Raw genomic sequence first — 57215 nt, forward strand, 5'->3', positions numbered from 1 at the left:
CAGGTGTGCACCGCCGCCTTGGGCAGGCCGGTAGAGCCGGAGGTCAGGGTCATGGAGGCAAGGCGATCCGGGCTCCACTCCGCGGCGTGCGCGCCAGCGGTCGCGCTCAGCTTCAGCGCCGGAAGCGCGTCATAGCCGCCGTCCAGCACCAGCGCATGCCGCAGCGTCATCTGCGGGAGCAGCACGTCCAGCAGCGGGCGCGGAAGCTGGGGATTCACCGGAAGAATGCGCGCCCCGCACTGGAGCAACGCCAGCCACGCCAGCAGCGCGCGCGGATGGTTGTGGGCGAGCAGCATCACGCCGTCGCCCTCCCCCACGCCCTGCTGGTGAAAGCCGCAGGCAAGTCCGTCAATCTTCTCGCAAAGCTGCCGCCAGGTGAGCGTATCATCGCCTAGCCGCAGCGCGGGTTTCTCCGCGTCACGCGCGCGCCAGTGCCGCCAGGGCCAGTCGGTAAAGCTCATAGCAGCGGCTCCAGCGCCTCAACGTTCAGGCAGGGGAGCGTGCTTTCCGGCCACCGGCGAACCAGCTGCGCCTGCATCAGGCTGAGCGTGTCGAGGCCCGGCACGGTATCCGGCGTGAGCCACGCGGCGACGCGCGCCAGCTGCGTGAGCCCGAGGCTGGATTCGATGGACGAGCTGATCACCGCCGTCAGCCCCAGCGCGTGCGCGGCGGCAACCTGCTCGCGCACCGTTTCCAGGCTGCCGGTGAGGGTCGGCTTGATGACCACCGCGCTCACGCCCGGCTCGGCGACAAACTCAAAGTCGGCCTCGCGCAGGCTCTCATCCCAGGCAATCGCGATCCCCGTTTCGCGGGCAAAGGCGCGGGAGTCATCGCGCGTTTTGCAAGGCTCTTCGAGAAACGCGATGCGGCTGCGGTACGCGGGATTGACGTATTTCGCGAACTGCTGCGCCTTGAGCGGCGTCCAGGCGCGGTTCGCGTCCAGGCGCAGGCGCAGATCCGGGATGGCTTCGAGCAGCAGGTTGGCCACCATGCCGTCGCGAACGGCTTCGTAGAGGCCGACCTTGATTTTCGCCACCTTTTCGCCGGGCATGGCGGAAAGCTGCGCAAACAGCTCGTCCGGATCGCCCGTGCAGAGCGGCGCGGCGCGATAGTTTGCCGCGTCCGGCAGCGTACCGTTCAGCTCCGCCAGCGCGCAGCTGATGCCAAACGCGACGGAAGGCATCTCAGGCAACGACGGGCTTTCGCCGCTGCGCCATGCCTGAACCCAGGCCGTCAACGCGGCCTGCGCATCTTCCAGCGACTCCAGGCTGAAGCCCGGAAGGGGCGAAACCTCGCCCCAGCCTTCCCGCTCGCCCACCTGAAGATGAACGAAGCATCCGTCACGGGTTTTTAACCGCCGATCGCGCAGCACCACGCCCGCGTCCATCGGTATCTGCCAGCGGTAAACCTGCGCGCGACGCATTACGGGTTACGCTTGTATTTGCTGAAGTCCGGCTGGCGCTTTTCGTTAAACGCGTTGCGTCCTTCCTGACCCTCTTCGGTCATGTAAAACAGCATGGTGGCGTTGCCCGCCAGCTCCTGCAGGCCCGCCTGGCCATCGCAGTCGGCGTTCAGGGCCGCCTTCAGGCAGCGCAGCGCCATTGGGCTGTTTTGCAGCATTTCGCGGCACCAGCGCACGGTCTCTTTTTCGAGATCGGCAATCGGCACCACGGTATTCACCAGGCCCATATCCAGCGCTTCCTGGGCGTTGTACTGGCGGCACAGGAACCAGATTTCGCGGGCTTTTTTCTGCCCCACGATGCGCGCCATGTACGAAGCGCCCCAGCCGCCGTCGAAGGAGCCGACTTTCGGACCGGTCTGGCCGAAGATGGCGTTTTCCGCCGCGATGGTCAGGTCGCACATCATGTGCAGCACGTGGCCACCGCCGATGGAGTAGCCTGCCACCATCGCCACAACCGGTTTTGGACAGGTGCGGATCTGGCGCTGGAAGTCGAGCACGTTCAGGTGATGCGTACCGGCATCGTCCTGGTATCCGCCGTAGTCGCCGCGCACCTTCTGGTCACCGCCGGAGCAGAACGCTTTATCCCCTTCACCGGTCAGCACGATGACGCCGATATTGTCGTCATAGCGCGCGTCGGCCAGCGCCTGAATCATCTCTTTCACGGTCAGCGGACGGAACGCGTTGCGCACCTGCGGGCGGTTAATGGTGATTTTGGCAATGCCGTCGGCAGATTTGTGATAGCGAATATCGGTGTAGCCTTCGGAGCAGTCTTGCCATTCAACCGGGGCGTACAGCATGTGTTCATCAGGATAGATCATAGAGTGTCCTTTATTCGAAGACGCAGTATCTGAGCCAGACAGGACGCGACCGCATCGGGGTTTTCCCGATGGGCGTTGTGTCCGGCATGAGGAATAACATGGCGAGTGGCGTTCAGTTCGGCGGCGATTGCCGCAAACTTTTCGTCACGCTCGCCATACATATAATCGAAATTTCGCCCCCGAAGCGCGGGGCGTAAATCAGGCTGAGCGCCGAGCGACGTCGCCTCCAGCATGTCGGCCAGATTCGCGCCGCTATTTACGCTGCGCAGGGCAATCAGCTCCCGGCGCTGGGCCTCGTTGAGCGAGGCGAAAACCGGCTGCCGGTACCAGTCGGCAAAAACGTCAGCCAGCGGTTCGGTGCGAAAGCGCGACGCCCAGCGGCGATCGGAGGCCAGGCGCGCCTGACGCGAAGCGTCATCCAGAAGTCCGGGATGACCGCCTTCAACCACGATGCCGCACAGCCCTTTTGGGCTCTGGCAGGCGTGTAACATCGCCATGCGGCCGCCGAGGGAGTACCCCACCAGCCAGTAGTTAAGTATGTTGTAACTAAGCAGCGTTCTGGCAAGCAGATCGCTGACCTCCTGGAACCCGCTTACGCGAATTTCAGCGGACGCGCCGTGTCCGGGCAGATCGAGATACAGCCGGGGATAATCGCTCAGCGAGGCGCCGACCGTCTGCCATTCGCGGCAGTCGCCGGAAAAGCCGTGCAGAAAAACCAGCCAGGGATAATCCGGCTTTCCGGCCTGCTGCACGCCCGCGAGGATCACAGGTGGCTCACCTGCGCCAGCAGGTTTTGCAGGGTCTGCGCGCCGTCGGCCTCGTTCACCACCAGCTCAATCAGGGTGGCGCCAGGCTGACGCCACGCGCTGGCCATGGCGGCGTCCAGTTCGTCCCAGCTTTCCGGGCGGTGATACTTCAGGCTAAACATGGCCGCCGCGTGCTCGAACTGCACGTTTTGCGGCATCAGGTAGAAACGCTCGCGCTCGCTTTGCGGCGTCGGCAGCAGGGAGAAAATCTGCCCGCCGTTGTTATTCACCACGATCAGCACAAACGGCGCCGAGACCTGACGCAGCAGCGCCAGCGCGTTAAGGTCATACAGCGCGGAGAGGTCGCCCACGATTGCCAGCGTCGATTTCGCGCTGGCGCGCTGAACGCCCGCAGCGGTAGAAATGAGCCCGTCAATGCCGCTCGCGCCGCGGTTGCTGTACACCGGATATCCGGCAGGCAGCTTCGAGAAGGCGTCAATCAGGCGAACCACCAGGCTGTTGCCAACGAACAGCTGTCCCTGCTCCGGCAGATAGCGACGAATGCGGTGCGCCAGCTCGGCCTCGCCAAACCCGTCGCAGTGCGCTTTGGTCAGTTCCCACGCCTGGCGCGAAAGTTCAGGCACGTCAACCGCCCACGGGCTGCGTTTTTCAGCCGGATGCAGCTCAAGCCAGCTCTCGATGTCACTGACCAGGCGGCGACCGCGATGGTGCGCCGGGTCGAGCCGCCCTTCCAGCGGATCGACCAGCCAGTACTCTTCCGGCGCGCAGGTCGCCTGCCACTGAAGCAGACGCTTGCCGGTGAGGCTTGAGCCAAGCTGGACCACAATCTGCGCCTGCGCAAGTTCCGTTACCGCCTTCGCGTTACCCAGCCAGAGGTCGGCGCAGGGCAGCGGTTGTCCGGTCTGCGACAGCACGTCGCCAATCAGCGGCCAGCCCAGCGTTTTCGCCCACTCCGCGGCCAGCCTGCCTTCCGCCGCGCTCATCCGCCCGGCAACCACCACGCCGCGCTTTTGACGCCAGAAGAACCAGTCGCGCTGCTTCGCGCTTTCAAGATGCGTGTGTTCGCGCAGCCACGGCTTTTCGCTTTGCCACCATTCGCCGAGGGCGTTCTGCCACTCCAGCCCGGTGTCGTCCATCTCGCCATACAGCGGCTCGGCAAACGGGCAGTTAACGTGTAGCGCGCCGCTGCGCAGCGAGCCCATGGCGTGATCGAGCGTCGAGACAAGCCAGCTTGCGGGAATATCCTGCGTCGGGCGCGGGAGTGAAACGGTCCGTGAAGGATGCGTCGCAAAGATACCCGGCTGGCGAATCGCCTGGTTGGCGCCGCAGTCAATCAGTTCGGGCGGGCGATCGGCCGTCAGCAGGATCAGCTTTTCACCGGTTAATCCGGCTTCAATGATCGCGGGATACAGGTTCGCTACCGCCGTGCCGGAGGTGACAATCACCGCCACCGGCGCGTTGCTGACTTTTGCCAGCCCAAGGGCCAGATGCCCAAGCCCGCGCTCGTCAAAATGGGTGTGGTGAATAAATGCCTTGTTCTCCGCCGCCGCCAGGGTGAGTGGCGTGGAGCGAGAGCCCGGCGCAATGCACACGTGCCTGACGCCATGGCGGGTCAGGGCTTCAAGGATCACCGTCGCCCAGCGTCGGTTAAATGAACTTACTGACATGAGATTGTCCAGTATCAAGAATACGACACAGTATAAATAATAGAAAAAATGGGTATTTTGATATGAATCGGGAATGCGCGATTCAGTATTAATCCCTAAGGAGCAAAGAGCGCAAGCCGGCGGCTTTGTTTTCAATCTCCTGCCACTCCTGCTCGGGGTCAGAACCTCTCACGATCCCCGCTCCCGCATACAGGCGCAGCGCCGCGTCGCGCACGCGCGCCGAGCGCAGGGCCACGCAGAACTCGCTTTGTTCGCGCGACAGGTACCCGGCAGATCCGGCGTACCACTCCCGATCGAACGGTTCGTTACGCTGGATAAATTCGCGCGCGGGCTGACGCGGCAGGCCCGCTACCGCTGCGGTCGGCTGCAGCAAATTCAGGCACAGCTCGTCGTCGGGCTGCTTAAGCTCGGTCCAGATGCAGCGGCGTAAATGCTGCACCTTGCGCAGGCGCACGACCTGCGCGGGGAGCACCTCCAGCGTCCGGGCGTGATGCTGCAGGCGCTGGCAGATATCCTCGACCACCAGCATGTTTTCCCGCTGGTTTTTATCATCGTTCATCAGCCACTCGCCGAGGCGCTGGGCCTGGCTATCGTCGCTGTGGCTGGCAACCGTGCCCGCCAGGGCTTCGGTGCGCAGCAGCATGCCGCGCCTGCGCCACAGGCGTTCCGGGGTTGAGCCCAGGAACGCATTTTCGGCGTCAAACATCATGCAGAAATGATAGCAGTTGAGGTTCAGCGCGCGGCTGGCCGCCATCAGCGAGGCGGCATTCACCGGCTGATTAAAGTACAGGTCGGTAGCGCGGGCCAGCACGACCTTTTCAAAATTGCCCTGGGCAATCGCGTCCGTGGCGCGGCGTATCAGGTCCAGCCATTCGGCGCGCTGCGGAAGATGCGTTTCGCGCTGCACCTGAACCAACAGGGGACGAACGGGTTTTGCCTCGCCAAGCTGCGCAAGAAATGCCAGCGCGCTTTGCGCGTCTTCCTGGAGAGAGGTTTCGCTCCACAGCTGCAGACGAAGGGTAGCGACGCCAGCCGTGCGCTGCCACAGCAGGCGCGGCAGAAAGAGGTTGCCCTGCTCAGGGCTGAACGCGTTAAGCCCGCAGATGCGGGTGCTGTCGGGCGCGTCGTGGGAGTGCAAAAAGCGGGAGGCGTCGGCCAGCGAGCTGAAGTGCGCGACGGCACCGAGCCCGGCAAGTTCTTCATCACCGTTGCGCTGCTGCCAGTAAAACTGCGGGTAGCAGACCTGTGAGCCGAGCCAGGCCAGCGGGTCGAAGGCGTCGTTTAACGGGAAAGAGACATCGACATGATGCAAACCGGGTAAAGCGGGCAACGCTTGCGCAAGCTGGGTGCGCAACCGTTCCAGCGCGATGGACATCGAAAGCACGCGAACCTCTCCCTGTTAAAACGTCACATTATACGGGGTACTGACAATAAAAAGCAGTACCCACGTATAGGGAGTGGTTACCGTTACGCCATCGCCTAGCGGCGGGCCAGCAGTAACCCAAGCACCAGGCCCACGGCCGCACCGGCGCCAATGCCCTGCCACGGTTTTTCATGCACGTAGTCATCGGCGCGATAAACCGCTTTTTTGGCGCGATAGTAGTAATTATCAGACGCGTGGCTGACGCGGTTTTTCACCTCGTGCAGCGCATTTCCGGCACGCGCTTTCAGCTCAATGTATTTTTGGTCGGCAGGATCGCCGGAGGAACGCAGTACCTCTTCCAGCGTTTCGCTTAGCAGCGCCAGGTCGTCATCGATGCGGGTATCCCATGATTGAAATGACATATTTTTCTCCATGATTGTTTACCAGTTCGCTAACTATAGACAACGACAGCGGATTACGCCTGCTTCGCTTCCCGCGCCATCCCCACGTGTGGAATACCGTCTTCGTCGTAAACGTCCGTCACCGGGCTAAACCCAAAGTGGGCATAGAACGCCTGCAGATGGGCCTGCGCGCCGAGGTATAACGCCTTGTCCGGCCACTGTTTTTCACAGGCTGCCAGCGTTTTCTCCATCAGCTGATAGCCCAGCTTTTCGCCGCGCGCTTTACCGCTGATAATCACGCGGCCGATGACCACGGGCTCGACGTCGCTGTCGCTTTTCAGAATCCTCGCATACGCCACCAGCTCGCCCTCTTTCCAGCCGAGGATATGGCGGTTCTCACCGACCAAATCGTCACCGTCGATGTCCTGATACGGGCAGGTTTGTTCAACAACAAACACTTCGCAGCGCAGCTTGAGGAGCGCGTAAAGGGACGGTACGGTCAGCTCGCTATGGTGTAAATTTTGCCACTCGATCATGTCGGTCTCCTTCCTGGGGTTCACCACGTTATACTAAACACCTTCCCATTCGGCAAAGGGCTGATTGCATTATGGAACTGATTTTTCTGGGGACGTCCGCCGGCGTGCCAACCCGCTCGCGCAACGTGACCGCCATCCTGCTGGATTTACAGCATCCGACGCGGGCGGGGCTGTGGCTATTCGACTGCGGCGAGGGCACGCAGCACCAGCTGCTGCGTACCGCCTGGCATCCCGGCAAGCTGGATAACATTTTTATTACCCATCTGCACGGCGATCACCTGTTCGGCCTGCCGGGCCTGCTGTGCAGCCGCTCGATGGCGGGGATTGCGCATCCGCTAACGATCTACGGCCCCACGGGCATCGCTGAATTTGTCGAAACCACGCTACGCCTTAGCGGCTCGTGGACCGACTACCCGCTCGAGGTGGTGGAGATTGGCGAAGGCCTGGTTTTTGAGGACGAGTGCTACCGGGTGACCGCCCGACGGCTCAATCATCCCGTTGAGTGCTACGGCTACCGTATCGAAGAGCATGACCGACCCGGCGCGCTCGACGCCGCTGCGCTTATCGCCGACGGCGTCAGGCCGGGGCCGCTGTTCCAGCGCCTCAAGCAGGGCGAGACCGTGACGCTGGAGGACGGGCGCGTCGTCAACGGGCGGGACTACCTTTCCCCACCGCAGGCGGGTAAAAAGCTGGCTATTTTTGGCGATACCGCCCCCTGCCCTTCGGCCCTTCTGCTTGCGCAGGGCGTGGACGTAGCGGTGCATGAAGCCACGCTCGAAGCGGCAATGGAGGAGAAGGCCAACGGCCGCGGACACAGCTCAACCCGTCAGGCCGCCCAGCTGGCGCGCGACGCGGGCGTGGGAAAATTAATCGTGACTCACGTGAGCTCGCGCTACGACGCGCGGGGCGGTGAAAGCCTGCTGGCGGAGTGCCGGGCGGTGTTCGACAACTGCATGCTGGCTGACGATTTTACCCAGGTCAGCGTTTAGCCCTTCATTTTTCCCCCGGAATGCCGATAACGATTAAAAGGGCAGCATTTCACTTGAGGGTAGAATGGATAATTTCCAGAAAGATATTGATGACAGGGCGAATCTAACCCTGTCCAACCGTTTTGAGCTGTTGCTGTTCCGTCTCGGCACCTCGTTGAACGAAAACAAATCCGAGCTGTTCGGCATTAACGTGTTTAAGCTGCGCGAGATCGTGCCGATGCCGGAGTTCACGAAGCCTGCGGGCATGAAGTCTCCGCTGATGGGCATGGTGAACATACGCGATCAGGTGATCCCGGTGATTGACCTGGCGGCGGTCGCGGGCTGCAAGCCGACAACCGGCCTGAACATTCTGCTGATCACCGAATATGCGCGCAGCGTGCAGGCGTTCGCCGTGGAGTCCGTTGAGAACATTATGCGTCTCGACTGGAAGCAGGTTCACGCGGCTGAAACGGCGGTCAGCGGACGTTACATCACCAGCATCGCCTGTCTGGACGAAAAGACCGATACCAACGATCTGGCGATGGTGCTGGACGTTGAGCAGATCCTGTATGACATCACCCCGGCGAACCACGATCTGCACGCCACGAATCTGCAAACGACTAAATTCAGCATCAAGCCGGGCGCTGTCGCCATCGTGGCGGAGGATTCCAAAGTCGCGCGCTCAATGCTGGAGAAAGGCCTGGAGGCGATGTCCATTCCGGCGCAGCTGCACATTACCGGCAAAGACGCGTGGGAAAAGATTGGCGTTCTGGCCGCACAGGCGCAGGCGGAAGGCGTGCCGATTACCGACAAAATCGCGCTGGTGCTGACCGATCTCGAAATGCCGGAGATGGACGGTTTTACGCTGACGCGCAAGATTAAGTCTGACCCGGTGCTGAAGGATATTCCGGTGGTGATCCACTCTTCGCTTTCGGGCAACGCCAACGAAGACCATATTCGCAAGGTGAAGGCCGACGGCTACGTGGCGAAGTTTGAGCTGAACGAGCTGTCGTCGGTGATTGGAGAGGTGCTGGATCGCTCGATGAAGAAGATTGACGGGCCGCTGATCAGTCGTAAGCAGCTGGCTTAGGATTGTGCGGGCTGATGCCCTCACCCCGGCCCTCTCCCACGGGGAGAGGGAGAAAACCATAAAAAAAACCCGCCTCGGCGGGTTTTTCGTTCAGTGCGGGCTGATGCCCTCACCCCGGCCCTCTCCCACGGGGAGAGGGAGAAAACCATAAAAAAACCCGCCGAGGCGGGTTTTTGTTTTTACATTAATGGCATCGCGCGCTGAACGATATCAATCAGCGGCTGCGGATAGATACCGAAGATCAGCACCAGCAGCGCGGAGATCAGCACCACGATACCGCCCGCACTGTACTGCCAGTTGGACGGCGCATCGCGGTTGAGCTGCTGAGGCGCGCTCAGGTAGAGGCTAACGGCAACGCGCAGGTAGTAGTACAGACCAATCGCGGAACCGATAACCACACCGGCGGTCAGCCACCACAGGCCAGCCTGCACACCGACGGCCAGCACGTAGAACTTACCGATGAAGCCCAGCGTCATTGGGATACCCGCCAGAGAGAGCATCATCACCGTCATCACCGCAGACAGGATCGGACGGTGCCAGAACAGGCCGCGGTAGGAGAATAGCGAGTCAGCGTCCGGGCCACGGTACGGGCTGGACATCAGGCTCACCACGCCGAACGCGCCGAGGCTGCTGAACAGATAACCGGCCAGATAGACGCCTACGGCTTCCATCGACATCTCACCGCTCTGCAGCGCAATCAGCGCCACCAGCAGGTAGCCGAGATGGGAGATCGACGAGTAGCCCAGCAGACGCTTGATGTTGGTCTGGCTCAGCGCCATCAGGTTACCGAAGATGATGGAGACGAATGCGATGATGCCCAGCACCACGCGAACCGCTTCGCTATCGCCCACCGGCGCGTACAGGAACAGACGCATCACCACGCCGAAGATGGCAATTTTACTCGCCGTCGCCAGGAAGGTAGAAACCGGCGCAGGTGCGCCCTGGTATACGTCTGGCGTCCACAGGTGGAACGGCACCAGAGAGAGCTTGAAGCCGAGGCCAACAATCATCATGCCCAAACCGGCCAGCAGCAGCGGCTCGTGCAGCATGCCGTCGCCCAGGCTCTTGCCAATGGCCATGAATGAAAGGTTACCCGTCTGCGCGTACAGCAGCGCGATACCAAACAGCAGGAACGACGACGCGGCGGCGGACAGAATGGTGTACTTGATGGCCGCTTCCAGAGAGCGCTTCTGGCGGAAAGCGTAGCCAATCAGGCCGAACAGCGGCAGAGAGATAAGCTCAATGCCGAGGAACAGCGCGGCCAGATGGTTCGCATTCGCCAGCAGAATGCCGCCCAGCGCGGCAATCAGAACCAGCAGGTAAAACTCTTCTTTGTTGTCGTTGTAGCCTTCGAGCCACGGATAGGCAAAGGTGCAGGTTGCCAGGCTCGCCAGCAGAACCAGACCGGTATACAGCATGGCATAGCCGTCAACGCGCATCAGCGGGGTGACGTCCATCGCGCCCGCCTGGCCAACAAACCAGAGGGACACCAGCGCAGCGTTCAGACCCAAAACGGACAGGGTCGCATTCAGGAAGTGATTGCGTCGCCACGCAATGGAGAGCATCACAACCACCACCGTCAATCCGACGATCAGCAGCGGTAGCAGCGCGATCAGTTGTTGTGGAGTTATTGTCATGGCGAATTACGGCCTTGTAGTAGAAGCAGAATTAACAAACCACTGCTGGATATTACCCATCGCGGAATGCGAGGTATCCAGAATCGGCTGCGGATAGAAGCCCAGCAGCACCAGCAGTACGACCAGCAGCAGGATGATGAACAGCTCGCGCAGCGACATCCCCGGCAGTTCTTGTGCAGCAATTTCGCTCTTCGCTTTACCGAAGTAGGCGCGATGCAGCATCGCCAGCGAGTACACAGAGGCGAATACCAGACCAAAGGTGGAGATGACGGTAATCATCGGAACCACCTTGAAGCTGCCGAACAGGATCATAAATTCGCCGACGAAGTTACCGGTGCCCGGCATACCCAGGGTCGCCACCGCGAAGAACATGGAGAGCGCTGGCAGCCATTTCATCTTGCCCCACAGACCGCCCATCATGCGCATGTCGCGGGTGTGCAGACGCTCGTACAGCTGACCACACAGGATGAAGAGGCCGGCTGCGGACAGGCCGTGCGCAATCATCTGAATCACCGCGCCCTGGTACGCCAGCTGGCTGCCGGTGTAGATGGCAATCAGCACGAAGCCCATGTGGGAAACGGAGGTGTAGGCAATCAGACGCTTGATGTCGTACTGCGTGAAGGCCATCCACGCGCCGTAGAAGATACCGATCACGCCCAGCCACATAGCAATCGGCGCAAACTCAGCGGAGGCATTCGGGAACAGCGGCAGCGCGAAGCGCAGCAGACCGTAGGCCGCGGTTTTCAGCAGGATGCCCGCCAGGTCAACGGAACCCGCCGTTGGCGCCTGGGAGTGCGCATCCGGCAGCCAGCCGTGCAGAGGAACCACCGGCATTTTCACCGCAAACGCGATGAAGAAGCCCAGCATCAGCAGATATTCTACGCCGTGCGACATCGGGGTGTTCAGCAGCTCTTCGTAGTTGAAGGTCCAGACGCCCGTGGCGTTGTGGTGTACGAACACCAGCGCCAGAATCGCAATCAGCATTACCAGACCGCTCGCCTGGGTGTAGATGAAGAACTTGGTTGCCGCCGTGATGCGCGTTTTACCGTCGGACGCCTTGTGGCCCCACAGCGCGATCAGGAAGTACATCGGCACCAGCATCATCTCCCAGAAGAAGAAGAACAGGAACATGTCGATGGCCAGGAACACGCCGATCACGCCGCCCAGGATCCACATCAGGTTCAGGTGGAAGAAGCCCTGGTATTTTTCGATTTCACGCCATGAGCACAGTACCGCCAGAACGCCGAGCAGGCCGGTCAGCACGACCATCAGCAGCGACAGACCGTCGATAGCCAGGTGGATCGTAATGCCGAAGCGCGGGATCCACGGCAGGATGAACTCAGACTGCCACTGCGGAATGCCCGCAGACTGCGTCAGAGAATAGCCACCCTGCAACCACAGTTGCAGGCCAAGCGCGAGCGTCAATCCCATGGTGATCAGCGCGATCCAGCGCGGCATCTTCACGCCAAAGCGTTCAGTCTGCCAGCACAGGAAGCCGCCGATGAAGGGAATTAATATTAGCCAGGGTAGTAACATGGCGATTTACATTCCTTTTTAAGGCCCCCAGCAGGGGCCTGATTTTCAACGAATTCGAATAAAATTCACTTAACGATCAACGCAACACCATCAGCAGCGCCAGCACGACAACCGCACCGATGCTCATGGACGCCACATACCAGCGCAGGTAGCCGTTCTCGCTGTACAGCAGGCCTTTACCTGCAAAGCGGGAGAGGATCGCCGGGATGTTCATCAGGCTGTTCAGCGGGTCGCGCTTCAGCAGCCACGCAATGCCCAGGAACGGCTTAACGAAGATCATGTCGTACAGCCAGTCGAAGCCCCACGCGTTGTACCACCAGGTGCCCAGCAGGCGGCCCGGCGCGCTGTTGGCAACGGCGGTCACCAGCGTGCGTTTGCCCAGCCACAGCCACGCTGCAATCAGGATGCCCGCGATAGCGACCACGCCAGAGGCGATTTCAAGCGTCAGTACGCGACCGTGCTCAAGCTCGGTGGTGGCCGGCAGTACGCCCTGCAGCGGTGGCACGATCATCGCGCCAACGAAGGTGGAGAGTACCAGCAGCACAATCAGCGGCAGGTGGTGGGTAATCCCCTTCCCTGCGTGAGCGTGAATTTGTTCTTTACCGTGGAAGACGATGAAAATCATACGGAAGGTATACAGAGAGGTCATGAACGCACCGACCAGACCCGCAACCATCAGATTGATATGACCATTTGCCATGGCGCCCGCAAGGATTTCGTCCTTACTGAAGAAGCCCGCGGTGATCAGCGGCAGTGCCGCCAGCGCCGCGCCGCCCACCAGGAAGCAGACGTAAACCAGCGGGATGGACTTGCGCAGTCCGCCCATCTTGAAGATGTTCTGCTCGTGGTGGCAGGCCAGGATCACCGAACCGGATGACAGGAACAGCAGCGCTTTAAAGAACGCGTGCGTCATCAGGTGGAAAATGGCCGCATCCCACGCCTGTACGCCCAGCGCCAGGAACATATAGCCAATCTGGCTCATGGTGGAGTAAGCGAGAACGCGCTTGATGTCGGTTTGCACCAGCGCGGCAAAGCCTGCCAGAACCAGCGTGACCGCACCGACGATACCCACCAGATGCAGAATTTCCGGCGTCATCAGGAACAGGCCGTGGGTACGCGCAATCAGGTATACACCGGCGGTAACCATGGTCGCGGCGTGGATCAGCGCGGAGACAGGGGTTGGACCCGCCATCGCGTCAGCCAGCCACGTTTGCAGAGGAAGCTGCGCGGATTTACCCACGGCGCCGCCCAGCAGCATCAGCGTTGCCCACCACAGCATGTCGTTGCCTGCAGCGAAGTGCGCCGGTGCCAGTTCCACCATTTCGCGGAAGTTCAGCGTGCCCAGTTCGTTATAAAGAATGAACAGCGCGAAGGCGAGGAAGACGTCACCCACGCGGGTCACGACGAACGCTTTCATGGCCGCTGCGCCATTCTTCGGATCGGTATAGTAGAAGCCGATCAGCAGGTAAGAGCACAGGCCCACGCCTTCCCAGCCGAGATACATCAGCAGCAGGTTATCGGCCAGCACCAGAACCACCATGCTGGCGATAAACAGGTTGGTGTAGGCGAAGAAGCGGGAGTAACCCTCTTCACCGCGCATGTACCAGGAGGCAAACATGTGGATCAGGAAGCCAACGCCGGTCACCACGGAGAGCATGGTCAGGGAAAGACCATCCAGCACCAGGTTAAAACCGATGTTGAAATCACCGACCGACATCCAGGTCCACAGCGGCACGCTGAAGGCCTGACGTCCATTGTTAAGGAAGTCGATACCCGCATACGCCGTGACCAGCGCAGACAGGCCGATAGAGCCGATGCCGACGGTTGCAGACAGATTCTCGGACCAGCGGCCGCGAGAAAACGCCAGCAGCACGAAGCCAATCAGCGGAAAAATAATGGTTAAGGCAAGCATGTTCATCCACGCAACTCACTTACTGAATCGATGTTCAGGTTCTGGCGGCGACGATGGAGCTGCAGCAACAGCGCCAGGCCAATACTCGCTTCCGCAGCCGCGAGGCTGATGGCGAGAATGTACATCACCTGACCGTCGGCCTGGCCCCAGTAGCTCCCGGCGACCACGAAGGCCAGCGCGGAGGCGTTAATCATGATTTCCAGACCGATCAGCATAAACAGCAGATTGCGGCGGATAACCAGACCGGTTAAGCCCAGGACGAACAAAATCGCAGCGAGGATCAGTCCATGTGTTAAGGGGATCATGCGCGCTCCTCCGTTTTTCTTTTCGCGCGGTCGTCAGTGCGGTTGCTCAGCACCTCGCCAGCACGCTCTTCGCGGCCAACGTGGAAGGCCACAACCAGGCCCGCCAGCAGCAGCATTGACGCCAGTTCAACCGCCAGAACGTACGGGCCGAACAGGGCAATACCTACCGTCTTGGCGCCGATCGGCGTGCCGTCGATGCCCTGATCGTTTACGCCCAGAATGGCGTACACAATCACCACCAGCATGATGGCCGACAGAATCGCCGGGCCAATCCACACCTGCGGTTTTAACCACTGGCGTTCCTGCTCAATTTCAGAGCCGCCCAGGTTCAGCATCATGACCACGAAGACGAACAGCACCATGATGGCACCGGCGTAGACGATGATTTCCAGCGCACCGGCGAAGTGCGCGCCGAGCGCGAAGAACACGCCCGAAATGGCCAGCAGCGAAATGATTAAATAGAGCAGCGCATGCACCGGGTTGGTGTGCGTAATCACTCGCAGCGTAGCCAGGATGGCGATAAGGCCACAGATGTAAAAAGCGAATTCCATTGCCCTCTCCTTACGGTAACAGGCTCTTGACGTCGATAGGCTTAGCTTCGTTCTCTGCTTCGCCCTTATCTTTGCCGTCGATTGCCATACCCGCCATCCGGTAGAAGTTATATTCCGGGTATTTGCCCGGACCGGAAATCAGCAGATCCTCTTTCTCGTACACCAGGTCCTGACGCTTGTACTCACCCAGCTCGAAGTCTGGAGTCAGCTGAATCGCCGTGGTTGGGCACGCTTCTTCGCACAGGCCGCAGAAGATGCAGCGTGAGAAGTTGATGCGGAAGAACTCAGGGTACCAGCGGCCGTCTACCGTCTCTGCTTTCTGCAGGGAGATACAGCCCACCGGGCACGCTACCGCACACAGGTTACAGGCAACGCAGCGCTCCGAACCGTCCGGATCGCGCGTCAGCACGATACGGCCACGGTAGCGCGGCGGCAGATACACCGGCTCTTCCGGATACATCTGGGTTTCGCGTTTGGCAAACGCGTGCAGGCCGATCATCCAGATACTGCGTACCTGGGTGCCGAAGCCTACCAGTAATTCTTTTAAGGTCATGGTCTATAGCCCCTTATGGCTGCTGCCAGAGAATGACAGCCGCCGTTACCAGCAAGTTGACGAGCGTCAGCGGCAGGCAAATTTTCCAGCCGAAGGACATTACCTGGTCATAACGAGGACGCGGTAACGACGCACGAATCAAAATGAACATCATCATGAAGAACGCGGTTTTCAGCGCGAACCAGATGAACGGCGGTAAGAACGGGCCATGCCAGCCACCAAAGAACAGCGTTACCATCAACGCGGAAATGGTGACGATACCGATGTATTCGCCCACGAAGAACAGACCGAACTTCATGCCGGAATATTCAATGTGATAACCGTCGGCCAGTTCCTGCTCGGCTTCTGGCTGGTCAAACGGGTGACGGTGACACACCGCCACGCCCGCGATAGCAAAGGTAATAAAGCCAAAGAACTGTGGAATCACGTTCCAGATGTCGGCCTGGTTATTGACGATGTCGGTCATGTTGAATGAACCGGCCTGCGCCACCACGCCCATCAGGGAGAGCCCCAGGAACACTTCGTAGCTCAGCGTCTGCGCGGAAGCACGCATCGCACCCAGCAGCGAGTATTTGTTGTTACTGGACCAGCCTGCGAACAGCACCGCGTAAACCGCGAGGCCTGCCATCATCAGGAAGAACAGAATGCCGATGTTCAGGTCAGCCACAACCCAGGTCGGGCTGACGGGAACGATGGCAAACGCCAGCAGCAGCGAGGTGAAGGCGATCATCGGTGCCAGAGTAAAGATCACGCGGTCCGAGAAGCGCGGGATCCAGTCCTCTTTAAAGAACATCTTGATCATGTCCGCCACCAGCTGGAGTGAACCACCCCAGCCCACGCGGTTCGGCCCGTAACGGTTCTGGAACAGGCCGAGCAGACGACGTTCACCAAAGCTCATGAACGCGCCGCAGGTGACCACCACCAGCAAGATAACGACTGCTTTCAGAATGCTCAGCAGGATGTCGATAAGATCCGGCGTTAACCAACTCATGCTTTTGCCTCCTGCAGGTTATCAAGACGCGCACCCGCCAGTACCGGCGCGATGCCAGGCATGCCCATCGGCAGACCCACCTGCCCTGCCGTCAGGCTTTCAGAGATGATCAGCGGCAGGCTGATCGTCTGGCCGTCGTAGCTAAAGGCAATGTTCGCGCCCGCGTTGACGCCAAGCTTTGCGGCATCCGCCGGGTTAAGCTTGATGTACGGCTGCGGCATACGGGTCTGGAAGACCGGTGAGCGCTGGGACAGCTCGTCGCTACCGAACAGATGATAGTACGGCGCAATGCGCCAGCTGCCTTCCTGAGCCTCAAAGCCCGCCGGTACGCTGGTGAAGAAGTCCAGACCGGTTTCGGTGGCTTCAATCAGGCGCACGCCCGGGTCGCCGTGGCGCAGAGAACCGCCCACTTCAGCCTGGAACTTGTTCCATGCCTGCGGGGAGTTCCAGCCCGGTGCCCATGCGAACGGAACCTGAGAGCGCGGCGCAGACGGCTGGTTGTTCCCTTCCATGGAGAAGGCAAACATGGTGTCTTTGTCCTGCGGCTGACGAGGCTCATGCACGCTGATGTTGGCGCGCATCGCGGTGCGACCGCTGTAGCGGTGCGGCTCACGCGCCAGCTTCTGACCGCGAATGCGGAAGCTTGCGTCAGGTGCCGCGTCTTTGATGCCAGCAAGCTGAGGCAGTTTTTGCACCACCGCGTCGATAACGTGGTCCAGCTGCGTCCAGTCCACCTCACGGCTCTGCACGGTGCTGTGCAGTGAGTGGAGCCAGCGCCAGCTTTCCAGCATCACGGTGTTGCTGTCGTAGTAAGATGGATCATAAACCTGGAAGAAGCGCTGCGCGCGGCCTTCGTTGTTGATCACCGTACCGTCGCTCTCGGCGAAGCTTGCCGCAGAGAGCACCAGGTGCGCTTTGTCCATAATCGCGGTGCGCTGATGGTCGATAACCATCACCAGCGGCGCTTTGGAGAGCGCGGCATCAACGCGCGCGGCAGAGGCGTGGCGATGCAGATCGTTTTCCAGCACCACAACGGCGTCAGCAGAACCGGATTCCAGTTCGCTTAACGCTTCTTCCAGCGAGCCGCCGCCAATCATGCCCAGACCGATGCTGTTCACCGCGCGAGCGATCATGGTGATCCCCACGTCCGCGCCGCGGCCTTTGAGGGCTTTAGCAACGTTTGCAGCGGCCTGAACGATCTCCGCGCTGCCGGCGTTGGTGCCGGAAATAATCAGCGGTTTTTTCGCGCTAGCCAGGGCCTGAACAATCACATCGACCTTGTTTTGCAGGTCGCGATCCAGCTCAACGGCTGGCGCACTGTTGTCCAGCGCGTGTGCAATCGCGAAGCCAAGACGCGCCTGGTCTTCAACCGGCGCGCAATAGGTCCACGCGGCGATGTCGTCCAGACGGGTGTTGTCGACGTTGGTCACAAACAGAGGATGCTTGGCGCGCTGGCCGATGTTCAGGATTGCCGCAATCTGCCAGTCGGCCACTTTCTGTGCCGCTGCCATTTCACGCGCCTTGCCTTTCACCGCCTGACGAACCGCCAGAGCGGCGCGAGCGCCGGTCTGGGTCAGGTCTTCACCCAGCACCAGGACCGCATCGTAAGATTCAATTTCGCGCAGCGCAGGGGTATGAATACCGCCTTCACGCAACACTTTCAGCACCAGCTGCAGACGTTCCTGCTCGCCCTGGGCGATACCGGTGTAGAAGTTTTCCGCTCCAACCAGCTCGCGCAGCGCGAAGTTGCTTTCGATGCTGGCGCGCGGGGAGCCGATGCCGATGACTTTCTTCGACTGGCGCAGAATATCCGCCGCGCCCTGCATCGCCTGCTCGGCGTTCAGCGTGATCACGTCATCGCCACGGCGCTGAACCGGCTGACGCGGACGGTCTTTCAGGTTCACATAGCCATAGCCGAAACGACCGCGGTCGCAGAGGAAGTAGTGGTTAACGGTTCCGTTGTAGCGGTTTTCAATACGGCGCAGTTCGCCGTAACGCTCGCCCGGGCTGGTGTTACAGCCGAGGGAACACTGCTGGCAGATGCTTGGCGCAAACTGCATGTCCCATTTACGGTTGTAGCGCTCGGAGTGCGTTTTATCCGTGAATACGCCGGTCGGGCAGATTTCTACCAGGTTACCGGAGAATTCGCTTTCTAGCACGCCGTCTTCAGGACGACCGAAGTAGACGTTGTCGTGTGCGCCATACACGCCCAGATCCTGACCGTCTGCATAATCTTTGTAATAACGCACGCAGCGGTAGCAGGCGATGCAGCGGTTCATTTCGTGAGAGATGAACGGCCCCAGGTCCTGGTTACGGTGGGTACGCTTGGTAAAGCGATAGCGACGGAAGCTGTGACCGGTCATGACGGTCATATCCTGAAGGTGGCAGTTGCCGCCCTCCTCACAAACCGGACAGTCGTGCGGATGGTTGGTCATCAACCACTCCACCACGCTTTCACGGAACTGTTTGGCTTCTTCGTCATCAATCGAAATAAAAGTGCCTTCGGTGGCTGGCGTCATACAGGACATCACCAGGCGACCACGCGTGTCTTCCGCGTTTTGATATTGCTTCACCGCACACTGGCGGCAAGCACCGACGCTGCCCAGCGCCGGATGCCAGCAAAAATACGGAATATCAAGGCCGAGCGACAGACAAGCTTCTAGCAGGTTGTCCGCCCCGTTGACCTCGTATTCTTTGCCGTCTACATGAATCGTAGCCATTAGCATGCTTCCAGTTGGCTCGAATTAAATTCGAGCGTTAATCAAAATTCTGTTTTACCAGCGCGCTTTCAGCAGGTTCGGCTGAATCCCATTGATGGCTTGGGTATTGCTGAACGGCTGCTTGATGCCTGCTTCAAATTCTTCGCGGAAATATTTAATCGCGCTCTGCAGCGGCTCAACGGCGCCCGGTGCGTGGGCACAGAAGGTTTTGCCCGGCCCCAGGAATCGACACAGCTGCTCAAGCGTTTCGATATCCCCAGGCTGGCCTTCGCCACGTTCAAGCGCGCGCAGGATCTTCACGCTCCACGGCAGACCGTCGCGGCACGGCGTACACCAGCCGCAGGACTCGCGGGCAAAGAACTCTTCCAGGTTACGCACCAGCGGGACCATGCCGATCTCGTGGTCGACGGCCATCGCCAGCGCGGTACCCAGACGGCTGCCCGCTTTGCCGATGCTTTCAAATTCCATCGGCAGGTCAAGGTGGGCTTCGGTCAGGAAGTCTGTCCCTGCCCCGCCCGGCTGCCAGGCTTTGAACTTCAGGCCATCGCGCATGCCGCCCGCATAGTCTTCCAGAATTTCGCGCGCGGTCGTACCGAACGGCAGTTCCCAGACGCCAGGATTCTTCACGCGGCCGGAGAAGCCCATCAGCTTGGTACCGGCATCTTTGCTTGAGGAGATGCCCTGATACCACTCCACGCCGTTAGCGAGGATCGCCGGAACGTTGCACAGGGTTTCGACGTTGTTTACGCAGGTCGGTTTACCCCATACGCCGGAGCTTGCCGGGAACGGCGGCTTGGAGCGCGGGTTCGCGCGGCGGCCTTCCAGGGAGTTAATCAGCGCGGTTTCTTCACCACAGATGTAACGCCCGGCGCCGGTGTGCACGAACAGTTCGAAATCAAAACCGGTGCCCAGAATGTTTTTGCCCAGCAGGCCCGCTTCGGTGGCTTCCGCAATCGCGCGACGCAGGTTTTCCGCCGCTTCGATGTACTCGCCGCGCAGGAAGATGTAGCCACGGTAGGCTTTTAGCGCGAACGCGGAGATCAGCATGCCTTCCACCAGCAGGTGCGGCAGCTGTTCCATCAGCAGGCGGTCTTTATAGGTGCCCGGCTCCATTTCATCAGCGTTACACAGCAGGTAACGGATGTTCATGGATTCGTCTTTTGGCATCAGGCTCCACTTCAGGCCGGTGGAGAAGCCCGCGCCGCCGCGCCCTTTCAGGCCAGCGTCTTTAACGGCGTTGACGATCTCGTCCGGTGCCATGCCGCCCAGCGCTTTACGCGCGCCGGCATAGCCATTTTTAGCCTGATACTCTTCAAGCCACACCGGCTGCTTGTCGTCGCGAAGACGCCAGGTCAGCGGATGGGTTTCAGGAGTCAGAATAATATTTTTCATTATTTATACTGCTCCAGCAGGTCAGGAATCGCTTCCGGCGTCAGATGGCTGTGAGTGTCCTCATCAATCATCATGGTCGGCCCCTTGTCGCAGTTACCCAGGCAGCAGGTTGGCAGCAGGGTAAAGCGCCCGTCGAACGTCGTCTGGCCCGGCTTGATATTGAGCTTCTTCTCAATCGCAGCCTGAATGCCCTGGTAGCCGGTGATGTGGCAAACCACGCTGTCGCAGTAGCGAATCACGTGACGGCCGACCGGCTGGCGGAAGATCTGGCTGTAGAACGTTGCCACGCCTTCCACGTCGCTTGCCGGAATACCCAGCACTTTCGCGATCTCGTAGATCGCACCATCCGGCACCCAACCACGCTGTTTCTGAACGATTTTCAGCGCTTCAATGGACGCCGCACGCGGGTCTTCGTAGTGGTGCATCTCGTGCTCAATGGCGGCACGCTCTGCTTCACTCAGCTCAAAAGCCTCGGTTTGTGGTTGTTGATTCTCGTGCATAATTAGCGGTCCACGTCTGACATAACAAAATCGATACTGCCCAGATACACAATCAGGTCAGAAACCAGGCTGCCGCGAATAGCCGCCGGGATCTGCTGCAGGTGCGCATAGCTCGGCGTACGAATACGCGTACGATAGCTCATGGTGCTGCCGTCACTGGTCAGGTAGTAGCTGTTGATACCCTTGGTCGCTTCAACCATCTGGAAGGATTCTTGTGCCGGCATGACCGGGCCCCAGGAAACCTGCAGGAAGTGGGTGATCAGGGTTTCGATATGTTGCAGCGTGCGCTCTTTCGGCGGCGGCGTGGTCAGCGGGTGATCCGCCTTGAACGGGCCTTCCGGCATGTTATCGAGGCACTGCTGGAGAATGCGCAGGCTCTGGCGCAGCTCTTCCACTTTCAGCATCACGCGGGTGTAGCAGTCAGAAACGCCGCCGCCAACCGGGACTTCAAAGTCGAAGTTCTCATAGCCAGAATAAGGACGGGCCTTACGCACGTCGAAATCAATACCCGTCGCGCGTAACCCTGCCCCCGTGGTGCCCCACTCCAGCGCTTCTTTCGCGTTATACGCCGCGACGCCCTGAGAACGGCCTTTGAGGATGGTGTTACGCAGCGCGGCTTTCTCGTAAGAATCCAGACGCTTCGGCATCCACTCCAGGAACTCGCGCAGAAGACGGTCCCAGCCGCGCGGCAGATCGTGCGCGACGCCGCCGATGCGGAACCAGGCCGGGTGCATACGGAAACCGGTGATCGCTTCGACCAGATCGTAGATTTTCTGACGATCGGTGAAGGCAAAGAAGACCGGCGTCATCGCGCCGACGTCCTGAATGAACGTGGAGATATACAGCAGGTGGCTGTTGATACGGAACAGCTCAGACAGCATGACGCGGATCACGTTAACGCGGTCCGGCGTGGTGATGCCTGCCAGTTTCTCAACGGCCAGCACGTAAGGCATTTCGTTGACGCAACCGCCGAGGTACTCAATACGGTCGGTATACGGAATGTAGCTGTGCCAGGACTGGCGCTCACCCATCTTCTCAGCACCACGGTGGTGGTAGCCGATGTCAGGAACGCAATCGACAATCTCTTCGCCATCAAGCTGGAGAATAATACGGAACGCACCGTGCGCAGACGGGTGGTTTGGACCGAGGTTGAGGAACATGAAATCCTCGTTTTCGGTGCCGCGCTTCATGCCCCAGTCTTCCGGCTTGAAGGTCAGCGCTTCCATCTCCAGATCCTGCTTGGCTTTGGTCAGCTCAAACGGGTCAAATTCGGTGGCGCGTGCCGGGTAGTCTTTACGCAGCGGGTGGCCGGTCCAGGTCTGCGGCATCATGATGCGCGTCAGGTGCGGGTGGCCGTCGAAGGTCATGCCAAACATTTCCCAGGTTTCACGCTCGTACCAGTTGGCGTTCGGGAAAAGTTTGGTGATCGTCGGCAGATGCATGTCGTTTTCAGACAATGCCACCTTGAGCATAATATCCGTGTTGCGGTCTATTGAGATCAGGTGGTAGAAAACGGAAAAATCCGCAGCAGGGAGACCCTGGCGGTGCGTGCGAAGACGTTCATCCATGCCGTGTAAGTCAAACAGCATGACGTAAGGTTTTGGCAATTTCTTGAGGAAATCGACCACTTCCAGTAATTGTTCACGCTTGACCCAAACAACGGGTACCCCGGTGCGGGTAGCCTGAACAGTAAAGGCATCCGGCCCAAAACGGTTGCGCAGTTCGCCAATAACTGGGTCATCGAGATGATCCCGTGTTTGCCAGGCGGCTTCTTGCGCGGTTAAGTCGGTCATATTGTTCACCATTGCAAATGGTCCGTGGTGACTGTTAAGCCTGGCTTCGCGCTATTTGAGTAGTGATATGCGAAGGTATTCTCCAGGCCCACAGGCGCAAATTAAATTTCGTCAGGCGTACGCAGGTTGGTGACTGCAATACGTTCTCCGCGTTTACGCTCGCGCTCAGACGGCATATTGGCGCGGTATACACCCTGATCGCCTACCACCCAGGAGAGCGGACGACGTTCTTTGCCAATAGACTCTTGCAGCAGCATCAGGGCCTGCATGTACGCTTCAGGACGCGGCGGGCAGCCAGGAATGTAAACATCCACCGGGATGAATTTATCAACGCCCTGAACGACAGAGTAAATGTCGTACATACCGCCAGAGTTTGCACACGCGCCCATGGAAATCACCCATTTCGGCTCAAGCATCTGGTCATAGAGACGCTGAATAACGGGCGCCATTTTGGTAAAGCACGTACCGGCCACCACCATCAGGTCAGCCTGACGCGGAGACGCACGCAGTACCTCGGCCCCAAAACGCGCAACGTCATGCACCGCAGTGAATGACGTCACCATTTCAACGTAGCAGCAAGAAAGGCCAAAGTTGTAAGGCCAGATGGAGTTCTTACGACCCCAGTTGACCATATCGTGCATGGCATGTTCGAGCTTGCCCATGTACACGCTTTTGTTGACTTCTTGCTCCAGGGGGTCGGTTACGATCTCCTGTTTTTGCAGGGGGTAACGGTCATTCTCACCGTTAGGATCTATGCGGGTGAGCGTATAATCCATCTTATTGCCTCGCTGTTACTGCTGACGATTAGAGTTACTGTTTTCCGGGTTGATAAGTTCACGACGTGAACGCGCAGGCGTCCAGTCAAGTGCGCCAATACGCACCAGGTAAACCAGACCGGCCAGTAGCACTAAAATGAAAATTGCGGCCTCGACAAACCCCACCCAACCACTTTCGCGAATGGACGTGGACCATGCGAAAAGGTAAAGCGCTTCCACGTCGAAGATGACGAAGAACATGGCTACCAAATAAAACTTGGCAGACAGGCGTAAGCGAGCGGTACCTACGGAATCAATACCTGATTCGAAAGGTGTGTTTTTGTGCCTTGCGCGGGCGCGACCGCCCAGGAACCAGCCGCCGACTAACATCAGGCAGCACAGGCCAATGGCTACAATAAGAAAGATTGCGAATGCCCAGTGATGAGCGATGACTTCTGTGGATGTTGACATACTCATTGCTTACTCATCAAAAGTGATACCGACGACACTGCTCTTGCTGGCAGATAGGCATCACATCGATTCATGGGGAGGAACAAAAAAACCTTACACTAACTGTCAGAAATGAGACATAGACAGCAAAATGATGGGGTTTTTTACTCCTTTCTATAACCTTTTGTCAACTTTAACAAAGGTTTCTTCACATTAAATTACATCGTTCGATTCTCGTTAACAATTCATGCCCTTTAACCCTGGTGGGTACATGACTTTACGTCAAATGCATGGTGTTGAATCGTGTCCGTTTTGGAAGTAAAAAAAATAACCCTCCTATTTTGACAGGATTTGCCAACGATTCCTCCCCCTAAATAGGAGTATTTTCTTGATCTGAGACACGCTTTTGTTAATTCACTCAAAAAAACGGCAACATATATCCCGCTTTTTTAACATAAGGGGGTTGTGAAGGAAGTTAGAACCAAATGCGTACAACAAACAGCCAAAATCATTTACTACGTTGATAATACGAGGTTATTTTATAATCCCTTTTTCGTAAAGGGGTTATTTATGGCAAAAAAAAACCACTTCACGAGAATTACACGTGAGTGGCTCTTTTTTGCACTTACATTTTGTTACGAGAATTTTGAGCAATCAATCACTCAAAATCCCCCTCAACGATCAGGGAGTCATCCCCTCCTTCGGAGGTAATCTGCTCGTACTGCCATGGATTATGATAGTTTTCCATGGCCTCGAACACGACTTTTGCCAGATCGTTATTGCTGGCAGCATTGTGGCAAAGCAGATACTCCGTGTCCGGCAGCCCGGGGAGACCATCGCTTTTACCCAATACGCGCAGATCCGGGCTCATCATCTCCACAGGACGCGCCGTCACCCCCAGCCCCGCCTTAACGGCAGCACGCACGGCGGGTAAGGTCGACGCCACATAGGCGAGACGCCAGGGAATATTGGCCTTATTGAGCGCCGTAAGCACCATATCGCGGAACGGGCTGGGATCGTCCAGCAGCACCAGCGGAATCGGCTCGCCTTTTTGCAACACATACTCCGCGGCGCAATACCAGTGCGTCGGGGATGTGCGCAGGGTCAGGCAATCAAATTGCCCAGGACGATGCGTGGTCACGACCAGATCCACTTCATTCTCTTTCAGCATCTCAATCATAAAGGCGTTTCGCTTAACGCTAACGTCCAGCGCGAGTTTCGGATAAACCGAACTCACGCGATTGAGAAGAAAAGGCAATATGGTGTCTGCTGACTCATCAGATGCCCCTAACGTTAGCACTCCCTGAAGATTGCTAAACATTAATGACATACATGCTTCATCATTAAAACGCAGTATTTTTCTGGCATAACCCAGAAGCTGAATACCGTGCTCGGTCAGGAGCTTATTGCGGCCATGGCGCGCAAACAGTTCTTTACCGACCAGCTGCTCCAACCGCTGCATCTGTTGACTCACGGCGGATTGGGTACGGCAAACGGCAGCGGCTGCTGCTGCAAAAGTATTGAGATCGGCGACCGCAACAAACGTTCTCAGCAGATCGAGGTCGAGATTCATTATCGGACGATTTGCATTTATCATATTTTTTCACTTTCAGGTTGCTCGTTCGGAGCTGCCCGGGTTGAAGCTGTGTGTAGCAGGTAAACAATTCCTTCTGAAGATTTTATCGCATCCCGGCCCGGCAGACTGCCTGACAGATAGTTATTGTGCTGCTTTATATCATCCGTCAGAAAACACGTTTCATGACGTAATTTTTATTCTCGTAGACGTTAAGAATTATTCGATGTGTGCAGGTTTATGTAAATCTCATTAAAGCCAAGACTCGTTTTCTGCCATCTTTGTCGCAGCGCTGTCAACGTAGCAGGATGCGGTTCACACAATCCAGCCAAAGATAATCATAACAATAACAATCATTTAATTAAGAAAAGCGGGTAAGAAATACAAAACCGTTCACTCTTACGTCGACTTTGCCTTATGGCATCTTAACTCAAATCCACTTTATTTATAAGTCTTAATGCATTATCGGGATTTAACGACGCTAAGCTACTGCCAAATTCATTTTAATAAAAATATCGAAAGTTGCATCTCCCACGTTAATAATAAATAAACTTTAATTTAGATTAGGACTATTCATTAATAACACTTAACATTAATTTCACATGAGTAACGTTTATATCTGTAGCACAATTAATGTCCTGGGCGGGCGAACATTCATGTTTTACGAATCATCACCGGACGTAACAACCGGCCCCGCCGGGATAGCATTTTATTTTATACAGCAGAATATCCAATAAAAAATAAATTTCTAAACATAAAAAACCAAAAAACACCTTAAACATACAACTTTAAAACACAAAAAACGAACTAACGCAGAGAAATACATTGCACAACATTTCGCTTATTGCGCAAAATCTTCCTCTGCCTACCCTTCAAAACGCAGCGGTGTGGGAGTACATTGTTCCATGCTAGCTTCCACGGCAGGGAGTGGCAATAATAGCGAAAAGGTTAAAAGTTCATGTCCCCTATCGAAAAATCCAGCAAGCTTGATAACGTCTGTTATGACATCCGCGGTCCCGTTCTCAAAGAGGCGAAACGCCTTGAAGAGGAAGGTAATAAAGTTCTGAAACTCAACATTGGTAACCCCGCGCCGTTTGGTTTTGAAGCGCCGGATGAGATCCTGGTTGACGTGATCCGTAACCTGCCCACCGCGCAAGGCTATTGTGACTCCAAAGGACTTTACTCCGCGCGTAAAGCCATCATGCAGCATTATCAGGCGCGCGGCATGCGCGACGTGACCGTTGAAGATATCTATATTGGTAACGGCGTCTCTGAGCTTATCGTGCAGGCCATGCAGGCGCTGCTGAACAGCGGTGACGAAATGCTGGTCCCGGCGCCTGACTATCCGCTCTGGACGGCGGCCGTCTCGCTTTCCAGCGGAAAAGCGGTCCACTACCTTTGCGATGAATCCTCCGACTGGTTCCCCGACCTTGACGACATTCGCGCCAAAATCACGCCGCGCACCCGCGGCATCGTGATCATCAACCCGAATAACCCAACCGGCGCGGTCTATTCCAAAGAGCTGCTGCTGGAGATCGTTGAGCTGGCCCGCCAGCACAACCTGATCATCTTCGCCGATGAAATTTACGACAAGATTCTGTATGACGCGGCGCAGCACCACTCGATCGCGGCGCTCGCTCCGGACCTGCTGACGATGACCTTCAACGGCCTGTCCAAAACCTATCGCGTGGCCGGTTTCCGCCAGGGCTGGATGGTGCTGAACGGACCAAAAAAACACGCTAAAGGCTACATTGAAGGGCTGGAGATGCTGGCCTCGATGCGCCTGTGCGCCAACGTCCCGGCGCAACATGCAATCCAGACCGCGCTCGGCGGTTACCAGAGCATCAGTGAATTCATTGTTCCAGGCGGTCGCCTGTACGAACAGCGCAACCGCGCGTGGGAGCTGATCAACGATATTCCTGGCGTCTCCTGCGTGAAGCCGAACGGCGCGCTGTATATGTTCCCGAAAATCGACGCGAAGCGCTTTAATATTCACGACGACCAGAAAATGGTGCTCGACTTCCTGCTGCAGGAAAAAGTGCTGCTGGTGCAGGGCACCGCGTTTAACTGGCCGTGGCCGGATCACGTGCGCATCGTGACCCTACCGCGCGAGGACGATCTTGAAATGGCAATCAGCCGCTTCGGCCGGTTCCTCTCCGGATATCATCAGTAACGGTCATCTCGCCGGGTAACGCTGCGCTTACCCGGCCTGCACATTCCGTCGATTTGCATCTTCCCTCCCCTCCCCGCACAATGAAGCCTGTCGCCGTAAAGACAAAAGGTAACCTATGAGTCAGAGTCATTTCTTCGCCCACCTGTCCCGCCTTAAGCTAATCAACCGCTGGCCGCTCATGCGCAACGTGCGCACGGAGAACGTGTCTGAGCATAGCCTTCAGGTGGCAATGGTCGCCCACGCGCTGGCGGCGATTAAAAACCGCAAGTTTAACGGCCAGGTCAACGCCGAACGCATTGCGCTTCTGGCGATGTATCACGATGCGTCAGAAGTGCTGACCGGTGATTTACCCACGCCGGTTAAATACTTCAACTCGCAGATTGCCCAGGAATATAAGGCGATTGAAAAAATCGCCCAGCAGAAGCTAATTGACATGGTGCCGGAAGAGCTGCGCGATATTTTTGAGCCGCTCATTGACGAACATCAGTACACGGAAGAGGAGAAGTTGCTGGTGAAGCAGGCGGACGCGCTGTGCGCTTACCTGAAGTGTCTGGAAGAGCTGTCCGCGGGAAACAACGAGTTTTTACTGGCCAAAACGCGGCTGGAGAAAACGCTGGAATCCCGCCGCAGCGATGAGATGGATTACTTTATGCAGGTGTTTGTGCCGAGCTTCCATTTATCGCTGGATGAGATCAGCCAGGATTCGCCCCTCTGACCGTATGCCGGGTAAGGCGCAGCCGCCGCCCGGCAATATAATCAGAACGGGAATAGCATCGGAATCAACACCACGCACACCACCATGACCAGCACGGTGAATGGCACCCCAATCTTTACAAAATCGCTAAACGTGTAGTTTCCCGGCCCCAGCACCAGCGTGTTTACCGGTGAAGAGACCGGCGTCATAAATGCCGCGGAGGCCGCCATGGCCACCATCATCGCAAACGGATACGGTGAAACGCTCATCGATTTAGCCATCGCCAGCGCAATAGGCGCCATAAGCACTGCCGTCGCTGTATTGGAGATAAACAGCCCGATGGAGGCGCACATAACAAACAGGCAAACCAGCATCATATAGGGACCGTAACCGCCGCCGATGTCCATTAGCCCCTTCACGATCAAATCTACGCCGCCCGTTTTCTGCAGCGCCAGCGCGAAAGGCATCATTCCGACAATGAGAATGATGCTCGGCCAGTGGATCGCCTTGTAAGCACTTTCCGCATCAATACAGCGAAATTTCCCCATCAGCAGGCAGGCGATTATCGCCGCCACGGGATTAGGGATTTCGTCGGTTAGCATCAGGGCAACCATCAGCACCAGACAAAATATCGCATGCGGCGCCTGGCTGTGGGCCGGAGACGCGTCGCTCTCCTCCACCGGCATGTTGAGCACCACAAAGTCACGCCCCTTCTGCCCCAGCAGGCTGATGAGCTTCCAGTTGCCGACCACCAGGAAGATATCGCCCAGCAGGATGGGCTCGTCCACCACCGCGCCTTCCATCGCCACGCCATCGCGCTTCAGGCCGACCACGTTCAGGCCATAGCGGGTACGAAAACCGATTTCGCGCACCGTTTTTCCCAGCAGCTCCGACTCTGGGATCAGCGACACTTCTGCCATGCCCACGTCCAGCGCCTGGTCTGAAAAATACTCGCCGCGCAGCACCATCGGCTCGAGCAGCTGTTCGCTGCAAAACTCGCGCAGGTCTACGTCCGCCGTGGACATATCGATCAGCAGAACGTCACGCGCGCGAAATTCCGATACCCCGTTAACGTTGACGATGACCCGACGAAAACGCCGCCAGCGCTCCACGCCAATGACGTTCGCCCCGTAGCGCTCGCGCAGCTTGAGATCGTCCAGCCGCTGGCCAATCAGCGGTGAACCCGGGCGAATAGCGAGCCGCCGCGCGCGGCCCGTGAGGCGGTACTCTTTGATCAGATCGCGGAACGTGCGCCGCTTCCAGCCGTCTTTGTTTTTATCCTGCTTTTCCCCCTTCAGGGCAAAACGGGTCAGCAGCATGTAGAAAATGCCCAACACCAGAATGACCAGCCCGAGCGGCGTGACGCTGAAAAAGCTGAAGCCGTCCAGACCTTCGCGGATCAGCTCGCTGTTGACGACGAGATTCGGCGGCGTGGCGACCAGCGTCATCATGCCGCTGATAAGCCCGGCGAAGCTCAGCGGCATCATCAGTCGCGACGGCGAGGTCTGCATGCGCATAGAGACGCTGAGCACCACTGGAATGAAGATGGCGACGACGCCGGTCGAGCTCATAAACGCCCCCAGCCCTGCCACGGTCAGCATCAGGTAGACCAGCATTTTGGTTTCGCTGCTGCCCGCCACCTTCACCAGCCAGGTACCCATCACGGTCGCCACGCCGGTACGGACCAGGCCGTCGCCGATAATAAACAGGGCGGCAATCAGGATGACGTTCGGATCGCTAAACCCGGAGAAGGCTTCTGAAAGGGTAAGCGTACCGCTCAGCACAAAGGCAACGATCACGAACAGGGCGACGGCATCCATGCGCACCTTGCCCGTGGCAAAAAGAATGATTGCGATAAAAAGCAGGCAGAGGACCCAAATCAGTTCACCGTTCACAACGTATCCTTGTCAGGGAGAAGAGATTAAATTTTGCCATAAAAAAGCCCCAGCAACGTGGGGCTAAATCATGGGATTACATTTTTAGCGAGACGGTTACAACGCCATCAGGCGCCTTAGACACCGCCAGTGCCGTCAGAGAATCCAGCACAAAGTCCGCCTCACTCAGCCGGGGAGACCCCGCCGGAACGTTAACGGCAATGACGTGACTCCCGGCGTTCAGCCCGGCCAGCACCCCAGCCGCAGCGTCTTCCACTACCACGCACTCAGCGGGAGTAAGGCCCAGCAGTTCAGCGCCAAGGAGAAACGCATCCGGCTCCGGCTTGCCGCGCTTCACGCGCTCGGCGGTGATGAACACTTCCGGCTGCGGTAAGCCCGCCGCCCTGTGGCGCGCGTGGGCAACGGGAATAGAGCCGGAAGTGACGATGGCCCACGGGATCTGCGCTTCGTTCAGATGCTCCAGCAGCTCGCGCGCCCCCGGCAGCGCGGTGATGCCGTTCGTATCCGTAGCCTCAATCTGCTCAAGATAGGTAAACTCCGACTGAATCTCTTCCTCAGAACGCCCGGCCAGAAAGTGTCTCAGTGAGGTAATGGCCTGTTTGCCATGGATAAAATCCAGTACCTCTTGATGGTCGATGCCGTGCCTGTCGGCCCAATGGCACCATGAGCGCTCCACTACCGGCAGCGAGTCCACCAGCGTACCGTCCAGATCAAACAGAAAACCTTTACACTGCACACGCACCTCCGTCAGGCATTAATGATTTGTTGAATTTCGTTGCTGCTTAAATGGTACTGGCGCGGGCAGGAGTGCCAAACGCTCAGCATGCGCTGGTATTTGTCCCACATCGGCGTTTGGGCGTTGAAACCGTGCGTACCGGCGTCGAAGTGGGTATAGCGCCCTTCGGTGTTCACCATAAAGCGGACATAGCTCAGGTAGCGCGCTTCCGTTGCGGCATCAAAGCCCAGGAAGGTCACGCGGCGCTCGTCGATGGACTGCGGGTCCTTCAGATTGGTCCACGACACGTGCAGCGCGTGGTACATCTCCATGATGTCGATAACGATGCGGCAGGTTTCTTCCTTCAGCTCGCCGAACTCGCGATCCAGCTCGCGCATCTGCAGGCCAAACCCGCGTTCGACGATGGTCTGCAAGCGGCTGTAGCGCTCAGCGTTATCGGGATCAAGCATAGTCATCATTTTGTACTGATTAGACAAAATCAGACGTTGAGCATGGGTCATTTCCATCTTTCGACTCCTGTAGCGCATTGCACTTGAAAAAAAAGACACGGTAACAGGGGGTTACTGTGCCTTCTTTTATTCATTGTTTCGATGATCAATCACAAATCATCGAGGAATGTTTTATCAAGCTGCTTAAAAGCCCGCTTGAGGGTGTCGGCTAGCGCCTGGTAATCCGGCTTGCCTTCAACAGGCGCCAGCGCCTGTCCTGCTTCCTCAAGTTTACCGCGCACTTCGTAAAACCAGTGTAAAATAGAAGGCGGGAGCGGCGTAACCGAGCGTTTGCCTAACCACCAGAGGCCCTGCATCGGCAGGCTGAGCGCAAAAAGCGCGGTCGCCACGGCCGGGCCAAGCTGACCGCCCAGCGCGATTTGCCAGCACAGCGTGAAGATCGCCACAGGCGGCATAAAGCGGATCGCATAGCGCGTGGCGCGGATCGCGCGATTATCAATGAACATAGGCGCGAGGCGCTTTTCCATCGGCCACGTCTTTGAATAATGCTGCCCCCGTCGAAACAGGCTGAAGAAGTTCACGGGCGGGATTTCGGGTGTCGACATGGCTGTACCTCAACTTCACGTATAAAAATTAAAATTTTTCTGCAAAACCACAACCGGCTATGACAACGTTCAAAATATTTTGTCATCGATACCGCGTATCAGGTATCCTGTGCCAGCCGATGCGGCCTTAGACGAGAATCTTTAACTCGTCAAATTATCGCATATTATGCCATTGCCTGAAAAATGTTCAAAATGGCATAAAATCATATGTATTTCTTCCATCATGCCAGAAAGTTCGCCTGACATGATGTTAATCATAAATGTCTGGGTCATCATGCGTTACGCTTTTAGACTCACTGACGTTTTTTTAGCCACGTATCAATAATAGGTACTTCCATGTCGAGTAAGTTAGTACTGGTTCTGAACTGCGGTAGTTCTTCCCTCAAATTTGCCATCATCGATGCGCTGAACGGCGAAGAATACCTCTCTGGTTTGGCCGAATGTTTCCATCTGCCTGAAGCACGTATCAAGTGGAAGATGGACGGCAGCAAACAAGAAGCGGCTTTAGGTGCAGGCGCCGCTCACAGTGAAGCGCTGAACTTTATCGTTAACACTATTCTGGCACAAAAACCAGAACTGTCTGCTCAGCTGACTGCGATTGGTCACCGTATCGTCCACGGCGGCGAAAAATACACCAAATCTGTGATTATCGACGAGACCGTGATTCAGGGCATCAAAGATGCGGCGCCGTTTGCGCCACTGCACAACCCGGCTCACCTGATCGGTATCACTGAAGCGCTGAAATCCTTCCCACATCTGAAAGACAAAAACGTGGCCGTGTTCGACACCGCGTTCCATCAGACCATGCCGGAAGAGTCTTACCTCTACGCCCTGCCGTACAACCTGTATAAAGAGCACGGCGTTCGTCGTTACGGCTTCCACGGTACCAGCCACTACTATGTGACTCAGGAAGCCGCTAAAACCCTGAACAAGCCGGTTGAAGAGCTGAACATCATCACCTGCCACCTGGGCAACGGGGGTTCCGTTTCTGCAATCCGCAACGGTGAATGTGTTGATACCTCCATGGGTCTGACCCCGCTGGAAGGCCTGGTGATGGGCACCCGCACCGGTGACATCGACCCGGCGATCATCTTCTTCCTGCACGACAACCTGGGCATGAGCGTTGATGACATCAACAAAATGCTGACCAAAGAGTCTGGCCTGCTGGGTCTGACCGAAGTGACCAGCGACTGCCGTTACGTTGAAGACAACTACGACAGCAAAGCAGACGCTAAGCGCGCAATGGACGTTTACTGCCACCGCCTGGCGAAATACATCGGCTCTTACACCGCGCTGATGGACGGTCGTCTGGACGCGGTAGTCTTCACCGGCGGTATCGGTGAAAACGCGGCGATGGTTCGTGAACTGTCCCTGGGCAAACTGGGCGTTCTGGGCTTTGAAGTCGATCACGAGCGTAACCTGGCTGCCCGCTTCGGCAAGTCTGGCTTCATCAACAAAGAAGGCACCCGTCCTGCGCTGGTTATCCCAACCAACGAAGAGCTGGTCATCGCGCAAGACGCGAACCGCCTGACTGCCTGATTCCACACCGCCAGCAATGCTGGCGGTGCTGTTTTGTAGCCCGCCCCGTTTGGCGGTAACGAAAGAGGATAAACCGTGTCCCGTACAATTATGCTGATCCCTACCGGAACCAGCGTCGGCCTGACCAGCGTCAGCCTTGGCGTGATCCGTGCTATGGAACGTAAAGGCGTTCGTCTGAGCGTCTTTAAGCCTATCGCCCAGCCTCGCGCCGGTGGCGATGCGCCAGACCAGACGACCTCCATCGTTCGCAAGAACTCCAGTCTGCCAGCGGCTGAACCGCTGAAGATGAGCCACGTTGAATCTCTGCTGTCCAGCAACCAGAAAGACGTGCTGATGGAAGAGATCATCGCCAACTACCACGCGAATACCCAAGATGCGGAAGTGGTGCTGGTTGAAGGCCTGGTGCCGACCCGCAAACACCAGTTTGCGCAGTCTCTGAACTTCGAAATCGCGAAAACGCTGAACGCAGAAATCGTCTTCGTGATGTCCCAGGGTACCGATACCCAGGAACAGCTGAAAGAGCGCATCGAGCTGACCCGCAGCAGCTTCGGCGGCGCGAAAAACAGCAACATCACCGGCGTTATCGTTAACAAACTGAACGCTCCGGTTGATGAGCAAGGCCGCACTCGTCCTGACCTGTCCGAGATCTTCGACGACTCGTCTAAAGCGAAAGTGGTTAAAGTTGACCCGGCAACCCTGCAGGAATCCAGCCCACTGCCGGTGCTGGGCGCGGTGCCGTGGAGCTTCGACCTGATTGCGACCCGTGCAATCGACATGGCGCGCCACCTGAACGCTACGGTAATCAACGAAGGCGACATTAACACTCGCCGCGTTAAGTCCGTGACCTTCTGCGCGCGCAGCATTCCGCACATGCTGGAACACTTCCGTGCAGGTTCCCTGCTGGTGACCTCCGCTGACCGTCCTGACGTGCTGGTTGCAGCGTGCCTGGCCGCGATGAACGGCGTTGAAATCGGCGCCATCCTGCTGACCGGCGCGTACGAGATGGATCCGCGCGTGAGCAAGCTGTGCGAACGCGCGTTTGCGACCGGCCTGCCGGTCTTCATGGTGAACACCAACACCTGGCAGACCTCCCTGAGCCTGCAGAGCTTCAACCTGGAAGTGCCGGTTGACGACCACGAACGCATTGAGAAAGTACAGGAATACGTTGCGGGCTACATCAACGCAGACTGGATCGAATCCCTGACCGCGACCTCCGAACGTAGCCGTCGTCTGTCTCCGCCAGCCTTCCGTTACCAGCTGACCGAGCTGGCGCGCAAAGCGGGCAAACGCGTTGTTCTGCCAGAAGGCGACGAACCGCGTACCGTTAAAGCAGCGGCTATCTGCGCAGAGCGCGGCATCGCGACCTGTGTGCTGCTGGGTAACCCTGACGAGATCAACCGCGTGGCGGCCTCTCAGGGCGTTGAACTGGGCGCTGGCATCGAAATCGTTGACCCGGAAGTGGTTCGCGAAAGCTACGTTGCGCGTCTGGTTGAGCTGCGTAAGAGCAAGGGCATGACCGAAGCCGTTGCGCGCGAGCAGCTGGAAGACAACGTTGTGCTGGGCACGCTGATGCTTGAGCAGGACGAAGTTGACGGCCTGGTTTCCGGTGCGGTTCACACCACCGCAAACACCATCCGTCCACCGCTGCAGCTGATCAAAACCGCACCGGGCAGCTCTCTGGTCTCCTCCGTGTTCTTCATGCTGCTGCCTGAACAGGTTTACGTTTACGGCGACTGCGCGATCAACCCGGATCCAACCGCAGAGCAGCTGGCTGAGATCGCTATCCAGTCCGCAGATTCCGCGACTGCCTTCGGCATCGAGCCGCGCGTGGCGATGCTCTCCTACTCCACCGGCACCTCCGGCGCGGGCAGCGACGTAGAGAAAGTGCGTGAAGCAACCCGTATTGCGCAGGAAAAACGTCCTGACCTGATGATCGACGGCCCGCTGCAGTACGACGCCGCCGTGATGGCTGACGTGGCAAAATCCAAAGCGCCGAACTCGCCGGTTGCCGGTCGCGCTACCGTGTTCATCTTCCCGGATCTGAACACCGGTAACACCACCTACAAAGCGGTACAGCGTTCTGCCGACCTGATCTCCATCGGGCCAATGCTGCAGGGTATGCGCAAGCCGGTGAACGACCTGTCCCGCGGTGCGCTGGTAGACGATATCGTCTATACCATTGCACTGACCGCGATTCAGTCTTCACAGCAGCAGTAAGCTAAAAGCCCGGTGGCGCTCGCGCTTACCGGGCCTACGGTTTTATAGGCCGAATCGGGCACAAAAAAGGCGACCACGTAATCTGGTCGCCTTTTTTATTTCCAGCCAGCGTTCAGACCTACTCGGCCTCTTCCTCTTTCTCAGGCTTCGTCGATTCATTTTTCGCGTTACGGGTCATCCACAGCGCTAGCGCTTTTAGCGAATCCGGCGTGAACTCATCGCAGCGCGCGGTGATCTCTTCCGGCGTCATCCAGCTCACCTCGCTGACCTCTTCTTCCTGGAGCGCGAAAGGCCCGTGGGAGACGCAGCTAAACAGTCCGCCCCAGACGCGACAGTGTTCATCTTCGAAATAGAACTGCCCGTGCTCGGCGAACGGCACGCCGGCAATGCCTAACTCTTCTTCGGCTTCGCGGCGCGCGGAGTCCAGCAGCACTTCATCCGCCTGCACCACGCCGCCCGCGGTGGCGTCCAGCATGCCGGGAAGGAAATCTTTGGTATCCGTGCGGCGCTGGACCAGGATTTTACCCATGCCGTCATGCACCACAATATACGTTGCGCGGTGGCGCAGGCGCTCTGCGCGCATTTGTGCGCGGCTAGCCTGCGCGATCACTTCATTCTCTTCGCTGACAATGTCAACCCACTCTGTACTCGCCAAATGACTCTGCTCCACCATCGGGAAACCTTCTCTATCTAAGCGCTCTTTCGGCGCGTTTGCAGTTGAGGTGTAACTTACGGATTAATCGCTACCTGCGCAATAACTTGCTGATCATTAAGTGCGATAACGCGTAATGAATTATCAACCAGCATGCCATAGCTCGCCGGATAGCCCCCTTTTGGAATGCTGACCGAGCCGGGGTTAAAGTGATATATCTCGCCGCGTTTTTCCGCCACCGGAGTATGAGTATGGCCATAAACCAGGACATCGCCAGCCGCGAGAGGCGGCGGGTTGGCGGGGCCAAAAAGGTGACCGTGAGTCAAAAAGAGGCGGCACGTTTCCAGCAGCGCCTGCTGCCACGGTGCGGTAATGGGGAATTGCAGCAGCATCTGGTCCACTTCGCTGTCGCAGTTGCCGCGCACGGCAATAATGCGGGACGCGTACGGATTAAGCTTTTCCGCCACCCTTGCGGGAGCATAGCCCTCCGGCAACGCATTGCGCGGACCGTGGTTTAGAACGTCGCCAAGTATCACCAGCCACCGGGCGTCGCTTTGGTCAAACAGCGAGAGGACGCGCTCGGTCGCGGGCAGCGATCCGTGGATATCCGATGCAAACATCAGTTTCATCAGTTACTCCTTGAGAAAACAGACTGCCCTTATTATACCTTAAGCGTCCGGCTGAATCAGCCCGCGCGCTTCGCCGAGAGAGCGACAAAACGCTGCACCGACGCGCGCTGCCACTGGAATGCGGCATAGTCCACCAGCAGCTGCGGCACGGCGTCGCCGTTGAGGATCAGCCGGTTGAGCATTAGCGCCAGATCGGTGTCCGCAATACACCACTCGCCGAAGAGATTCGGGTTGCCGTGATCCAACAGCGAGGTGGCGGTATCAATCAGCTTTTGGGCGCTTGCCAGCCCCTCCGCGCTTAACGCCGGTTTTTTGACGCCGGCAAAAACCACGTCGGTAGAGCGCTCCACGCGAATCGGCACCAGATCGCTGCGCAGCCACGCCTGGATCTGACGCGCTCGCGCGCGCTTTTGCAGATCGTGAGGATAGATTCGCTCCCACTCAGGCGGCGCAAAGCGATCTTCCAGATACTCGTCGATCGCCGAAGATTCACTCAGCTCAAAACCCTCAATGTCCAGCACCGGCACGCGCCGGGTCAGGGCATAGCCTTGCCACTGCGGCTGCAAATGCTCACCGCGGTCCAGATCGATGCTCTTCAGGGTAAACGCCAATCCTTTCTCGGCCAGCGCCACGTACGCGCTTAAAACATAAGGTGAAAAGAAGTTGGCATCGGACCACAGGGTTATTGCAGGCTGGTTCATAACATCCTCATCGGCTGATCGGTTTTTACTCAACATATAATCTCTTTGCCCCGCTGTCACTTGATGAAAACTCACGACCTGCGACAAGCACCTATACTCGTGTTATGGCATCACTTTTCGCACTGACAGGAGTTGAGAATGATAGATCTCTATTATGCCCCTACCCCTAACGGCCATAAAATTACGCTCTTTCTGGAGGAAGCCGAGCTGGATTACCGCATTATCCCTGTCGATATTGGCAAGGGAGAACAGTTCGGCCCCCTGTTTTTAGCCATCTCCCCAAACAATAAAATTCCGGCCATCATCGATCACCTTCCCGCTGACGGCGGCAGGCCGCTGAGCCTGTTTGAATCCGGGGAGATCCTGCTCTATCTCGCCGAGAAAACGGGTACGCTGCTGAGCGGTGAGCTGCGCGAGCGCCACCACACGCTGCAATGGCTTTTCTGGCAGTCGAGCGGGCTGGGGCCGATGCTCGGGCAAAACCATCACTTCACCGCCTACGCCCCGCAGCCTATCCCGTATGCCATTGAGCGCTTTCAGGTTGAAACCCAGCGGCTTTATGGCGTACTTAACCGTCAGCTGGAGAAAACGCCCTGGCTGGGCGGGGAGCACTACAGCATTGCCGATATCGCCTGCTGGCCGTGGATCAATACGCACGAGCGCCACCGCATCGACCTGGCCGCCTTTCCGGCGATCAACAACTGGTTCGAGCGCATCCGCACGCGCCCGGCCACAGCGCGGGCGATGCAGAAAATACAGCAGATTTAGCGAGATGGGCGCAAATTATTTCCTCATGTATCATGGAGGAAATAATGACATGGAGAAGACCTGCAATGTCGCAGCCTGATGCAATTATTCGCATAAAAAACTTACGCTTACGGACGTTCATTGGCATTAAAGACGAAGAGATCGCCAACCGTCAGGATATCGTGATCAACGTGGCGATCCACTACCCGGCGGACAAGGCGCGCGCCAGCGAAGACATCAACGACGCGCTGAACTACCGCACCATTACCAAAAGCATCATCCGGTACGTTGAGAACAACCGTTTCTACCTGCTGGAAAAATTAACTCAGGATGTGCTCGACATCGCACGTGAACATCACTGGGTCACTTATGCTGAAGTTGAGATCGATAAACTGCACGCCCTGCGCTACGCCGACTCCGTCTCGATGACGTTAAGCTGGCAGCGCGAGGCGTAAACTGGAGGTCGTATGAAGATTTTGCTGACCGGCGGCACGGGCCTGATTGGGCGCCACCTTATTCCTCGCCTGCACGCGCTGCACCACGACATCACCGTGGTGACGCGCAGCCCGGAAAAAGCGCGTCAGGCGCTGGGGGCGGGGATCGACATCTGGAAGGGGCTGGCCGAACAGCAGAATCTTAACGGCTTCGACGCCGTCATCAACCTTGCGGGCGAGCCGATTGCCGACAAGCGCTGGACCGAGGAGCAAAAGCAACGCCTGTGCCACAGCCGGTGGAATATTACCGAAAGGCTGGTAGAGCTTATCCGCAACAGCGACGCGCCGCCGTCGGTGCTTATTTCCGGCTCAGCGGCGGGCTACTACGGCGACCTCGGCGAAGTGGTGGTGACGGAAGAAGAACCGCCGCATAACGAATTTACCCACAAGCTCTGCGCCCGCTGGGAGCAAATCGCCAGCGCCGCGCAGAGCGATAAAACGCGCGTCTGCCTGCTGCGCACCGGCGTCGTCCTCGCCCCCAAGGGAGGCATACTGGGCAAAATGCTCCCCGCGTTTAAGATGGGCCTTGGCGGCCCCATCGGTAATGGGCGTCAGTATCTTGCCTGGATACATATCGACGATATGGTGAACGGCATTATCTGGCTGCTGGATAACGACCTGCGGGGGCCGTTCAATATGGTTTCCCCCTACCCGGTGCGCAACGAACAGTTTGCCCACGCGCTCGGTCACGCCCTGCATCGTCCTGCGATTTTGCGCGTGCCGGCCACGGCGATCCGCCTGCTGATGGGCGAATCATCGGTGCTGGTGCTGGGCGGACAGCGCGCGCTGCCAAAAAGGCTGGAGGCCGCAGGATTTGCCTTTCGCTGGTATGACCTGGAAGAGGCGCTGGGGGATGTAGTGCGGTGAATATGTTACAGTGATACGCCATGTTCAGATGAAATGGCGTAACAATGGCAATCATCACCACCCCTCGACTTATCCTCGCTCCTTTCGAACCCTCTGACTGGGCGTTCTTCCGCACGCTGCGCGAAGATCGCAGCATCATGCGCTATATGGCCGCCATCGCGCCGGAAAAAGAGACCCGACGCGTGTTTGCAGCGCGCCTTACCGCCGCCCACGTCTTTGTGATCCGCCAGCGCGACGACGCCACGCCGCTCGGTGATATAGGCCTGCAGATCAGCACGGAAAATCGCGAGGAAGCGGATGTTGGCTATACGGTAGTGCCCGCCGCGCAGGGAAAAGGAATCGCCAGCGAGGCGCTGAGCGCGGTATGCGGCTACGCGTTTAGCCAGATCGGCGTGAAGGCGATTAACGCTTACGTGCTGGCGGACAACGGCGGATCGGTGCGGGTGCTGGAGAAAGCGGGCTTTGTGCGCACGCAGGTGCTGGAAAAGGCGTATGAGATAGACGGCGTGCGCTACGACGACTGGGTGTACCGGCTGGAGTGCGGTGCGTTATGATGCCCCCACCCAGCCCTCTCCCACGGGGAGAGGGAGAACACCCATCCCGCAGGCCCGGCAAGCGCAGCGCCAGCGGGCAAGAATGCTACTTCAGCGATCCTTTCAGGAACTGCTGCAGGCGCGGACTCTGCGGATTCGCTAACACCTCGTCCGGATGGCCCTGCTCCTCGATTTTTCCCTGATGCAGGAAAATGACGTGGTTTGAGACGTTGCGGGCGAAGCCCATTTCGTGCGTGACCACCACCATGGTTTTGCCCTCTTCGGCCAGCTTCTGCATGATGCGCAGCACTTCGCCGACGAGTTCCGGATCCAGCGCCGAGGTTGGCTCGTCAAACAGCAGCACTTCCGGCTCCATCGCCAGCGCGCGAGCAATAGAGACGCGCTGCTGCTGTCCGCCGGAGAGATGCACCGGGTACTTAATCTGCTGGCGCTCGTCGATGCCTACCTTCGCCAGGTATTTCACCGCGCGCTCGCGGGCTTCCTGCTTGCTTAAGCCCAGCACCTGAATCGGCGCTTCCATCACATTCTCCAGCACCGTCATATGGCTCCAGAGGTTAAAGTGCTGGAAGACCATCGTCAGACGGGTGCGCAGCAGGCGCAGCTGGTTTTTGTCCGCCACCTTCAGCTGCCCGTCTTTATCCCGCACCAGGTTAATATTCTGCCCGCTCACCACAATCGTGCCTTCGCTCGGCTTTTCGAGGAAGTTAATGCAGCGCAGGAAGGTACTTTTACCCGAACCGGACGAGCCGATAATGCTGATTACGTCCCCCGCGTTCGCCTGCAGCGAGACCCCTTTCAGCACTTCGTGTTCGCCGTAGCGTTTGTGCAAATCAATAACGTTTAATTTGTTCTCAGCCATCATAGTTCTCAGTGCGTCGAAGAAGGTTTTATGTGCTGCAACCAGCGTTTTTCCGCCTTGCGGAACAGGCTGATCAGGACGTAAGAAATGATCAGATAAAGCACCGCCGCAATGCCGAAGGCGGTAAACGGCTGATAGGTCGCGGAGTTGATATCGCGGGCGATCTTAAGCAGGTCCGGTACCGTCGCGGTAAAGGCCAGCGCGGTAGAGTGCAGCATTAAAATCACTTCATTGCTGTAGGCGGGCAGCGCGATGCGCAGCGCCGACGGCAGGATAATGCAGCGATACAGCTTCACCGACGAGAAGCCGTACGCGCGCGCCGCTTCGATCTCGCCGTACGGTACGGAGCGAATGGCACCGGCGAAAATCTCGGTGGTATAGGCGCAGGTATTTAGCGTGAGCGCCAGCACCGTACAGTTCAGGCCGCTGCGGAAGAAGGCGTTGAGCATTTCCGTGCCTTTCACAATCTCCAGCGTGTACATGCCCGAATAGAAGACCAGCAGCTGCACGTAGAGCGGCGTACCGCGAAATACGTAGGTAAACAGCCAGATGGGGAACTGGATAAATTTATTGTTCGACACGCGGCCAATCGCCAAAAACACCGCCAGAATGCCGCCCATCACCACGGAGGAGATCAGCAGCCACAGGGTGATCGCCACGCCCGTAAAGCGATAGCCGTCCGTCCACAGCAGGGATTTCCAGTATTCCTGAATAATCTCAATCACAGGTCAGCCCTCTTCACACCCACGGAGTAGCGACGTTCGAGCAGAAGCAGCACACCATTGGAGACGGTCGTAAAGACCAGATAAATTACGCCGCACACTACCGCAAAGTAGAAAGGCTCCCAGGTGCTTTTTCCGGCGAGCTGGGTGGCTTTCACCACGTCTTCCAGGCCGAGCAGAGAGACTAGCGCGGTAGCCTTGAGGATAACCTGCCAGTTGTTACCGATGCCAGGCAGCGCGTAGCGCATCATGGCCGGGAACATAATCCGGCGAAACGTCTGCGACGCGGTAAAGCCAAAGGCGGTCGCCGCTTCGATATGGCCTTTCGGCACCGCCATATAGGCACCGCGGAAGGTTTCGGTGAAGTACGCGCCGTAGATGAAGCCGAGGGTGATGATACCGGCCACCATCGGGTCGATATCGATCTGGTCCATGCCGACCGCATCCGTGACGCCGTTCAGGGCAATCTGCAGGCCGTAAAAAATCAGCAGCATCAGCACCAGATCGGGAACGCCGCGGATCAGCGTGGTATAGCCTTCAAAAATCAGCGCCAACGGTTTATTAGCCGATAGCTTCGCCCCCGCGCCTGCCAGCCCTATCAGCACCGCCAGTACCACGGAGCTGATAGCCAGCTCAAGGGTGACAAGCGCGCCTTGTAGAATAACGCCAGAAAATCCGTACAGCATACCGCGTGCCCTGTCGTGTCGTGAGTGGTAATCCGTGTCTTTTCCCCTCCCTTTAGGGGAGGGGCCGCACGTTATTTGACGGGGCGGTTAGCCGCCGTAAACGTTGAAATCAAAATACTTTTTCGCCAGCTTGTCGTATGTGCCGTCCGCGCGCATCTCTGCAAACGCCTTGTTCAGCGCTTCGCGCAGCTCGTTGTCTTCTTTACGCAGGCCCATACCGGTACCCACGCCGAAGAGCTTCTCGTCCTTAATGGACGGACCGCCAAACTTGTAGTCTTTACCGACCGGCTGTTTCAGGAAGCCTTCGCTCGCGGCGACTTCGTCCTGGAACGCGGCATCAATGCGGCCCGCCGTCAGGTCAGCGTAAATGTTTTCCTGGCCCTGATAAGAGACGATTTCAATCCCTTTCGGCGCCCAGTGCTCGTTGCCGTAGGTTTCCTGGGTGGTGCCCTGCAGGACGCCCACGCGCTTGCCTTTAAGCGATTCAAGGGTTGGCTGGATGTCAGAGGACTTCGCCACGACCAGGCGTGAATCGGCCGCATAGAGTTTGTCGGTAAAGGCAATCTCCTGCTGGCGTTTTTCGGTGATGGAAAGGGAGGACATAATGACGTCGATTTTTTTGGCTTTCAGCGACGGGATGAGCGCGTCCAGCGGGTTCTCGACGTACGTACATTGCGCTTTGATGCGTTTGCACAGCTCGTTGGCCAGATCGATATCAAAACCGACCAGCTCGCCTTTCGCATTCTTCGATTCGAACGGGGCATAAGTTGGATCGGTACCAATACGAATTTTTTGCGGAATTGCTGCAAAAGCCGCGGTGGCGCTGGAAAAAGCCAGAACCAGAGAAAGAGACAACACCAGTTTTTTCATATCTATCCTCAACAAACTGTCTTTATACGGATTTTTTACGACGACGGGGTGCTGTTAATGTGCCATTAATTCCCTCCGACAGGCAAAGGATAATGCCTTTCATCCGGAATTTTTTGCATTATTAGTGCTTAACTATGCACGCTGCGATCCAATACGGTGCACGCTTCGCACCATATTGGATCGCGTAAGCCCTCAATGCACCATAAAGGGGCATTGCGTCGAAACGTTAATCACCGTAGACGTTGAAGTCGAAATATTTTTTCGCCAGTTTGTCGTAAGTCCCGTCTTTGCGCAGTTCGGTAAAGGCTTTGTCGAAGGCCGCTTTCAGCTCCGCATCGTCTTTACGCAGGCCAATACCGGTGCCGTCACCAAAGTACTTTTTATCCTTAACTGACGAACCTGCAAAGGCGTACTCTTTGCCCGCCGGCTGCTTCAGGAAGCCTTCGCTTGCGGCCACTTCATCCTGGAACGCCGCGTCAAGGCGTCCGGCAGTGAGGTCAGAATAAATCAGATCCTGGTTCTGATAAGGCACAACGTCTACGCCCTTCTCACGCCAGTTCGCGTTGGCATAGCCTTCCTGGGTTGAGCCCTGAAGCACGCCCACGTGCTTGCCCTTCAGCGAGTCGATGGTTGGCTTAATTGGTGAACCTTTAGCCGCGATCAGGCGCGAGTCCGCCGCGTAGAGTTTGTCAGAGAAGGCGATCTCCTGCTGACGTTTTTCGGTGATGGAGAGAGAGGAGATGATGGCATCAATCTTCTTGGCCTTCAGCGACGGGATCAATGCGTCAAAGTCGCTGCCCACCCACGTGCATTTCACCTGCATACGTTTGCACATCTCATTTCCGAGATCGATATCAAACCCAACGAACTCCCCTTTTTCATCTTTAGACGAGAAAGGCGCGTAGGTCGCGTCCGTACCGATACGTACCGTCTGTGGAAGCGCTGCATAACTGCCTGCTGCCGCACTTAACCCCACGAGCAAAGACAGAGCCAGAACCGTCTTCTTCATACATTGACCCTCAAGAACCGTAATTTTATTATGGTTTGTGTTGTGTGTTGTGTTGCAGGGCTGTCTTGCAGGTCTTATGCCATATCTTCGTCGGATATAAAAACAGACGTTAAATATGTTAATAAAACGTTGCGATATTGCCTTAATGGTGAAAGATAGCAGGTCTGCCGAACGAACCGGAGAGGGATAAGGGGAAAAAACGAATTAAATGTCGAGGATATGATCGCGGTTGCAGTTTTGCCCCAAAGCGGGGCAATTTGTCTTTTCATGCACTCTGCTTGTGCAACGGATTATGCTCCCTGCCAGCGCGTGAAGAGCTCTTCCGGCAGGTCGATATCAAACTGATCCAGCACGCGGTTAACGGTCTGGTTTATCACGTCATCCAGCGTCTGAGGACGATGGTAGAACGCCGGTACCGGCGGCATAATCACCGCGCCGAGCTCGGCGGCCTGGGTCATCAAGCGCAGGTGTCCAAGATGCAGCGGCGTCTCGCGCACACACAGCACAAGCGGGCGACGCTCTTTAAGCACAACGTCCGCTGCGCGCGTCACCAGCGAGTCGGTATAGCTGTTTACGATGCCCGAGAGCGTTTTGATTGAACAAGGCAGGATCGCCATTCCGGCCGTTTTAAACGAGCCCGAGGAGATGCTGGCGGCGATATCGCGGGCATCGTGCACCACGTCGGCCAGCGCCTGAACGTCGCGCAGGGAGTAGTCGGTTTCAAGGGAGAGGGTTTGGCGCGCCGCCTGGCTCATCACCAGATGGGTTTCCACGTCTTTAACATCACGCAGCACCTGAAGCAGCCGGACGCCGTAAATCGCGCCGCTGGCACCGCTGATCCCTACAATAAGTCTTTTCATGATTTCGCCCTTGCTGATTACAGGGCTGACTGTGCAGGATTTTGTGCAGAGTTGCAAGTGAGGGCACCCGCCCTCACCTGCGCAGGCCTTAGCCTTCGTTGTGCATCTCTAAGCTTTCCAGATCGTTCTGCAGCTGGACGGCTTTCGCGTCGTCGTTGCGCAGCGAATCCAGATAGTCGAGATACTGCTGGTCAACGTCTTTGGTCACGTAAACGCCGTTAAACACCGAGCATTCAAACTGCTGAATATCCGGGTTTTCGGCGCGCACCGCGTCAATCAGATCGTTCAGATCCTGGAAAATCAGGCCGTCAGCGCCGATGATCTGGCGGATTTCGTCCACTTCGCGGCCGTGCGCAATCAGCTCGTTCGCGGTCGGCATATCGATACCGTAGACGTTCGGGAAGCGAATTTCCGGTGCCGCTGACGCGAGGTACACTTTCTTCGCCCCGGCTTCGCGCGCCATCTCGATAATCTGCTCGGAGGTGGTGCCGCGCACGATGGAGTCATCCACCAGCAGGACGTTCTTATCGCGGAATTCGGCGCGGTTGGCGTTCAGCTTGCGGCGCACGGACTTACGGCGAAGCTGCTGACCCGGCATGATGAAGGTGCGGCCAACGTAGCGGTTTTTCACGAAGCCCTGACGGTACGGTTTATCCAGAATGCGGGCAATCTCCAGCGCGATATCGCAGGAGGTTTCCGGGATAGGAATCACGACGTCGATATCCAGGTCGTCCCACTCGCGGGCAATCTTCTCGCCGAGCTTCGTGCCCATGTTCACGCGGGCGCTGTAGACGGAGATTTTGTCGATAAACGAGTCAGGGCGCGCAAAGTAGACGTATTCGAACAGGCACGGGTTGCTGACCGGGTTGTCGGCACATTGGCGGGTAAACAGCTGGCCCTTTTCAGTAATGTAGACCGCTTCGCCCGGCGCGACGTCGCGCAAAAATTCAAAGCCGAGGGTATCCAGCGCCACGCTTTCAGAGGCAACCATGTACTCCGTGCGCCCGTCGCCAAGATCGCGCTTGCCGAGCACCAAAGGACGAATACCGTTCGGATCGCGGAAAGCGACCATGCCGTGGCCGATAATCATCGCCACGCAGGCGTAGGCGCCGCGGATTTGACGATTGGTTGCGGCAACCGCAGCAAAAATGTTGTCGGCTTCCAGCGGATAGTGGCGGAAGTTATCCAGCTCGCTGGCGAAGATATTGAGCAGGATTTCAGAATCAGAGGTGGTGTTAATGTGGCGACGTTTCTCTTCGAACAGCTTTCTGCGCAGCTCGTGGGCGTTGGTCAGGTTGCCATTGTGGGCAAGCGTGATGCCATACGGAGAGTTGACGTAGAAAGGCTGAGCCTCAGAGGCGCTGGAGCTGCCAGCAGTAGGATAACGAACGTGACCGATCCCCATATTACCTTGCAGACGCTGCATATGGCGGGCTTCAAACACATCGTTTACCAGGCCGTTCGCCTTACGTAAACGGAAGCAGTTGTTTGCATCAATGGTGATGATACCCGCAGCATCCTGCCCTCGGTGCTGAAGCACCGATAACGCGTCATAAATCGACTGGTTAACCGGCATGAAACCGGCGATACCGACAATACCGCACATTCGTCTTTTCCTCGTTAAGCCACATCTCAGAGCGCATTACGCTCTGGGCAAGAAACTCGACGAGCTTTGCAGATAGTCAAAGAACCACCTGATGATGAAGCTGAACTCTGGAATGAGCTGCGATTTTTGCCAGTCTTCACTTTTTGAGAAACCGGTAAAGGTATCAAGGAAGAACAGTATCGCGGCTACAATCAGCACGCCTCGCAGCGCTCCAAAACAGATCCCGAGTACCCTGTCCGTTCCTGACAGACCGGTTTTCTCGACCAGCTGACCTATCACGAAATTCACGATAGCGCCGACTATCAGCGTTGCGATAAACAGCACCGCGATAGCAATTCCATTTCGGACCAGTTCATCTTCAAAGCCCGTGAACCAGACAGACAGGTAAGTGTAGTAATGACTGGCAACAAAGAAAGCACAACCCCATGTCACCAGCGATAACGCTTCACGTACAAAGCCACGGATCAGGCTTACCAGACAGGAAAAACCAATCACCGCAATGATGGCGTAATCAATCCAGACCATATATGTCCCACGATTTTACGCCCTGTCATCCAGTTCGGGGCGCATTCTAACAGAAAAAGAAAACGTTTGCGTAGGGATTTCCTTCCCACGCGTAAATAAAAAAGGCGCTGAAAAAATGCTCAACGCCCCTCACCCTAACCCTCTCCCCAGAGGGGAGAGGGAACTGTACGATGCAGTATGTTACACACGCGCTCGGTGCGATTTTCACCCTCTCCCCTTTGGGGAGAGGGCCGGGGTGAGGGGAAGAGATCTTATTAGTTCGCGCTGTAGTTCATCACCACGCCGCTCAGGCCGGAGATCTGCTTCAGCTCGCCCAGCGAGCCTTTCAGCTTATCTTTCGATGCCTCAGGCCCCACCAGAATGCGGGTGATTTTACCCTGCACAGGCGTCGAAGGTGAAGTGTAAACGCGGTATCCCGCGCTGCGAAGCTTGCCGACCAGCTCGTTGACCTTGTCGGCGTTCTTCAGCGCGCCAAGCTGCACGACGTAGGCTTTGCCCGTCGGCGCGGCGTCCTGCTGAGCCGGTTTTGCAGGCGGCGTCTCGGACGCCGCTGCAAGCCGCTCGGCCGTATTATCACGCTGCGGTTTCGGCTGAGGCTTCTCTACCGGCTTCGGTTTTTCAACCGGCTTATACTGTTCAACCGGAACCGGATCGATATCGTTACTGCTGCTCGCTGCCAGGCGCGACGGATCGAGCGACGGCGCGGCGGCATCGCCCGCGCGTACCTCTTCCGCAGCCCCTTCCGGCGGCTGTGCAGGAAGCGCCTGCGTTGCGGCCGGAAGCATATCGGGCTCGTCGCGATCCCCCGGCTTTGGCACCAGCGGAATGGCCGCAAACTCGTCCTGATAATGCTTTTTCTGCCCGTCGAGCAGCCCCGGGAGGATAATCACCCCCAGCGCCACCAGGACAATCGTGCCTGTTAAACGGTTCTGAAACTTACTTGCCACCGGTTCTCCCCGCCTCCATCACTTCCATGACATGTGCCACGGTGTGGAACGACCCACACACCAGCACGGTATCTTCTGGTTTCGCATCCGCCATCGCGGCACGCCACGCCTGGGCCACGCTCTCAAAGATAGCGCCTTTACCGAGATGTTCCATCAGCTGTTCTGCCGTGGCGCCGCGCGGCCCCTCCAGAGGAGCACAATACCAGCTATCGACCACACTCTCTATGCAGGCCAGCGTGCCGCCAATGTCTTTATCATGAAGCATACCGATAACCGCCAGCACGCGCCCGGTTTTTGGCAGTGATTTGAGACGTCCCGCGAGATAGGCCGCCGCGTGCGGGTTGTGCGCGACGTCGAGAATGAGCCGCGGTGATTCGCTCACCGTCTGGAAACGGCCCGGCAGGAGCGCATTTTGAATGCCTTCATGAATGGCCTGCTCGCTGACCTTTAATCCGCTTGCGCGCAGCGCCGCCAGCGCGGTGGCTGCGTTAGGCTGAGGAACCTGCGGCAGCGGCAGGTTTTCCAGCACGCCCTGCGCATCGCTGAAACGCCACCCGCTGTCCTGAACCTCAAACTGCCAGTCAACGTCGCGGCGCAGCAGCCGCGCGCCCTTTTTGAGGGCCACGTCGGCAATGGTATACGGCATATCCGGCTCGCCGACCACGGCAGGCTTACCGACGCGGAAGATCCCCGCCTTCTCGCGGCCAATGCTTTCACGGTCCGGCCCAAGCCAGTCGGTGTGGTCAAGCGCAATGCTGGTCACCACGGCCACGTCCGCATCCACCATATTGGTGGCATCCAGACGCCCGCCCAGGCCCACTTCCAGAATCACCACGTCCAGCTGCGCCTGCTTAAACAGCCACAGCGCGGAAAGGGTACCGTACTCAAAGTAGGTTAACGAGATGTCACCGCGCGCGGCTTCGATTTCAGCAAACGACGCCGTATGCGCCGACTCCGCCAGCTCGGCGTTCTGCACGCGCACGCGCTCGGTATAGCGTACCAGGTGCGGAGAACTGTAAACCCCGACCCTGTAGCCTGCCGCCATGAGCATGGATTCCAGCGTGCGGCAGGTGGTGCCTTTGCCGTTAGTGCCCGCGACGGTGAAGACGAATGGCGCAGGCTTCAGCACGTCCAGACGCGCGGCGACCTGGCTGACGCGCTCAAGCCCCATGTCGATGGTTTTACTGTGCAGGTTTTCCAGATAAGAAAGCCACGCGGCCAGGGGCGACGTGGCTTGTGGAATGCTTTTATTTTCCATAATGCCCGGCTGTCATTAACGGTTAGAAAGCAAAAGGGCAGCGCCAACCGGCCCTGCCCTTTTCAGTTATCAGGCCTCGGGTTCCTGATGCGGTACAACCACGCCTTCACGCGGCTCATCAGGCTGAGGCGACGGCAGATTCATCAGCTTCGCCAGGATGCTTGCCAGCTTCAGGCGCATTTCCGGGCGGCGAACGATCATGTCGATAGCGCCTTTTTCAATGAGGAACTCACTGCGCTGGAAGCCCGGCGGCAGTTTTTCACGTACGGTCTGTTCGATAACGCGAGGACCGGCAAAGCCAATCAGCGCTTTCGGCTCAGCGACGTTCAGATCGCCCAGCATCGCGAAGCTTGCAGAAACGCCGCCCATGGTTGGGTCGGTCAGTACGGAAATGTACGGCAGACCGCGCTCCTGCATTTTCGCCAGCGCAGCAGAGGTTTTCGCCATCTGCATCAGGGACATCAGCGCTTCCTGCATACGCGCGCCGCCGGAGGCGGAGAAGCAGATCAGCGGGCAGTTGTCTTCCAGCGCCTGCTCAACGGCACGCACGAAACGCGCACCGACTACGGAGCCCATCGAGCCGCCCATAAAGGAGAACTCGAATGCCGCGGCGACCACCGGCATCTCGTGCAGGGTGCCTTTCATGACGACCAGAGCGTCTTTCTCGCCGGTCTCTTTCTGAGCAGAGGCCAGACGATCTTTGTATTTTTTGGAGTCGCGGAACTTCAGCACGTCTTTTGGCTCAAGCTCGCTGCCCAGTTCTACCAGAGAACCTTCGTCCAGCAGGCTATGCAGGCGGTTGCGCGCCGACATACGCATATGGTGGTCACACTTCGGACACACCTCAAGATTGCGCTCCAGCTCTGCGCGATACAGAACCTGGCCGCAGCTATCACACTTCGTCCATACCCCTTCAGGAATGCTCGCTTTACGCGTTGGGGTAATGTTGCTTTTAATTCGTTCAATCCAGCTCATTGATAACCTTTCTGCCTGAACCTGGTCGTATGCCAGTTTTGCTGTAAGAGGCGAATAATGCCATTTTTGCCTCCAACAGACCATGAATGTTGCACATTAAAACATAACAGCCCGAAACTTTGGATAAAAAAGTGGTCGAACCGCCAGCGCGCATTTACTTCGCTTGTTTTGCTGCCGCGCGCCTGTGACGAATAATTTCGATAACGCCAGGCAGTACGGAAAGCACAATAATCGCTACAATCAGTAACTTAAGGTTTTCCTGAACCACCGGCAAGTCGCCAAACAGGTAGCCTGCATAGGTAAACAACAGCACCCACAGCAGCGCGCCCACGACGTTATACATCGCAAAATGACGATAGGACATGTGCCCCATTCCCGCCACAAACGGTGCAAATGTACGCACAATAGGCACAAAGCGCGCAAGGATAATGGTTTTTCCGCCATGACGTTCATAAAACGCATGGGTTTTATCTAAATAGCTGCGACGGAAAATTTTCGAATCCGGATTACTGAACAAACGCTCACCGAACACCCGGCCAATGGTATAGTTGACGGCATCGCCGATAATCGCGGCAATCACCATCAACACCACCATCAGATGCACGTTCAAATCATTGGTCGGTAGTGCCGATAACGCACCCGCCACAAACAGCAAGGAGTCCCCCGGCAGGAATGGGGTAACGACCAGACCGGTTTCACAGAACAGAATGAGGAACAGAATAGCGTAAACCCAGACGCCGTACTGCGCGACCAGTTCCGCCAGGTGAACATCAATATGCAGAATGAAATCAATCAGAAAACGTATTACGTCCATATTGTTTAAGCCTTAATTGCACCGTTGTTTAGTCCGCTAAAAACAGCGGGCCCATTGGCGGTTTTGGCAGGTCAAACCGTTCCGGATAGTCAACCGCAACCAGATACAGTCCTTCTGCTTTCGCCGTGGCTGCCGCAAGCGTTCTGTCCTTCGCCGCCAGCAGGTCTGCAATCCAGCTCTCCGGCTGGTGTCCGGCACCCACTTCCATCAGGCTGCCTACAATATTCCGCACCATATGATGTACAAAGGCATTGGCTTTGATATCCACCACCACATACGCGCCAAAACGACTGACGTTTATGTGCATAACGTTACGCCACGGCGTGCGGGACTGGCACTGCACCGCACGAAACGACGTAAAGTCATTCTCTCCAATCAGACACTGCGCCGCGCGCTGCATGCGTTCTGCATCCAGCGGCTCGTAGAAGTGCGTCACGCCCTGCCCGAGGATCGCCGGGCGAAGGCGCTGGTTATAGATGATATAGCGGTAACGGCGCGCGGTGGCGCTAAAGCGCGCGTGAAAATCATCGGGCACATCTTTCACCCAACGCACCGCGATGTCACCAGGCAAATTCGCATTTACGCCCAGCGTCCACGCGGCGTCCTTGCGAACGGCTGTGGTTTCAAAATGCACCACCTGCCCCGTCCCGTGAACGCCAGCGTCCGTGCGCCCGGCGCAGAAGACGCTTATGGGTTCGTTCGCCACCTGAGTGAGCGCTTTTTCCAGCTTTTCCTGGACGCTGCGCACCTCGTTCTGACGCTGCCAGCCATAATACTTACTGCCATCGTACTCAATGCCGAGGGCAATTTTATGGACCGGCTTTAATTGCACCTCGGACATCAGTACAAATACTCCTGCACCAGCCTCTCGGCAATTTTGACGGCCATCAGCGCGCCGCCAAAGCGAACGTTATCGGCAACCGACCAGAACTGAACCTGCTCCGGCATGCCGTAGTCGTTACGCACGCAGCCAACGGAGAGGTGCGCGCTGCCGGTTGCATCGCCAACCTGCGTCGGGAACTCGCTCTCTTCAGAGAGCACGATGTCTTCGCCGCGGCCAAACGCATCGCGCGCCTCTTCTGCGGCCAGCGGTCGCAGGGCCTCAAAGCCCACCATCTGCGCGTGACCATAAAACACCGGAGACTGTACGCAGTTAGCGGAAATCATCAGGCCGTCATCCTGCATGATCTTGCGCGCTTCATCGACAATCCGACGCTCTTCACGCACGGAGCCTTCGCGGTCGGGCAGCAGCGGCAGCATGTTGAACGCCAGCTGGCGGCCAAAGAAATCGTCTTCGTCAATCGGAATGCCGTTGAGCAGCTTCGCGCTCTGCCCTGCCAGCGCGTCAACGGCCTTTTTGCCGTTCGCGGACGCGGACAGCAGGCTGGTAACGGTGATGCGCGACAGGCCTCCGTCGTCGATCAGCGGCTTCAGGGCGGTCAGAAGCTGGCTGGTGAGGCTGTTCGGTACGGCAATGATATTGCGGTTGCGGTAGTCGGCCAGCACGAACGGGTTGACGTCAGGCACCACCAGCGGAACGTCCGGCTCCAGGGAGAACAGGCCACTCAGGTCGATGACCAGACAGCCCGCGTTGGTGGCCTCTTCAACATAGGACGCGGTGGCTTCAGCGCCCGCCGCAAAGAACGCCAGCTGCGCCTGCGTCCAGTCGAACTCGGCCGCATCCTGAACCATGACGGATTTGCCCGCAAAACGCAGGTGTTCACCCGCGCTGTCGGTGCGCGCCAGCGCGTAAATCTCGCCCACCGGGAACTGACGCTCGGCAAGGGTTTCGAGCAGGGCTTCACCCACGGCGCCCGTGGCACCTAAAATGGCAATGTTCCAGCCTTCAGACATGGTGGTTTACTCCAGAAATAAAAAGGCGTCCCTGTCGGAGTATCCAACAGGGAGCGTTAAGAAGACATTAACGTGCCGGATGATGAACGGCGTTAAACCCCAGCTTGTGCAGCAGCGTCGCTGTCGTTGCGTCATCGCACATCACATACAGGGAAGACCATTCGCGGCGTTCAAGATAGTGCTTACGCAGCTTATCAAACTCACCCGGAATACCCGCCGCTTTACGCAGCAGCGCGTCATCGCGGCGCACATCATACACCAAATGTACCAGCCTTTTCAGCGTTGCCTGATCGAGCGGCCCGTGCAGGGTTATGCGGCCAAACTCGGGGGCCGGCAGCAGGGTGTCGAGCGCAACCTGCTGCGGGTGGCCGATAAACGCGCTATAGGCTTCAAAGACCTGGGTGGTGCCGCGCGCTTTGCCTTCCAGGGTATAACCAGCGATATGCGCCGTACCAACATCAACCCTCTCAAGCAGCACGACGTTCAGATCCGGCTCCGGCTCCCACACGTCCAGCACCACGCTCAGATCTTGCCCCGCTTCCAGACATTTCAGCAGCGCGGCGTTATCCACCACCGGGCCGCGGCAGGCGTTGATTAAAATCGTGCCGGGCTTCAGGCGGCGGATCAGCGCTTCATCGGCAAGATGAAGTGACTTATAGGGGCCATCCTTAAACAGCGGCGTGTGGAAGGTCAGGACATCGCACTGCGCGACCAGCTCGTCCAGCGTGCGGAAATCACCCGCGTCGCCATTATCCTTGCGCGGCGGATCGCACAGCAGCGTGCGGATCCCCAGGGCTTCAAGACGTTTTTGCAGACGTCCGCCCACGTTGCCGACGCCGACGATACCGACCGTGCGGTCTTTAAGCGCAAACCCGTCGCGCTCGGCCAGCATCAGCAGAGAGGAAAAGACATATTCCACAACGGCAATCGCGTTACAGCCCGGGGCGGCCGAGAAGCCAATACCCGCCTGCTCGAGCCATTTATCATCCACATGATCGGTCCCGGCCGTGGCGGTGCCGACAAACTTGATCGCTTTACCGGCGAGCAGCGCCTCATTTACCCTGGTCACCGAGCGCACCATCAGCGCGTCTGCATCGTCAAGTTCACTAACCGGAATCGGGCGACCGGGGACAGCCTTCACCTCACCCAGGCGGCTAAACAGCTCGCGGGCGTAAGGCATATTTTCATCAACGAGGATTTTCACGTCTGAGTACCTGTTTGAGAGGAAGTAAACCTGCCAAGTGTGCCATAATCTCGCAGCCAGGCATATCACTAAGCCGGGTTTACGCCGAGTATGACTTTAAGGATTTTTGACGATGCAGCCCATTTCAGGTACGCCGCCTCGCCCTCCGGGTGAAGGCTCCGTAACGCCCAACGTCGCAGGTGACCAGCCGCTCTCCACGCAGCAGCGCACCGTGCTCGAGCGACTGATCACCCGCCTGATCGCCCTGACCTCACAGCAAAATGCGGAAGTCTGGGCCGGAATGAAGCATGACCTGGGGCTCCGGAACGATGCGCCCCTGCAGTCGCGCCACTTCCCTGCAGCCGAGCAAAACCTGAATCAGCGTCTGAGTACGGCGCAGCTTAACCATAACACGCGCCAGATTATGTCCCAGCTGACCGAGCTGCTAGGCCAGGGGAATAACCGCCAGGCCGTGAGCGATTTTATTCGCCAGCAGTTTGGCCAAACCGCGCTAAGCCAGCTGACCCCTGAACAGCTGAAAACCGTACTGACCCTGCTACAAAGCAACCAGCTTTCGATTCCTCAGCCGCAGCAGCGCCCGGCCACGGAGCGCCCGCTGCAGCCGGCGGAACATAACACGCTAAACCAGATGGTGAGCAAGCTTGCCGCCGCCACAGGCGAGTCAACAAAGCTTATCTGGCAATCCATGCTGGAGCTGTCCGGCGTGAAGGCGGGAGAATTAATTCCGGCGAAACAGTTTACTCATCTGGTCACCTGGCTACAGGCGCGCCAGACGCTTAGCGCGCAGAGCGCCCCAACGCTGAACACGCTCCAGGCCGCGCTCAAGCAGCCGCTGGAGCCGCGCGAGTTCGACGCCATTCGCGATTATGCCCAGCAGACATGGCAGGTTACCCCTCAGTCGGTGCTGACCACCTCGCAGGTGCAGGATCTGCTCAACCAGATTTTTGTTCGCCGCGCCGAGCGCGAAGCGGGCGTGCCGGAGCCACGCAACATTCAGCCGATATACAGCCCGCTGTTCGCGCCGATCGTGGAAACGGTCAAAAATATGTCGGCCCGCCCGGGGCTGATGTTTATTGCGCTGATGATTGCGCTCGCGATTTTCTGGCTGGTGGCTTAACAACCGCCGGGCGGCTGCGCCTTACCCGGCCTGCGATGGCACGGTAAGCGCAGCGCCACCGGTCAACAAGGGCTACGCCCGGCGAAACGCCACCAGCGTTACCACGATCCCGACTACCGCAGAAACCGCCCCCGCCAGGAATACCGACGGATAGCCAAACGACGTGGCTAATAGCCCCGCCAGCGGCCCGGTCACGCCGTAGGAGATATCCTGAAACGCCGCGTAACCGCCGAGCGCCGTGCCGCGCACCTGCGGGGCAACGCGCTTCACCACCTCAACGCCCAGCGCCGGGAAGATCAGGGAACAGCCGCAGCCGGTTAGCGCCGCGCCCAGCAGCGCAACGGACGCTACGGGTGCCTGCCAGAGCAGCACCAGCCCGATAGTTTCGATGACCAGCGATGCCACCGCCACCTTCACGCCGCCAAAGCGATCTGGCATCCAGCCGAACAGGACGCGCATCAGCACAAACGCGCCGCCAAAGGCCGTGAGCGTAAAGCCGGCCATGGCCCATCCCCGGCTCATGAAGTACAGCGAGACAAACGTGCCGATGACCGCAAACCCGACGCCCTGCAGCGCCAGGCCAAGCCCCGGCTGCCAGATCTGTCCGACGACGCTCCAGAGGGAGGGACGTTCACCCTTGTGCGCAGGCACTTTACGCACCGTGCCGTTAAACGCCCAGGCCACCAGCGGCAGCACCATGGTCGTTCCCGCGAGCGCGGCGAAGCCAAACTGGCTGTGGATCAGCAGCCCAAGCGGCGCACCGGCCGCCAGCGCGCCGTAAATCGCCATCCCGTTCCACGACATCACTTTGCCCGAACGGGACGGGCCCACCAGCCCCATGCCCCACGTCAGCGTGCCGGTCAGCAGCTGGCTTTCGCCAAAGCCGAGGATCAGGCGCCCAACCACCAGCAGCGCAAATTTGTACATTGGCTCGACGGGAAGCAGTGCCGCGAGCAGCCACGCACCGCCCGCCAGCCCGCAGGCAAACATCCCCTGCAGCGCCGAGCGCTTCGCGCCGTGCTGATCCGCCAGGCGTCCGGCGTAGCCGCGGGTCAAGACGGTGGCTAAAAATTGAATGCCCACGGCAATGCCGACCATCGTGTTGCCATAGCCAAGCTCCTGGTGCACGAAAAGCGGAATAACCGGCAGCGGCAGGCCCACGGTCATGTAGGTCAGGAACACCGCGAAAGCGATGCGAAACAGCGAAACATTCGCAG

56 protein-coding genes (2 of these 56 only partly in view) are annotated in these 57215 nt (G+C 57.8%); 11 read left to right on the forward strand and 45 right to left on the reverse strand.

Going from position 1 to position 57215, the window contains the following annotated elements; all coding sequences use genetic code 11:
* The 8 genes from menE to V1599_RS17740 all read right to left on the reverse strand — a co-directional run.
* Positions 1–461, reverse strand: the 5' end (the start) of a protein-coding gene (gene menE / locus V1599_RS17705) for an o-succinylbenzoate--CoA ligase (protein WP_395300547.1). The gene continues 901 nt to the left of window position 1, outside the view; the window shows 461 of its 1362 coding nt (coding positions 1–461); the start codon lies at positions 459–461; the stop codon falls past the left edge of the window.
* Positions 458–1423: an o-succinylbenzoate synthase gene (menC, locus tag V1599_RS17710; protein WP_395300548.1), complete on the reverse strand. Its 966-nt coding sequence runs from the start codon at positions 1421–1423 to the stop codon at positions 458–460. The genes menE and menC overlap by 4 nt, the downstream gene beginning before the upstream one ends.
* Positions 1423–2280: a 1,4-dihydroxy-2-naphthoyl-CoA synthase gene (gene menB / locus V1599_RS17715; protein WP_080328564.1), complete on the reverse strand. Its 858-nt coding sequence runs from the start codon at positions 2278–2280 to the stop codon at positions 1423–1425. Before menB ends, menC begins: the two co-directional genes overlap by 1 nt.
* Positions 2277–3047 (reverse strand): 2-succinyl-6-hydroxy-2,4-cyclohexadiene-1-carboxylate synthase, encoded by a 771-nt coding sequence (menH, locus tag V1599_RS17720; protein ID WP_395300549.1) that lies wholly within the window; start codon positions 3045–3047, stop codon positions 2277–2279. Before menH ends, menB begins: the two co-directional genes overlap by 4 nt.
* Entirely contained in the window at positions 3044–4714 is a 1671-nt protein-coding gene (menD, locus tag V1599_RS17725) for a 2-succinyl-5-enolpyruvyl-6-hydroxy-3-cyclohexene-1-carboxylic-acid synthase (protein WP_395300550.1), read from the reverse strand. The genes menH and menD overlap by 4 nt, the downstream gene beginning before the upstream one ends.
* A gap of 88 nt (positions 4715–4802) precedes the next feature.
* Positions 4803–6089: an isochorismate synthase MenF gene (gene menF, locus V1599_RS17730; protein WP_395301590.1), complete on the reverse strand. Its 1287-nt coding sequence runs from the start codon at positions 6087–6089 to the stop codon at positions 4803–4805.
* Positions 6090–6193: 104 nt separating this feature from the next.
* Positions 6194–6499, reverse strand: coding sequence for a stress response protein ElaB (elaB, locus tag V1599_RS17735; protein WP_395300551.1), 306 nt, complete (start codon positions 6497–6499; stop codon positions 6194–6196).
* 53 nt (positions 6500–6552) lie between these two features.
* A complete protein-coding gene (locus V1599_RS17740) occupies positions 6553–7014 on the reverse strand; it encodes a GNAT family N-acetyltransferase (protein ID WP_395300552.1) in 462 nt (153 codons plus the stop codon).
* A gap of 71 nt (positions 7015–7085) precedes the next feature.
* Here V1599_RS17740 and rnz point away from each other — a divergent pair, with 71 nt between their 5' ends.
* On the forward strand, positions 7086–8003 hold the full coding sequence (gene rnz, locus V1599_RS17745; RefSeq protein ID WP_112010367.1) for a ribonuclease Z: 918 nt from the start codon (positions 7086–7088) through the stop codon (positions 8001–8003).
* Between the two features lie 64 nt (positions 8004–8067).
* The gene (locus V1599_RS17750) at positions 8068–9072 is read left to right on the forward strand and encodes a chemotaxis protein (RefSeq protein WP_112010366.1); all 1005 of its coding nucleotides are present in this window, start codon (positions 8068–8070) and stop codon (positions 9070–9072) included.
* Between the two features lie 179 nt (positions 9073–9251).
* Here the strand turns inward: V1599_RS17750 and nuoN are convergent, their stop codons facing one another.
* The 14 genes from nuoN to lrhA all read right to left on the reverse strand — a co-directional run bounded on the left by nuoN (position 9252) and on the right by lrhA (position 25764).
* Positions 9252–10709, reverse strand: coding sequence for an NADH-quinone oxidoreductase subunit NuoN (gene nuoN, locus V1599_RS17755; RefSeq protein ID WP_112010365.1), 1458 nt, complete (start codon positions 10707–10709; stop codon positions 9252–9254).
* A 6-nt stretch (positions 10710–10715) separates the two neighbouring features.
* A complete protein-coding gene (gene nuoM / locus V1599_RS17760) occupies positions 10716–12245 on the reverse strand; it encodes an NADH-quinone oxidoreductase subunit M (RefSeq protein WP_112010364.1) in 1530 nt (509 codons plus the stop codon).
* A 76-nt stretch (positions 12246–12321) separates the two neighbouring features.
* Entirely contained in the window at positions 12322–14163 is a 1842-nt protein-coding gene (gene nuoL, locus V1599_RS17765; RefSeq protein WP_395300553.1) for an NADH-quinone oxidoreductase subunit L, read from the reverse strand.
* Positions 14160–14462: an NADH-quinone oxidoreductase subunit NuoK gene (gene nuoK / locus V1599_RS17770; RefSeq protein ID WP_006176506.1), complete on the reverse strand. Its 303-nt coding sequence runs from the start codon at positions 14460–14462 to the stop codon at positions 14160–14162. Before nuoK ends, nuoL begins: the two co-directional genes overlap by 4 nt.
* Positions 14459–15013 carry an NADH-quinone oxidoreductase subunit J gene (gene nuoJ, locus V1599_RS17775; RefSeq protein WP_297122142.1) on the reverse strand — a complete coding sequence of 185 codons (555 nt, stop codon included), beginning with the start codon at positions 15011–15013 and terminating at the stop codon, positions 14459–14461. Before nuoJ ends, nuoK begins: the two co-directional genes overlap by 4 nt.
* Positions 15014–15023: 10 nt before the next feature.
* A complete protein-coding gene (gene nuoI / locus V1599_RS17780) occupies positions 15024–15566 on the reverse strand; it encodes an NADH-quinone oxidoreductase subunit NuoI (RefSeq protein ID WP_010433353.1) in 543 nt (180 codons plus the stop codon).
* A 13-nt stretch (positions 15567–15579) separates the two neighbouring features.
* Positions 15580–16557 carry an NADH-quinone oxidoreductase subunit NuoH gene (gene nuoH, locus V1599_RS17785; protein WP_112010361.1) on the reverse strand — a complete coding sequence of 326 codons (978 nt, stop codon included), beginning with the start codon at positions 16555–16557 and terminating at the stop codon, positions 15580–15582.
* Positions 16554–19277, reverse strand: a complete 2724-nt coding sequence (nuoG, locus tag V1599_RS17790; RefSeq protein ID WP_395300554.1) for an NADH-quinone oxidoreductase subunit NuoG — start codon at positions 19275–19277, stop codon at positions 16554–16556. The genes nuoH and nuoG overlap by 4 nt, the downstream gene beginning before the upstream one ends.
* A 54-nt stretch (positions 19278–19331) precedes the next feature.
* The gene (gene nuoF, locus V1599_RS17795) at positions 19332–20669 is read right to left on the reverse strand and encodes an NADH-quinone oxidoreductase subunit NuoF (protein WP_297122149.1); all 1338 of its coding nucleotides are present in this window, start codon (positions 20667–20669) and stop codon (positions 19332–19334) included.
* Entirely contained in the window at positions 20669–21169 is a 501-nt protein-coding gene (gene nuoE, locus V1599_RS17800) for an NADH-quinone oxidoreductase subunit NuoE (RefSeq protein ID WP_006176513.1), read from the reverse strand. Before nuoE ends, nuoF begins: the two co-directional genes overlap by 1 nt.
* Before the next feature lie 2 nt (positions 21170–21171).
* Positions 21172–22974 carry an NADH-quinone oxidoreductase subunit C/D gene (gene nuoC, locus V1599_RS17805; RefSeq protein WP_395300555.1) on the reverse strand — a complete coding sequence of 601 codons (1803 nt, stop codon included), beginning with the start codon at positions 22972–22974 and terminating at the stop codon, positions 21172–21174.
* 89 nt (positions 22975–23063) lie between these two features.
* Entirely contained in the window at positions 23064–23738 is a 675-nt protein-coding gene (nuoB, locus tag V1599_RS17810; RefSeq protein ID WP_006176515.1) for an NADH-quinone oxidoreductase subunit NuoB, read from the reverse strand.
* A 15-nt stretch (positions 23739–23753) separates the two neighbouring features.
* On the reverse strand, positions 23754–24194 hold the full coding sequence (gene nuoA / locus V1599_RS17815; RefSeq protein ID WP_395300556.1) for an NADH-quinone oxidoreductase subunit NuoA: 441 nt from the start codon (positions 24192–24194) through the stop codon (positions 23754–23756).
* Positions 24195–24825: 631 nt separating this feature from the next.
* Positions 24826–25764 carry a transcriptional regulator LrhA gene (gene lrhA, locus V1599_RS17820; RefSeq protein WP_395300557.1) on the reverse strand — a complete coding sequence of 313 codons (939 nt, stop codon included), beginning with the start codon at positions 25762–25764 and terminating at the stop codon, positions 24826–24828.
* Positions 25765–26698: 934 nt separating this feature from the next.
* Between lrhA and alaA the strand changes: the two genes are divergently transcribed.
* Together alaA and yfbR are read left to right on the forward strand one after the other, a co-directional pair.
* The gene (alaA, locus tag V1599_RS17825; RefSeq protein ID WP_395300558.1) at positions 26699–27913 is read left to right on the forward strand and encodes an alanine transaminase AlaA; all 1215 of its coding nucleotides are present in this window, start codon (positions 26699–26701) and stop codon (positions 27911–27913) included.
* Positions 27914–28028: 115 nt separating this feature from the next.
* Complete coding sequence (gene yfbR, locus V1599_RS17830) at positions 28029–28628, forward strand: 5'-deoxynucleotidase (RefSeq protein ID WP_112010355.1); 600 nt, start codon at positions 28029–28031, stop codon at positions 28626–28628.
* A gap of 41 nt (positions 28629–28669) precedes the next feature.
* On the opposite strand, the gene V1599_RS17835 is transcribed toward yfbR, so the two are convergent.
* From V1599_RS17835 to yfbV, 4 genes are all read right to left on the reverse strand, one after another.
* A complete protein-coding gene (locus V1599_RS17835) occupies positions 28670–30502 on the reverse strand; it encodes an SLC13 family permease (RefSeq protein WP_395300559.1) in 1833 nt (610 codons plus the stop codon).
* 76 nt (positions 30503–30578) lie between these two features.
* Complete coding sequence (locus V1599_RS17840) at positions 30579–31238, reverse strand: sugar phosphatase (RefSeq protein ID WP_297122193.1); 660 nt, start codon at positions 31236–31238, stop codon at positions 30579–30581.
* Positions 31239–31249: 11 nt separating this feature from the next.
* Positions 31250–31744: a YfbU family protein gene (locus V1599_RS17845; protein ID WP_297122196.1), complete on the reverse strand. Its 495-nt coding sequence runs from the start codon at positions 31742–31744 to the stop codon at positions 31250–31252.
* Between the two features lie 92 nt (positions 31745–31836).
* Positions 31837–32292 carry a terminus macrodomain insulation protein YfbV gene (gene yfbV, locus V1599_RS17850; RefSeq protein WP_112010351.1) on the reverse strand — a complete coding sequence of 152 codons (456 nt, stop codon included), beginning with the start codon at positions 32290–32292 and terminating at the stop codon, positions 31837–31839.
* 336 nt (positions 32293–32628) lie between these two features.
* On the opposite strand from yfbV, the gene ackA reads away from it, so the two are divergent.
* Together ackA and pta are read left to right on the forward strand one after the other, a co-directional pair.
* Positions 32629–33831 carry an acetate kinase gene (gene ackA, locus V1599_RS17855; RefSeq protein ID WP_112010350.1) on the forward strand — a complete coding sequence of 401 codons (1203 nt, stop codon included), beginning with the start codon at positions 32629–32631 and terminating at the stop codon, positions 33829–33831.
* 75 nt (positions 33832–33906) lie between these two features.
* Positions 33907–36048, forward strand: a complete 2142-nt coding sequence (pta, locus tag V1599_RS17860) for a phosphate acetyltransferase (RefSeq protein WP_112010349.1) — start codon at positions 33907–33909, stop codon at positions 36046–36048.
* Between the two features lie 118 nt (positions 36049–36166).
* On the opposite strand, the gene yfcD is transcribed toward pta, so the two are convergent.
* From yfcD to yfcF, 3 genes are read right to left on the reverse strand one after another with little or no spacing between them, the layout of a single operon-like run.
* The gene (gene yfcD / locus V1599_RS17865) at positions 36167–36721 is read right to left on the reverse strand and encodes an NUDIX hydrolase YfcD (protein ID WP_112010348.1); all 555 of its coding nucleotides are present in this window, start codon (positions 36719–36721) and stop codon (positions 36167–36169) included.
* Positions 36722–36777: 56 nt separating this feature from the next.
* Positions 36778–37329, reverse strand: coding sequence for a phosphodiesterase (yfcE, locus tag V1599_RS17870; RefSeq protein ID WP_395300560.1), 552 nt, complete (start codon positions 37327–37329; stop codon positions 36778–36780).
* Positions 37330–37385: 56 nt separating this feature from the next.
* Positions 37386–38030: a glutathione transferase gene (gene yfcF, locus V1599_RS17875; RefSeq protein WP_297122204.1), complete on the reverse strand. Its 645-nt coding sequence runs from the start codon at positions 38028–38030 to the stop codon at positions 37386–37388.
* A gap of 138 nt (positions 38031–38168) precedes the next feature.
* Here yfcF and yfcG point away from each other — a divergent pair, with 138 nt between their 5' ends.
* From yfcG to V1599_RS17895, 4 genes are all read left to right on the forward strand, one after another.
* Complete coding sequence (gene yfcG, locus V1599_RS17880; RefSeq protein WP_297122205.1) at positions 38169–38798, forward strand: GSH-dependent disulfide bond oxidoreductase; 630 nt, start codon at positions 38169–38171, stop codon at positions 38796–38798.
* Between the two features lie 65 nt (positions 38799–38863).
* On the forward strand, positions 38864–39232 hold the full coding sequence (folX, locus tag V1599_RS17885; protein WP_112010344.1) for a dihydroneopterin triphosphate 2'-epimerase: 369 nt from the start codon (positions 38864–38866) through the stop codon (positions 39230–39232).
* 12 nt (positions 39233–39244) lie between these two features.
* On the forward strand, positions 39245–40138 hold the full coding sequence (locus tag V1599_RS17890) for a TIGR01777 family oxidoreductase (RefSeq protein WP_395300561.1): 894 nt from the start codon (positions 39245–39247) through the stop codon (positions 40136–40138).
* A gap of 44 nt (positions 40139–40182) precedes the next feature.
* The gene (locus tag V1599_RS17895) at positions 40183–40692 is read left to right on the forward strand and encodes a GNAT family N-acetyltransferase (protein WP_395300562.1); all 510 of its coding nucleotides are present in this window, start codon (positions 40183–40185) and stop codon (positions 40690–40692) included.
* A gap of 85 nt (positions 40693–40777) precedes the next feature.
* On the opposite strand, the gene hisP is transcribed toward V1599_RS17895, so the two are convergent.
* From hisP to pdxB, 15 genes are all read right to left on the reverse strand, one after another.
* Entirely contained in the window at positions 40778–41551 is a 774-nt protein-coding gene (hisP, locus tag V1599_RS17900) for a histidine ABC transporter ATP-binding protein HisP (protein WP_112010341.1), read from the reverse strand.
* An 8-nt stretch (positions 41552–41559) separates the two neighbouring features.
* Positions 41560–42276 carry an ABC transporter permease gene (locus V1599_RS17905; RefSeq protein ID WP_008502590.1) on the reverse strand — a complete coding sequence of 239 codons (717 nt, stop codon included), beginning with the start codon at positions 42274–42276 and terminating at the stop codon, positions 41560–41562.
* Positions 42273–42959, reverse strand: coding sequence for a histidine ABC transporter permease HisQ (locus tag V1599_RS17910; protein ID WP_112010340.1), 687 nt, complete (start codon positions 42957–42959; stop codon positions 42273–42275). Before V1599_RS17910 ends, V1599_RS17905 begins: the two co-directional genes overlap by 4 nt.
* Positions 42960–43046: 87 nt before the next feature.
* Entirely contained in the window at positions 43047–43829 is a 783-nt protein-coding gene (gene hisJ, locus V1599_RS17915; RefSeq protein ID WP_003861421.1) for a histidine ABC transporter substrate-binding protein HisJ, read from the reverse strand.
* A 226-nt stretch (positions 43830–44055) separates the two neighbouring features.
* Entirely contained in the window at positions 44056–44838 is a 783-nt protein-coding gene (gene argT / locus V1599_RS17920; protein WP_395300563.1) for a lysine/arginine/ornithine ABC transporter substrate-binding protein ArgT, read from the reverse strand.
* Positions 44839–45128: 290 nt separating this feature from the next.
* The gene (locus V1599_RS17925; protein WP_395300564.1) at positions 45129–45698 is read right to left on the reverse strand and encodes a UbiX family flavin prenyltransferase; all 570 of its coding nucleotides are present in this window, start codon (positions 45696–45698) and stop codon (positions 45129–45131) included.
* A gap of 88 nt (positions 45699–45786) precedes the next feature.
* A complete protein-coding gene (gene purF, locus V1599_RS17930) occupies positions 45787–47304 on the reverse strand; it encodes an amidophosphoribosyltransferase (RefSeq protein WP_297122222.1) in 1518 nt (505 codons plus the stop codon).
* Positions 47305–47340: 36 nt separating this feature from the next.
* Positions 47341–47829, reverse strand: coding sequence for a colicin V production protein (gene cvpA, locus V1599_RS17935; protein WP_045327894.1), 489 nt, complete (start codon positions 47827–47829; stop codon positions 47341–47343).
* 254 nt (positions 47830–48083) lie between these two features.
* Positions 48084–48776: a cell division protein DedD gene (gene dedD, locus V1599_RS17940; protein WP_297122227.1), complete on the reverse strand. Its 693-nt coding sequence runs from the start codon at positions 48774–48776 to the stop codon at positions 48084–48086.
* Positions 48766–50034: a bifunctional tetrahydrofolate synthase/dihydrofolate synthase gene (folC, locus tag V1599_RS17945; protein ID WP_395300565.1), complete on the reverse strand. Its 1269-nt coding sequence runs from the start codon at positions 50032–50034 to the stop codon at positions 48766–48768. The genes dedD and folC overlap by 11 nt, the downstream gene beginning before the upstream one ends.
* A gap of 69 nt (positions 50035–50103) precedes the next feature.
* Positions 50104–51009: an acetyl-CoA carboxylase, carboxyltransferase subunit beta gene (gene accD / locus V1599_RS17950; protein WP_112010334.1), complete on the reverse strand. Its 906-nt coding sequence runs from the start codon at positions 51007–51009 to the stop codon at positions 50104–50106.
* Positions 51010–51163: 154 nt separating this feature from the next.
* Entirely contained in the window at positions 51164–51823 is a 660-nt protein-coding gene (locus V1599_RS17955) for a DedA family protein (protein ID WP_112010333.1), read from the reverse strand.
* Between the two features lie 28 nt (positions 51824–51851).
* The gene (truA, locus tag V1599_RS17960) at positions 51852–52664 is read right to left on the reverse strand and encodes a tRNA pseudouridine(38-40) synthase TruA (RefSeq protein WP_112010332.1); all 813 of its coding nucleotides are present in this window, start codon (positions 52662–52664) and stop codon (positions 51852–51854) included.
* Positions 52664–53677, reverse strand: a complete 1014-nt coding sequence (locus V1599_RS17965) for an aspartate-semialdehyde dehydrogenase (RefSeq protein ID WP_395300566.1) — start codon at positions 53675–53677, stop codon at positions 52664–52666. The genes truA and V1599_RS17965 overlap by 1 nt, the downstream gene beginning before the upstream one ends.
* A 67-nt stretch (positions 53678–53744) precedes the next feature.
* The gene (gene pdxB, locus V1599_RS17970; RefSeq protein ID WP_395300567.1) at positions 53745–54881 is read right to left on the reverse strand and encodes a 4-phosphoerythronate dehydrogenase PdxB; all 1137 of its coding nucleotides are present in this window, start codon (positions 54879–54881) and stop codon (positions 53745–53747) included.
* A gap of 112 nt (positions 54882–54993) precedes the next feature.
* Between pdxB and flk the strand changes: the two genes are divergently transcribed.
* Positions 54994–55998, forward strand: coding sequence for a flagella biosynthesis regulator Flk (flk, locus tag V1599_RS17975; RefSeq protein WP_395300568.1), 1005 nt, complete (start codon positions 54994–54996; stop codon positions 55996–55998).
* A 72-nt stretch (positions 55999–56070) separates the two neighbouring features.
* Here flk and V1599_RS17980 read toward each other — a convergent pair whose 3' ends face one another.
* On the reverse strand, positions 56071–57215 hold the 3' portion of the coding sequence (locus V1599_RS17980; protein ID WP_112010328.1) for an MFS transporter. The gene runs 34 nt beyond the window's last position; the window shows 1145 of its 1179 coding nt (coding positions 35–1179); its start codon lies off the right edge, out of view; its stop codon occupies positions 56071–56073.

Origin of the sequence: Enterobacter sp. ECC-175, assembly GCF_043968675.1 — a bacterium.
Taxonomy (GTDB): domain Bacteria; phylum Pseudomonadota; class Gammaproteobacteria; order Enterobacterales; family Enterobacteriaceae; genus Enterobacter.

What these genes read in the sequence shown, in the direction of transcription:
- menC (WP_395300548.1), bottom strand. Translation starts at nt 1,423, where the DNA reads ATGCGTCGCGCGCAGGTTTACCGCTGGCAGATACCGATGGACGCGGGC.
- menB (WP_080328564.1), bottom strand. Translation starts at nt 2,280, where the DNA reads ATGATCTATCCTGATGAACACATGCTGTACGCCCCGGTTGAATGGCAA.
- menD (WP_395300550.1), bottom strand. Translation starts at nt 4,714, where the DNA reads ATGTCAGTAAGTTCATTTAACCGACGCTGGGCGACGGTGATCCTTGAA.
- menF (WP_395301590.1), bottom strand. Translation starts at nt 6,089, where the DNA reads ATGTCCATCGCGCTGGAACGGTTGCGCACCCAGCTTGCGCAAGCGTTG.
- elaB (WP_395300551.1), bottom strand. Translation starts at nt 6,499, where the DNA reads ATGTCATTTCAATCATGGGATACCCGCATCGATGACGACCTGGCGCTG.
- V1599_RS17740 (WP_395300552.1), bottom strand. Translation starts at nt 7,014, where the DNA reads ATGATCGAGTGGCAAAATTTACACCATAGCGAGCTGACCGTACCGTCC.
- rnz (WP_112010367.1), top strand. Translation starts at nt 7,086, where the DNA reads ATGGAACTGATTTTTCTGGGGACGTCCGCCGGCGTGCCAACCCGCTCG.
- V1599_RS17750 (WP_112010366.1), top strand. Translation starts at nt 8,068, where the DNA reads ATGGATAATTTCCAGAAAGATATTGATGACAGGGCGAATCTAACCCTG.
- nuoN (WP_112010365.1), bottom strand. Translation starts at nt 10,709, where the DNA reads ATGACAATAACTCCACAACAACTGATCGCGCTGCTACCGCTGCTGATC.
- nuoM (WP_112010364.1), bottom strand. Translation starts at nt 12,245, where the DNA reads ATGTTACTACCCTGGCTAATATTAATTCCCTTCATCGGCGGCTTCCTG.
- nuoL (WP_395300553.1), bottom strand. Translation starts at nt 14,163, where the DNA reads ATGAACATGCTTGCCTTAACCATTATTTTTCCGCTGATTGGCTTCGTG.
- nuoK (WP_006176506.1), bottom strand. Translation starts at nt 14,462, where the DNA reads ATGATCCCCTTAACACATGGACTGATCCTCGCTGCGATTTTGTTCGTC.
- nuoJ (WP_297122142.1), bottom strand. Translation starts at nt 15,013, where the DNA reads ATGGAATTCGCTTTTTACATCTGTGGCCTTATCGCCATCCTGGCTACG.
- nuoI (WP_010433353.1), bottom strand. Translation starts at nt 15,566, where the DNA reads ATGACCTTAAAAGAATTACTGGTAGGCTTCGGCACCCAGGTACGCAGT.
- nuoH (WP_112010361.1), bottom strand. Translation starts at nt 16,557, where the DNA reads ATGAGTTGGTTAACGCCGGATCTTATCGACATCCTGCTGAGCATTCTG.
- nuoG (WP_395300554.1), bottom strand. Translation starts at nt 19,277, where the DNA reads ATGGCTACGATTCATGTAGACGGCAAAGAATACGAGGTCAACGGGGCG.
- nuoF (WP_297122149.1), bottom strand. Translation starts at nt 20,669, where the DNA reads ATGAAAAATATTATTCTGACTCCTGAAACCCATCCGCTGACCTGGCGT.
- nuoE (WP_006176513.1), bottom strand. Translation starts at nt 21,169, where the DNA reads ATGCACGAGAATCAACAACCACAAACCGAGGCTTTTGAGCTGAGTGAA.
- nuoC (WP_395300555.1), bottom strand. Translation starts at nt 22,974, where the DNA reads ATGGTGAACAATATGACCGACTTAACCGCGCAAGAAGCCGCCTGGCAA.
- nuoB (WP_006176515.1), bottom strand. Translation starts at nt 23,738, where the DNA reads ATGGATTATACGCTCACCCGCATAGATCCTAACGGTGAGAATGACCGT.
- nuoA (WP_395300556.1), bottom strand. Translation starts at nt 24,194, where the DNA reads ATGAGTATGTCAACATCCACAGAAGTCATCGCTCATCACTGGGCATTC.
- lrhA (WP_395300557.1), bottom strand. Translation starts at nt 25,764, where the DNA reads ATGATAAATGCAAATCGTCCGATAATGAATCTCGACCTCGATCTGCTG.
- alaA (WP_395300558.1), top strand. Translation starts at nt 26,699, where the DNA reads ATGTCCCCTATCGAAAAATCCAGCAAGCTTGATAACGTCTGTTATGAC.
- yfbR (WP_112010355.1), top strand. Translation starts at nt 28,029, where the DNA reads ATGAGTCAGAGTCATTTCTTCGCCCACCTGTCCCGCCTTAAGCTAATC.
- V1599_RS17845 (WP_297122196.1), bottom strand. Translation starts at nt 31,744, where the DNA reads ATGGAAATGACCCATGCTCAACGTCTGATTTTGTCTAATCAGTACAAA.
- yfbV (WP_112010351.1), bottom strand. Translation starts at nt 32,292, where the DNA reads ATGTCGACACCCGAAATCCCGCCCGTGAACTTCTTCAGCCTGTTTCGA.
- ackA (WP_112010350.1), top strand. Translation starts at nt 32,629, where the DNA reads ATGTCGAGTAAGTTAGTACTGGTTCTGAACTGCGGTAGTTCTTCCCTC.
- yfcD (WP_112010348.1), bottom strand. Translation starts at nt 36,721, where the DNA reads ATGGTGGAGCAGAGTCATTTGGCGAGTACAGAGTGGGTTGACATTGTC.
- yfcE (WP_395300560.1), bottom strand. Translation starts at nt 37,329, where the DNA reads ATGAAACTGATGTTTGCATCGGATATCCACGGATCGCTGCCCGCGACC.
- yfcF (WP_297122204.1), bottom strand. Translation starts at nt 38,030, where the DNA reads ATGAACCAGCCTGCAATAACCCTGTGGTCCGATGCCAACTTCTTTTCA.
- yfcG (WP_297122205.1), top strand. Translation starts at nt 38,169, where the DNA reads ATGATAGATCTCTATTATGCCCCTACCCCTAACGGCCATAAAATTACG.
- folX (WP_112010344.1), top strand. Translation starts at nt 38,864, where the DNA reads ATGTCGCAGCCTGATGCAATTATTCGCATAAAAAACTTACGCTTACGG.
- V1599_RS17890 (WP_395300561.1), top strand. Translation starts at nt 39,245, where the DNA reads ATGAAGATTTTGCTGACCGGCGGCACGGGCCTGATTGGGCGCCACCTT.
- V1599_RS17895 (WP_395300562.1), top strand. Translation starts at nt 40,183, where the DNA reads ATGGCAATCATCACCACCCCTCGACTTATCCTCGCTCCTTTCGAACCC.
- hisP (WP_112010341.1), bottom strand. Translation starts at nt 41,551, where the DNA reads ATGGCTGAGAACAAATTAAACGTTATTGATTTGCACAAACGCTACGGC.
- V1599_RS17910 (WP_112010340.1), bottom strand. Translation starts at nt 42,959, where the DNA reads ATGCTGTACGGATTTTCTGGCGTTATTCTACAAGGCGCGCTTGTCACC.
- hisJ (WP_003861421.1), bottom strand. Translation starts at nt 43,829, where the DNA reads ATGAAAAAACTGGTGTTGTCTCTTTCTCTGGTTCTGGCTTTTTCCAGC.
- argT (WP_395300563.1), bottom strand. Translation starts at nt 44,838, where the DNA reads ATGAAGAAGACGGTTCTGGCTCTGTCTTTGCTCGTGGGGTTAAGTGCG.
- V1599_RS17925 (WP_395300564.1), bottom strand. Translation starts at nt 45,698, where the DNA reads ATGAAAAGACTTATTGTAGGGATCAGCGGTGCCAGCGGCGCGATTTAC.
- purF (WP_297122222.1), bottom strand. Translation starts at nt 47,304, where the DNA reads ATGTGCGGTATTGTCGGTATCGCCGGTTTCATGCCGGTTAACCAGTCG.
- cvpA (WP_045327894.1), bottom strand. Translation starts at nt 47,829, where the DNA reads ATGGTCTGGATTGATTACGCCATCATTGCGGTGATTGGTTTTTCCTGT.
- folC (WP_395300565.1), bottom strand. Translation starts at nt 50,034, where the DNA reads ATGGAAAATAAAAGCATTCCACAAGCCACGTCGCCCCTGGCCGCGTGG.
- accD (WP_112010334.1), bottom strand. Translation starts at nt 51,009, where the DNA reads ATGAGCTGGATTGAACGAATTAAAAGCAACATTACCCCAACGCGTAAA.
- V1599_RS17955 (WP_112010333.1), bottom strand. Translation starts at nt 51,823, where the DNA reads ATGGACGTAATACGTTTTCTGATTGATTTCATTCTGCATATTGATGTT.
- truA (WP_112010332.1), bottom strand. Translation starts at nt 52,664, where the DNA reads ATGTCCGAGGTGCAATTAAAGCCGGTCCATAAAATTGCCCTCGGCATT.
- V1599_RS17965 (WP_395300566.1), bottom strand. Translation starts at nt 53,677, where the DNA reads ATGTCTGAAGGCTGGAACATTGCCATTTTAGGTGCCACGGGCGCCGTG.
- flk (WP_395300568.1), top strand. Translation starts at nt 54,994, where the DNA reads ATGCAGCCCATTTCAGGTACGCCGCCTCGCCCTCCGGGTGAAGGCTCC.